Source organism: Deltaproteobacteria bacterium (assembly GCA_016234845.1).
In the GTDB taxonomy this organism is placed as follows: Bacteria; Desulfobacterota; Deferrimicrobia; order Deferrimicrobiales; family Deferrimicrobiaceae; genus JACRNP01.
In genome coordinates, this window is record JACRNP010000015.1 from 1 (window position 1) to 42,191 (window position 42,191).

A 42,191-nucleotide genomic window follows, 5' to 3' on the forward strand; every position below is an offset into this window, starting at 1 on the left:
AACCCCTCCCGGGTCGATTTCTGAAGAACGATGTCCGCCAGGCGTTGAAGGGAGTTGATGGTCCTGTGCGCGCCGGACGGAAGAAGGAGAACGTGGATGTCGGGATCCCCTTCCGCCGCCTCCAGCACGTCTTCGAGCACCGCCCTGCCTTCGGGGTCGTCCGTGGCCTCTCCCCCGGCCAGAACGAGCTGGACGGGAGTCACCTTGCGGACCAGCCGGTACGCCTGGATGACGCCGACCGGATCCTTGAACCGGTCGAACCGGGAGATCTGGACGAGGAGCGGACGTTCCGGGTCGAGGCCGAATTCCGCCCGCACGCCCGACAGCTCCGCCGGGTGCAGCTCCCGGTTCTTTTCGCTCAGCGGGTCGATGCTCGGCGGGACAAGGAACTGGGGATGCGGAAGGGGTTGGGCGAATTCGGCCATCGAAAATATGCTGGCGTCGTACTTCTCCACGAACGTCCGCAGCACCTTCCAGACGGGGCGGAACGGACTGCTGATGTCGATGTGCGCCCGCCAGATCCAACGCCCCTTCCGGTTCGGGCAAAACCTGAGGAGGTATGCAGGCTGGGGGTCGTGGATGACGACGATGTCCGCTTCCTCCAACAGGGGGCGCAGCCTCACGGCGTTTTTCTCGTTTACGTCCTGGTAGATTCTCCAGTCCTTCTTGGGCAGGTCGACGATTTTTCCCTGGAGGCCGTTGTGGATCGCCTTGGTGATCTCGAAAAACCGGGAATCGCCGTGGATCACCTCCCAGGAGGCGTCCACCCCCACATCGCGCATATGGGGCACCATCCACTCCAGGATCTCGGCGACTCCGCCCCCTTCCCGCGTCGAGTTCACGTGGACCACCCGGAGCCCCGCGAGCTTCTCCCCGATGCGCCGAAGCTGCGCCACGGCGGAGGAACCGACGATCGCCTCGTAGGCGGACAACGCGGGGCTCATCTCGCATCCCCGGCGCCCGCCACCGCATTCGCGAGCTCCTTCCGAAGGCGGGCGAGGCTGTGGAAATGGAAGTCGATGGCGCCCAGGGAGCGAAGGCACGGCGCGAACTCCTCACCGGCCTCCATGAGCCAGGCGGAAAAGTCGTCCCTCCCGGCGGGAGGACGGCGCAGCGCCTCCAGGAAATGGTAGTAGACGCTCCCGTCGGTCATGCCCAGGATGGCCGGGGCGAGTTCCCGCGGGCTTCGGATCCGCTCTCCGGTATCGAAAACGACGGTTGTGGCTTCCTTGAAGAGGAACTCGTCCCCCGGCCTCACCCAGGGAACCGTCGTCCGTTCCCCCAACCGGTCGTCGACGATGTCCAGAACGGCGGCCCGCAGCTCCTCCATCGTGCCGAAGGCGTACGGATCGACGATTCCCAGCCTCTCCGCCAGCACGCGGTCCCCCAGGTAGAGTTTCGCCCAGACCGCGAAGTCGTTCCGGTAGTCCGGGTCGTCGAACGCGGGACGGAGCGTGGTCTCGCAGAAGTGGTGGTACAGAACGTTTCCGCCGCACGCGGCGATCCGGTCCCGGAACTCCCGCAGGTTCATCGCGGGGATCAGGCCGCTCATCCGGACGAGAAGCGCACAGTCCTTGACTTCGAAGGGCGTCATGACGATTCCGCGAGGCTGCGGACGGCAGCCGCGAGGGCGGCCGGACCCGCCAGATAGTGCGCCCCCTGCACGGTCACGCGATCCCCCACGCAGAAGACGGTTCCTCCGCGGCGCAACACCCACCGCATCGCCACCGCGTCGTTCTCGTCGTCCCCCGCGTACACGACCCCGTCCCGGGACGGATCCCATTCGATCAGCCGCAGGAGTCTTCTCAACCCGGCGGACTTCCCGCCTCCCCGCACCAACTGCACTTCCAGGACCTCCGGTCCGCGGTGCACCCGGATCCCCGTCAGACCCCTCAATCGCTCCAGCAGGAATGTCCTCCTGCGGAAGGACCGCGGGGAGGCGTTCCGGAAATGGACCGCCACGGACCATCGCTTGTCTTCCACTTCCACCCCGGGGATCGCGGCGATCTCCTCAAGGATCGCGCAGACGGCCTTTCGGTTCATCGCAAGGAGCCTTTCCGCGGCGGCGTCCGGTCCCGTGCGAATTCCCCCCGGCAGGCGCCACTCCAGCCCGCTCCCCCCGCCGATGAACACACCCGGGAGAGGAACCCTGGGAACGATGTCGTCCATGGACCGGCTCGACATCACGGCCACCCGGTTCCATGGGGAGCTCTGCAGGTACCGGAGCGTCTTTTCGCACTTCCCGTCCAGTACGGCTTCGTGACGGTCGGGGACGATCCGGGATACCGTGCCGTCGAAATCGAACACCCAGAGACGCCGCCTGCCCAGCATGTAGTTCAAGGGGCGGCCTCCCGCGACCCGGGCCGTCCCGGCTCCTCCCGCAGCTTGCCGCGCTTTCGCATCCCGGCGGCATCCAGCAGCATCCGCCCTGCCCAGCGGTAGACGTTGAATTCGCCGATCAGGCTCCGCATGATGCGGATGCGGTCGCGCTGCTCGGCATCCGGCATGCTGAGCGCCATGTGCAGGGCCGCGGCGCACTGGTCGATGTCGTACGGGTTGACGATCAGGGCCTCGGGCAGCTCGCGCGACGCTCCGGTGAAACGGCTCAGGATCAGCACGCCCCTCTCGTCGTCGCGGGAGGCGAGGAACTCCTTCGCCACCAGGTTCATGCCGTCGTGCAGGCTGGTCACGCAACACACCTCGGCCGCGCGGTAATGCTCGTAGACATCCGGGGGTTCGTGATGTTCCACCTTCAGCAGGATGGTAGGCGCGGATCCGGAGGAGAAGCGGCCGTTGATCCGGTCGGCCAGCGCCCTGACGCGAATCTCGAACTCCCTGTATTCGTCGATCCTGGAGCGGCTGGGAGCCGCGATCTGGATGAAGCTGAACCGCCCGATCCAGCTCGGCTCCAGCTCCAACAGCCGTTCGACCGCGAGAAACCGCTCGATGATCCCCTTGGTGTAGTCGAGGCGATCCACGCCGATCCCGACGAATTGATCCGGCGGCAATCCGTTCCGGCTGCGAACGTCGGCGCGGCACCCGGCGACCGGCTTCCGCGTCAGCGTCCCGGCCGGCGGCCATTCGATCGAAATCGGGTACCGCTTGACGGCCGTCGTCTTCCCTCCGCGGGCCACCTCGAACGTCTCCCGGTCCACCCGGGCCTCCAATGTCCGGTCCACGGTATCGAGGAAGTTGTTGCAATGGAACCGGGTGTGGAACCCGAGGATGCTGCTGCCCAGAAGTCCGTCGAGCAGCTCCTCCCTCCAGGGGCAGATGGCGAACGCTTCCGGGTTCGGCCACGGGATGTGCCAGAACGTGATGATCGTGGCGTCGGGCAACCGTTCCCGGATCATCCGCGGCAGCAGGGCGAAATGGTAGTCCTGCACCAGGACGATGGGATCCGCCGTCCTGGCCTCCTGCGACACGGCATCGGCGAATTTGCCGTTCGCCTCCCTGTACCGCTTCCAGTCTGCCGAGCGGAAGATCGGCCGGACATGGGCGATGTGGCACAGCGGCCACAACCCCTCGTTCGAGAAGCCGTAGTAGTAGCCCGCCTCCTCCTCGTCCGTCAGCCAGACGCGGCGAAGCTTGTACGACGGCTTCCCGGGGGGGACCATGATGTGGTCGGCGGCGTCCACGACTTCCCGGTCCGCCGTCCCGCTGCCGTGGGCGATCCAGGCGCCGGAGCATGCGCGCACGACCGGTTCCAGGGCGGTGACCAGGCCGCTCGCGGGCCGGGACACCTCGATGCGGCCGTCCCGGCGCTGGTGGATGTACGGCTCGCGGTTGGAAACGACCAGGATATCCTCGCCGCGGAGGTCATCGTGCAGAATGGTCTTCAGCGCCTCCGGGGACCAGTTCACCTGGCTCTCGTCCCGTGCCCGGTGTTCGGACTCCAGGTCCCGGATGAGCGCCCGCAGGTCGGAGGCGATGGGTCGAAGCTCGGGAAGCGTGCCGCGGAGATCCGTCCCGGCGGGCCGCAGCAGCCCTTCGCCCCGCAGGAGGGCGCGGACGCTCTCCATCCATCCCCTCCAACTGAGCTGCGCGATCACCACCGTGATCAGGGACACGACCGCGCCGAGGGCGATGAAGAAGAGGAACACGTAGCGCTTCGTCTCCTCGCTGCGCCGTTGGGCGAAGCTCATGTCGTGGACCAGCACCAGGTCGCCGAGCCGGGTGCCGGACGCGTCGACGCCGACAACCGCCACATGCAGAGGCCCCTTTTCGCTTGTGAGCACTTTTTTCGAAGGCTCCGCGAACCTGCCGAGGTCCGCGCAGTCGATCTCGCGGGGGAAGGTCCTGGTCGCTATCGGCGGCCCGCCGGAGACGCCGCAAAAACCGAGCGCATAGAGGCGCTCGTCCTCGATGATCTTGTCGAACACCCGGAGCGTCCTGGTTTTCGAACCGCTGGCCAGCGACTCCTGGATCGAATCGTGGATGGCATTGGCGACCAGTTTCGACCGCATGTCGATGTCGCGCGCGAACCACCGGAGAGTAAGCCCGTCCACCAGCGGCACGACCGCGTAGGCGATGGCCGCAAGAGCCGCCACCAGCGGAACGATGAAGCGAAGCGACAGGCGCATGGTATCGCGGCTATCCCCCCTTCATGACGGTTTCCGGGTCACCGCCGCCCCGAGGGACATTCACCTCGTCCGAGAAGAGGAGTCGCGGGGGCATCCGCCGGGCGCCCAGGATGTCCACCAGCAGATCCAGCCCTTCCGAGATCACGTCCAGCTCGCGGTCGGAAAGCTCTTCCAGCCCATCGAGAAGCACCCCTTGAGCGACCGTCGGGACCGTCTTGACCGTCTCTTGCCCGATTTGGGTCAACCCCACCGTCACGACCCTGCGATCCTCCGCCGACCGGGTCCTCGTCACCAGCCCGCGGGCGTCTAGGCGATCCAGGATTCCGATGACCGTGGAAGGATGGAGGTACATCCTCCTGGCCAGTTCCGAGACCATGACCGGCCCGGATTCCGAAAGGACCTTGATCGCCCAGAGCTGGGGGCCCGTCAATCCGGCCACATGTTCCGCGCGCCTGGAGTAACCGTGCACCACCTGGACGATCCGGCGCAGATTGTCGAAAGCGCCGGCGATGGCATCCTTGCGACCCGTCTTCATTTGACCTCCATCGGTCCGTAACCGATTCCGTTGCACCACGAATCCCGTATGGTTATAATGCCAATGATTTGTATAGCAATTATACGGCCAACTTCGTCCGATATCAACGACTTCGACCAAAGAAAGAGAAGTCCACCCAATGGACCCGGTCAATAAAAACGAATCCTTCCGGCCGGAAGCAGATTGGATTTCCAGGGCATTTGACAGGATTTCCTTGACGATTTCCGCGTTGCCCTCCCGGTTCCGTCTGATGTCCCTGAGCGTCGTCGTAGGGATCATCGCCGGCGTCGGGGCGATTCTTTTCGACGGTCTCCTGAGCCTGACGCTGGAGTCGGTCCTCCGCGCATCCACCGGCTACTTCGAGCCGGCCCGCGGCGCTTCTCCCCCGGATATCGCCTCCGCGATGCCGGTCCGATCCATCTGGCTCCTGCTTCTTCCCGCAATCGGCGGTCTGCTGTCCGGGGTGATCGTTTTTTCCATCGCTCCCGAGGCGGAAGGCCAGGGGACGGACGCCATGATCGAGTCGTTCCACGAGAGAGGCGGGCAGATCCGGAAGCGGGTGCCCCTGGTGAAAATCGTCGCGTCCGCGCTGACGATCGGCAGCGGAGGCTCCGCCGGCAAGGAAGGTCCCATCTCCCAGATCGGAGCCGGTTTCGGATCCGCCGTCGCGACGACCCTCCGGTTGAAACCCCGGGAGAGAAGGATCCTCGTGCTGGCGGGAGCGGCGGGAGGGATCGGGGCGATCTTCCAGGCGCCGCTGGGAGCCGCCCTGTTTGCGCCGGAAGTCCTGTACCGCGAGACGGAATTCGAGTCCGAGGCCCTCCTGCCCTGCATCATTTCATCCATCATCTCCTACGCGATCTACACCCAACTCTATCGAAAGGGCGCGCTCTTCTTTCCGGGGACGGTGGATTTCTCCATCCGCGCGGAACTCCTGCCGTATGCCGTCTTCGGCCTCTTCTGCGCGCTCGTGGGATTCCTGTTCGTACGGACCTTCTACGCGGCGAGGGACCGGATCTTCCGGCCTCTCCGGATCCACAGGATGCTCAAACCCGCCCTGGGCGGCCTGATGATGGGGTGTATCGCCTATTTCGTCCCCCAGGTCATGGACGGAGGGTACGGCTGGGTCCAGACGGCATTGGAAGGGAAGTTGCTCTGGCCGCTGATGCTTCTCCTTGCGGGACTGAAGATCGTTGCCACCTCGTGCACCATATGCTCGGGGGGAAGCGGAGGCGTCGTCGGCCCCTCCGTATTCATCGGTGCGATGCTCGGAGGCGCGTTCGGATTCCTCGGCCACGAGGTCGCCCCCGGCTGGGTGCTCCACCCCCACTCGTTCGTTATCGTGGGCATGGGTGGCTTTTTTGCCGGCGTCGCCAAGGTTCCGATCGCCTCGATCATCATGGTGTGCGAAATGAGCGCGAGTTACACCCTTCTGGTTCCACTGATGATCGTCTCCTCCATCTCCTGTCTGCTTCTGAGAAACGTCAACCTGTTCGAGAAGCAGCAGGTCAGCCGGTTCGCCTCCCCCGCCCACCTCACCGAATTCGCCCGGGGCATGCTGGAACGTATCCGGGTGGAGGACGCCATACACCCCCAGCCGATCACGCGGATCCCGGAAACCATGCCGTTCGGGGAACTGGTCCGGACGGTGTCCCGCTCCGGAGAGTCCCACTTCCCCGTGGTAGACGCGGCGGGCCGCATGACCGGGATCGTCTCGATCAACGACATCCGGGCGGTTCTCTTCGAGAACGACATCGACCGCGTCGTCATCGCCGGGGACGTGGCGACCCGCAGCGTGGTCAGCGTCTTTTTCGACGACACGCTGCAGCAGGCCTTGGACAAGATGGCCGCGATCGCGGTGGACGAGCTGCCCGTCGTGGACCGGAATGCGCCGGACACGATCGCCGCCATGATTTCCAAGCGCGATATCGTAAACTACTACTTCACCAAGGGCAGAGGCTGACCACGGGTCCTGTGGAGTGATGAACCGCTCGTTTCCGATATGCGGCCTGTGCCTCGCGGCCCTGATCCTCCTTCCGGGGATGGCCCACGCCGCGGGCGAGGACCCTTCCCTGCCGCTCCTGCGATACCTCGTCCTCATCCTCCTGGCCGCGAAGCTGATGGGGCATCTCGGAGTGTTGCTGGGGCAGCCCGCGGTTCTCGGAGAGCTCTGCGCCGGAATCCTCCTGGGAAATCTCGGACTTCTCGGGGTCGCCGGATTCGGGGGGATCGCCTCCGATCCTTACGTCGACATCCTGGCCCGGATCGGGGTCATCGTCCTGCTCTTCGAAGTGGGATTGGAGTCCACGATCCGGGACATCATCGGCGTGGGGGTGTCCTCCCTGCTCGTGGCGGTGCTGGGCGTGGCGGCCCCCTTCGGGCTGGGGTGGCTCGTCGGCGCCTGGCTTCTTCCGGAGAGTTCTCCCTACGCCCATGCCTTCCTGGGCGCGGCGTTGTGCGCGACCAGCGTGGGAATTACCGCGCGCGTTCTTCAGGATATCGGCAAATCCCGGGAGAAGGAGGCCAGGATCATCCTCGGGGCCGCCGTCATCGACGATGTGCTCGGTCTCATCATCCTCGCGTCCGTCTCGGGTGTCATTCTCGCGGTCGAGGGCGGGAAATCCTCCGGGGCGTGGCCGCTTGCGGCGATCGTCCTGAAGGCGGTCGGGTTTCTGGCAGGCTCCCTCCTTCTCGGGGCCCTTCTCACGCCGAAGATCTTCACAACGGCCGCGAAGTTGCGCGGTCCGGGGGTCCTGGTCGGCGTCTCCCTGGCCTTCTGCTTCCTGCTCTCGTTCCTCGCCGGCGAGGCGGGGCTTGCGCCCATCGTCGGGGCGTTCGCGGCCGGCCTGATCCTGGAGCCGGTCCATTTCCAGGCGTTCGGGGAACGGAGCATCCGTCATCTGGAGGAAGCTCTCGCGCCATTGTCGGGATTCCTGGCGCCCGTGTTCTTCGTTCAGATGGGGGCAAAGGTGGATCTGCGGGTTTTCGCCTCCGCGGACACGGTTTGGCTCGCACTCGCGTTGACGGTTGCCGCGATCATCGGCAAGCAGGCATGTTCGCTCGGGGTTCTGGAGAGGGGGGCCAACCGCTGGGCCGTGGGATTCGGCATGATACCGCGCGGGGAGGTGGGGCTCATCTTCGCCAGCATCGGGGCGACGCTCGTTCTTGGGGGAGAACGGATCATCGACGACACCACGTATTCGGCGGTGATCATCATGGTCCTCCTGACGACGCTCGTCACGCCGCCCCTGTTGAAATGGTCTCTGATCTCCCGGGGTACCTCCGGTCATTCCGCTGATCGCCAAAACGTTGTATAATCTGATTTATAACGATTCCCCCGACCGAACGGAGTTCCCGATGGCCGCCCGCGCCCATCGACTTTCCGGCATCCGCGTGCGGCCCGCCGGCGCGGGGACCGGAAAGACGTCGCCAGGGGAGGAAGATATGGCACGCCGGAAGATGTTCGCGTTTCTCGCCGCGCTTGCGTGCGCGGCGGCCCTGTTCCACGCGGTCCCCGCGTCGGCCGCGTCGAGGAACCTGATCCTTGCGACGACGACGAGCACGCAGGATTCAGGGCTCCTCGACGTGCTGATCCCGGCGTTCGAGAAGAAGACCGGGCTCTTCGTGAAGACGATCGCCGTCGGGTCGGGGCAGGCGATGGCGATGGGGGAGAAGGGGGAGGCGGACGTCCTCCTCGTCCATTCGCCGGCGGCCGAGGAGAAGTTCCTGCGGGACGGATTCGGCTCGTCGCGCGCGCTCGTGATGCACAACGACTTCATCCTCGTCGGGCCGGCGGCCGATCCGGCGGGAATCCGGGGGGCGAGGCCGTCGGTCGAGGCGTTCCGGAAGATCGCCGCGAAGGGGGCGCTTTTCCTTTCGCGCGGCGACAAGTCCGGGACGCATTCGAAGGAGATGGGGCTCTGGAAGGCGGCCGGCGTCTCCGGCGAGGGGAAGCCTTGGTACCAGCAGACCGGCCTCGGGATGGGACAGACGCTTTCGGTCGCGGCGGAGAAGAAGGGATACACGCTCGCCGACCGCGGCACCTACCTCGCCATGAGGAAATCGCTCGGTATCCCGATCCTCGTCGAGGGGGACAAGGATCTCCTGAACGTCTACCACGTGATCGTCGTGAACCCCGCGAAGTGGCCGAAGGTCAACGCGGAGGGGGCGAAGGCGTTCGCCGCATTCATGGTCGCCCCCGACACCCAGAAGACGATCGGCACGTTCGGCGTCGAGAAGTTCGGCGCGCCGCTCTTCTTCCCGGACGCGGGAAAGAAGCTCGAAGACCTCGGGAAGTAGCTCCCGCGTTCGCGCGGGGTTGGTAAGATGTCCTCATGCAGATGATCCTCGACGGCCTCCGCGAGGCGTTCCGGCTGCTCGTCACGCTCGACCCCGAGGTCGTCCGGATCGTTATCCTGTCCCTGAAGGTCTCCGGGACCGCGACGCTCGTCGCGCTCGTGATCGGCCTCTCCGGCGGAGTAGCCCTCGCCTTCCTGCGCTTCCCCGGCCGCAATCTTCTCGTCGCCGCCGTCAACACCGGCATGGGCGTCCCGCCGGTGGTCGTCGGCCTCTTCGTCTCCATCCTGCTGTGGCGGAACGGGCCGCTCGGGATGCTCGAACTCCTCTACACCCCCGCCGCGATGATCGTCGCGCAGGTCGTCATCGCGACCCCGATCGTCATGGGGATCTCGCTCGCCGCGCTGCAGGCGCTCCCCGAAAAGCTCCGCTGGCAGGCGGTCGGACTCGGCGCGAGCCGGATGCAGACGGTCTGGATCCTCGTCCGGGAGGCGCGCCTGCCGCTCCTCGCCGCCGTGATGGCGGGGTTCGGCGGCGTCATCTCCGAGATCGGCGCGTCGATCATGGTCGGCGGGAACATCCGGGGATACACCCGCGTGCTGACGACGGCGACGGTGATGGAGACGTCGCGCGGGAACTTCGAGATCGCGATCGGCCTCGGGATCCTCCTGCTGCTGCTGTCGTTCGGCGTGAACGCGACGCTTACGAAGATCCAGCAGAGGAAGCGGCCGCGATGAGCGTCACGGCGGCGGACAGGACGCCGGACGGGGCGCGCCTTCCGTTACTGGCCGCGGACCGGCTGCGCGTCGAGCGGGGCGGGGCGACCCTCCTCGACGTCCCTTCCCTTTCGGTGTTCGAGGGGGAGACGCTCGCCGTGATCGGAGGAAACGGGGCGGGGAAGACGACGCTTTTACTCGCTCTGGCGACGGTCCTTGCGCCCTCTTCCGGTGCCGTCCTCTTCCGCGGAAAGCCGGTCGGCTCGGGGGAGACGGCGCTCCCGTACCGCCGGAAGATCGCGGTCGCGTTCCAGGAGCCGCTCCTGTTCGACGGGACGGTGGCGCGGAACGCGGCGGAAGGGTTGCGTCTACGGAAAGTGCCGGCGGAGGAAGCCGCGCGGCGCGCCGGGAACATGCTCGAGCGTTTCCGCATCGCGCGCCTCGCCGGGCGGTCCGCCCGGACCCTGTCGGGCGGGGAAGCGCAGAGGGTGTCGCTCGCACGGGCGTTCGCCGTCGATCCGGAGGTCGTCTTCCTCGACGAGCCGTTCTCCGCGCTCGATCCGGAGTCGCGCGAGGGGATCGTGGACGACCTCGAGACGGCCCTTCGCGATTCGGGGACGACGGCGGTCTTCGTCACGCACGACCGGGTCGAGGCGCTCCGCCTCGGCGACCGGATCGCGGTGATGCACGCAGGGCGGATCACGCAGGTCGGGACGCCCGACGAGGTGATGAACCGCCCGGCGGACGGGATCGTGGCGTCGTTCGTAGGTGCCGAGACGGTCCTGGACGGAGTCGTCGTCTCCGCCGGGAACGGCGTGTTCGTCGCGCGCGTCGGTGCGCCGGGAGCGTCCGGCGCCGCCCCGTCGGTCGAAGCGGTCGGAACGTGCGGGATCGGCGACCGGGTCCTGCTCTGCATCCGACCCGAGAACGTTACGCTGTCGCTCCCCGGCGGGTCGGCCACCTCGGCGCGGAACGTCTTCCCCGGGGTCGTTTCGAAGGTGACGCCGCAGGGGGCGGTCCAGCGGGTCGTCGTCGACTGCGGGGCCCTTCTCTCGGCCCTCGTCACCACGCACGCCGCGGTCGAGCTCGGCCTGTCCCCGGGGCGCCCGATCGTCGCGTCGGTCAAGGCGACGGCGGTCCACGCGATCCGACGCTGAAAAACTCCGATCCGTGCGGAGAGAGAAAAGCTAGATATCGAGCGACGACACGTTCAGCGCGTTCTGCTCGATGAACTCGCGGCGCGGCTCGACCTGGTCGCCCATCAGCCGCGAGAAGATCTCGTCGGCGTCGGTCTCGTCGCCGAGCTCGACGCGCAGCAGCTCCCGCGACTCGGGGTTCATCGCCGTCTCCCAGAGCTGCTCGGGGTTCATCTCCCCCAGCCCCTTGTACCGCTGGATCGTCTGCCCCTTCTTCCCCGCCTCCAGCACCTGGTCGAGCAGGCACAGCGGGCCGTCCGCCTCGGGGAAGATCCCCTCCCCTTCCATCCGGTACGGCGGCGCGAGCGTCTCGCGGATCTGGGCGTAGAGCTGCCCCGCCTCCCGCAGGTCGGCCGACTCCATCAGGTGCCGGTCGACCAGGCAATCCATCGGCAGTCCGCCGCGCTTCCACGTGAGGCGCGCCCGCACTCCCTCGCTGTCGCCGTCGGGGTCCGCGTCGATCGAGAACGCCGCGTGCGTCACGTCCGGGCGGCTCCCCTTCCATTCGGCGAGCAGCGCCTTGAAGAATTTCGTCGCCGCCTTTTCCCCGGAGAGCGCCTCCACCCCCAGCGCCGATCGTGACGCCAGCGACAGGAAGACGAAGGCGGGAAATCCCCTGCGCTCCGCCCGCGACGCGACCAGCTCCAGCCGGGAGATCTTGGACAGCCACGCGGTGAGCTTCTGGCCGGACAGCCCTCCCGAATTCCCCGTCCCCGCGACCCGCCGACCCGCCGACCCGTGGTCGATCAGGTGCTTCCGGAACGCGGCGTCGTCCTTCAGGTACGTCATCTCCTTGCCGCGCCGGACCCCGTAGAGCGGGGGCTGGGCGATGAAGATGTTCCCGCGCTCCAGCAGCTCCGGCATGTTGCGGAAGAAGAAGGTGAGCAGCAGCGTCCGGATGTGCGCGCCGTCCACGTCGGCGTCGGTCATGATGATGACCTTGCCGTACCGAAGCTTGTCCGCCTCGTAGTTCTCCTTGCCGATCCCGGTCCCCAGCGCGGTGACCATGACCCGGATCTCGGTCGAGGTCAGCATCTTGTCGATGCGCGCCTTCTCGACGTTCAGGATCTTCCCCTTGAGCGGCAGGATCGCCTGGTACCGCCGGTCGCGCGCCTGCTTCGCCGAGCCGCCCGCCGAATCGCCCTCCACGATGAACAGCTCGCACCGCGCCGGGTCCCTCTCCTGGCAGTCGGCCAGCTTCCCCGGCAGCCCCGCCGAGTCCATCGGCCCCTTGCGCACCAGCTCCTTGGCCTTCCGGGCCGCCTCGCGCGCCCGCGCCGCCTCGAGCCCCTTCTCGATGATCTTCTTCGGAACGGACGGGTTCTCCTCGAAGCACGTCATCAGCTTCTCGTAGACCAGCGAGTCGACCAGCCCCTTCACCTCGTTGTTCCCGAGCTTGTTCTTGGTCTGTCCCTCGAACTGCGGCTCGGGCACCTTGGTGGAGACGACGGCCGCCAGCCCCTCGCTCAGGTCGTCCCCGCGCAGGTTCTCCTTGAACCCCTTGAGCAGGTTCCCCTGGTTGGCGTACTGGTTGATCGCGCGGGTCAGCGCCTGGCGGAAGCCGGTGAGGTGCGTCCCGCCGTCGTGCGTGTTGATGTTGTTCACGAAGGAGAAGAGCGTCTCCTGGTACGAGTCGTTGTACTGGAGCGCCACCTCGATCTGGACGCCGTCCTTCTCCCCCTCGATGTACACCGGCTTGGGGTGGAGCGGCGTCTTGTTCCGGTTGATGTGCTTCACGAATTCGACGATCCCGCCCTTGTACTGGAAATCGTGGCTCTTCGCGTTGCGCTCGTCGAGGATGGAGATCTTGAGGCCAGCGTTCAGGAACGACAGCTCGCGCAGCCGCTGGGACAGGACGTCGAAGGAGAACTCGGTCTCGGTGAAGATTTCCGGGTCCGGCTTGAAGGTGATGCGGGTCCCGTTCTTCCGGGACTTCCCCGTGACTTTGAGGGGCGAGGAGGTTTCGCCCCGGACGAAGCTGATCTGGTGCACCGACCCGTCGCGCCGGATCTCCGCGGTCAACGTCTCGGACAGCGCGTTCACCACGGAGACGCCCACGCCGTGGAGACCGCCCGACACCTTGTACGTCTCCCGGTCGAACTTTCCGCCCGCGTGGAGGACGGTCAGGACCACCTCGGCCGCCGGCATCCCCTCCTCCGGCATGATGTCCACCGGGATCCCCCGCCCGTTGTCCTCGACGGTGACCGAATCGTCCGCGTGGATGACGACCGAGATCGTGTCGCAATGCCCGGCCATCGCCTCGTCGATCGAGTTGTCGACGACCTCGTAGACCAGGTGGTGCAGCCCGTGGGTGTCCGTGCTCCCGATGTACATCGCCGGGCGCTTCCGGACCGCCTCCAGCCCCTTTAAAACCTGTATGTTTTCGCCGGTATATTCGCCGCCGGTCCCGTTTTTCGGACGGTCGTCCGCGCCGCTGCCCATAAACACCCCGTTCCCTGATGGGTAAACTGATTGATTATACTCTTTCGGGGGGGGAAACGGAAGAATTACGGGGGGACGGAAACCCCCCCGGAGAATTTATAACTGCCGGATATCGCTTAAGAAACCGGCAATATCAGAAAATGCGCATCGGCATGACGATCGCCAGGTACGCCGCGTCCTTCTCCGGCCGCAGGATCACCTGGGACACCTCGTCCTTCATCTGGAGGACCACCTTCTCCTCCGCGATCCCGGACACGGCGTCCTGCAGGTATCTTCCGTTGAACCCGATCTTCATCGCGGGCCCTTCGTACTCCGCCTCGAGCAGGTCCTGCGCCTCCCCCTGGTCGGGACTGGTGGAGGACACCTCGAGCTGCTTGCCGGAAAACGAAAGCTTCACGCTGTGGACCTTGTCGGGCGCCATGACGCCGACGCGGCGCAGCACCTCCGCGAACGCGTCCCGGTTCACCGTGGCGGTCAGCAGGTTCTCCTTCGGGACGACCTGGCGGTAGTCCGGGAACTCGGCGTCGAGCAGCCGCACCCACACCTCCGTGTCCCCCTTCGCCGCGAACAGGAACTTCTCGGAGGAGGAAAGCTCGATCGACCCCGGTCCGCTCTCCGCGAGTTTCCGGATCTCGAGCACGCCCTTCCGCGGGACCAGGACCTTCCGGGACGACAGCAGCTCCCCGATGTTCCCCGCCTCCCCGTCCGCCATCGCCAGCCGGTGCCCGTCGGTGGCGACCATCCGGAGCCGCGCGCCTTCCTTCGTGTCCACCCGCTCCATCAGGATCCCGGCGAGGTTGTACCTCGTCTCGTCCGACGACGCGAACGACGCCACCCGTTCCGACAGTCTCCGGAACATCTCCCCGTCCACCGAAACCGGCTTCCCCTTGGGCTTCTCCGGCATCTCCGGGAACTCCTGCGCCGGGAGCCCCGCCAGCCGGAAATGGGACCGGCCGGAGGAGATCTCCACGTAGTTCCCTTCCTTCCCCGCCGCCTTCACCGGGGACTCCTTCGGGAGCACCTTGGCGATGTCCAGCAGCTTGCGCGCCGGCAGGGCGATGGAGCCGGCCTCGCCCGACGCGATCGGCTGGATGCAGCGGATCACGATCTCCAGGTCCGAGGAAACGACCGTCAGGCTTCCCCCCGCGACCGTCATCAACGCGTGGGATAGGACGGGCATCGTGTGCCGGCGTTCCGCGACCCCCTGGATGCCGGTCAGCACATCGATGAGCTGGTCTCTGTCCACAGTGAAGTTCATCGTTATCCTCTTCTTGTTTCAGTATTAAAAAAGATAGCAGCGGGAGCAGAGGGTGTGGAAGCTGTGGATATCATCCTCGCGTCGGCGCGCGACGGGGATCGGAGCTGTTGGGGAATTGGAGATGAACGATGGATGCGGCGGACGGAAACTGTGGACAGCAAGTAGCCGTTCCTTTTCTCCACAAGGTTATCCCTCGATTTTCTTCCGGAGGGTTTCCACCGTGTTTCTTAAAGATACATCGTCCGCGACCTTCTTCCCAATTTTTTTTACCGCGTACATGACGGTCGTGTGATCGCGCCCGCCGAACCGGTGGCCGATGTCGGGAAAGGAGCAGCGCGTCATCTCCCGGATCAGGTACATCGCCACCTGGCGCGGAGCCGCGACCACCTTGTGCTTCCGGTCGGACCGCAGGTCGGACACCTTGACGCCGTAATGGTCGGCGACCGCTTTCAGGACCGCGTCGGGGGAGATCTCCTTCACCCCGTTGTTCAGCGGGGAGAGGAACGATTTCGCCAGGTCGAGGTTGATCTCCTTGCTCATGAGCGACGCGTGGGCTCCGATCCGGATCAGGTACCCCTCCAGCTCGCGGATGTTGCTCTTGACCACGGTCGCGAGGTAAAGCGCCACGTCCTCGGGGAGCGGGATGTTCTCGGCCTCCGCCTTGCGGTTCAGGATGGCCACCCGCGTCTCGATGTCGGGGGCCTGGATGTCGGCGACCAGCCCCCATTCGAAACGCGACTGGATCCGCTCCTCGAGGTCCGGGATCTCCTTGGGAAACTTGTCGCTGGTCACCACGATCTGCTTCCGGGACGAGTACAGGTCGTTGAAGGTGTGGAAGAACTCCTCCTGGGTCCGCGTCTTTCCGGCGATGAACTGGACGTCGTCCACCAGGAGGATGTCGGCGTTCCGGTACCGTTCCTTGAACTCCTGCATCCGGTTCGTGCGGATCGAGTGGATCAGCTCGTTGGTGAACTTCTCCGCGGGGACGTAGCAGACCCGCAGCCGCGGGTTCCGGGTCAGCGCCTCGTTCCCGATCGCGTGCAGCAGGTGGGTTTTTCCCAGCCCCACACCCCCGTAGATGAAGAGCGGGTTGTAGCTGTTCCCCGGATCGTTGGACACCGCGGCGGACGCGGCGTGCGCGAACTGGTTTCCCGTCCCGATGACGAACCGTTCGAACGTGTACCGGCTGTTGAGGACGGGAGGGACGATCCGGGCCCGCGTGACGGTATCCACCGGGAGCTGCAGGTACCGGGGCGGCGTGACCGGCGGCGGGAGCGGCTCTTCCTCCCCCCCCACCACGATCTCGACGGAGACCTCCTCGCCCAGTTCCCGGCGGGTGATCTCCTCGATCTGGGAGATGTGGTTGTCCTCGATCCACTGCTTGAAGAATTTGTGCGGCGTCGCGATGAAGAGGACGGCCCCCTCCCGCGTGACGAACCGCAGGGGGCGAAGCCACGTCTCGAACACCTGCTCGGACACCTCGCCCTTCATCTGGGCGAGGACCCGTTCCCACGCCTTGGAAGTCATCCCGCCGGCTCCCGGAAACCGGGGGGTGAAGCCGTCGCAAGGAGGCGAAAATCGTTCATTTCTGGCATGTTAAGCCCGCGTAAAATGAAATAGTTGCCAACAAGGTTATCCACACCTGTGGATAAAGCGGAATGTTTCATGAAATCGGTGTCTTAAGGGCGCTTTGGGTCGGTATTTCCACGGGAAACTTCGTGCGGTTCTACTCGATGGGTTTCCGCCTCCCGGCGCTTGTAGAGGCTACGGTGAGGGATGGAGGGTACCACACGCGAAAAAAAGGAATCAAGGAGATTTTTCCCCGGCGCCGCGCGAGGCGATTTTCCGTCGGTACAAATCCCAGTTGACAACCACGTGGAGATCCGCCAACGCCCGGTTTCTGGCGGTCCGGTACGCTTCCGAACGGAGGAAGCGGCGCAGCGGTCCCCGCCCCGACATCACCTGCTCGGATGCGACCCACGGCAGCGGCGCCCCCGTGCCGCGATCGAAGAGGCACCCCTCGCGGATCGCGTCGGACGCGAGCGCGATCGGAACCGCGGCCAGGTCGCGGGCGATCGCCTGGAACCTCCCCTCCTCCGCCGGGTCGAGGTAGCGGAACGCGCGGGAGTAGAAAAGCGCGGTGTGGAAATGGTCCGGGACGTCGAGGACGCCGTCGACCGAAAGCTCCCGCGAGAAGGCCGACAGCAGGGCAAAGAGCTCCGAAAGGAGACCCAGCCCCGGCAGCAGCCCCGCCCGTTCCAGCCGCTCCCGGACCTCCGCCGCGTCGTACCGTCCGAAGAGGCGGTTCTCCGGGTTCTCCCCCGTGAGCTCGAACAGCACCTCGCTCTCCGTTGTCCCGGCGGCGGACGGCCTCCCTTTCGCCGACAGAAGCGGGAAACGGAGAAGGCGCCGCAGGTTGAACCGGGGATGGTTCCGGTAGGGCATCGCGCCTCCGCGGTTTCGGCGTTTCCGGGAATACCGGTTGACACGGCTCTCCGGAAAGAAATAGATTATACATTTCCCAACGTTTGGGCGAGTTGCGTTCACGGAAGGAGCGAAGGAACCATGAAGCGTACATACCAGCCGCATAACCTGCGGCGGAAAAGAACCCACGGCTTCCGCGAGCGCATGTCGACCGCGGCGGGCCGGAAGGTCCTCGCGCGGCGCCGCGCCAAGGGCCGCAAGCGACTGACCGTGGCGGTCAGCGGCAAGAAGTGACCGTAACCCACCGGGAACGCCCCCACCGCTTCCCCGCCGATGAACGGCTTCGCACCGACCGGGAGTTCCGGGACGTGGTGCGCAAGGGGGAGCGCGTCCACACGCCGCATTATACGGTGTACCGGGACGCCCTGGGCGGGGAACGACGGCAGGTGGGGATCTCCGCGGGGAAGCGCGCCGGGGGCGCCGTGGTCCGCAACCGGGCCAAGCGGCTCCTGCGGGAATTCTACCGGCTTCACAAAGGCGCCTTCCCGGCCGGCACCCGAACCGCCATCGTGGTCCGGAAAGACCCGGAGAACGCGGCGCTCCCCGCCGTGTGCGCCGAACTGCTCCCCGCCATCCGTCGGCGCTGGGGAGTGAATTGAAGCAGTAAGTGGCCCATTTCATAAATACGGCTGCATTCGAGCGCCGCTGCATCCGCTCCTGCTGCGTTGCGCTCCTTGCGCCGTACTCCACGGTACGGCTCAGTCGCGCGCCTTGCCGGCGCGGCGCATCGACGCTCTCGGTGCGACGCCGTATTTATGAAATGGACCACTAAGGGGTCGCCCGTTGCGTCCACGGCAGCTCCTCATCCGCATCTTGCGGTTTTACCAGGCGGCGGTTTCCCCCTACATCGGCGCTTGCTGCAGGTTCCATCCCAGTTGCTCCGAGTACGCGATCGGGTCGGTCCGGCTGAACGGGGCGATCCTGGGGAGCCTGGACGCGGTCCGGCGAATCTTCAAGTGCCACCCCTTCCACCCGGGGGGCGTGGACATGCCGCGCCGGATCGAACTCTTCGGAACGAGGGCCCCATGGAAAAACGGATGATCCTGGCGGTCGCGCTGTCGATCGCCGTCCTACTCGGATACCAGTACTTCTACTCCTCCCCTCCCCTGCTTCCGACCGCTCCGACGGGGAAGGACAACGGGGCGGCTCCCCCCGGATCCGGAAAGCCGTCCGGGGCGCCGAGGGGTGCGGAAAGCGCGTCCGTCGTCCCTTCCGGGGGGCTTGCGGCCCGTTCCGCCGCGACGCAGCGGTCGATCGTGGTATCGACCCCGCTCTACACCGCCACGCTGTCCACGGCGGGAGGCGGGATCACGTCGTTCCTCCTGAACGAATACAAGGACGCGCCCGGTCCGTCCGGCAAGCCGCTGGACATCGTGGGGGCGAAGGATCTCCAGCCGCCGCCGCTTTCGCTCTATCTCGACGAGAACCGCCCTCCCCTTCCGAACCCGCCGGTCTTTTCTTCCAGCGCGTCCGGAGAACTGGCCGTGAAGCCTGGCGAGGTCCGGAGCGTCCTGCTGACGTGGGAATCCGCCACCGGCGTCCGGATGTCCCGGGAGTACCTCTTCCACGGCAGCCGGTACGACTTCGAGGTGCGCGTCCAGACGTCCAATGGATCGAAGGAGCCGGTCTCGGTGCGCCCCGGCGTGGAGCTTTCGCAGGTCTACAGGGGGGAGCTCGCGGGCGACTCCTACTCCTTCTACGGAGTCGTGTCCGACGCCGCCAAGGGGGGCATCCAGCGGTACGACCTGAAGGACGTTTCGAAGGGGAAGGCCGGCAAAAGCCCGGTCCGCTGGGTCGCGGCCGACGCGAAATATTTCGCCTGGGTCGTGATCCCCGAGAAGGACTGGACGCTCGATCGGGCGTCGCTGATCGGCGAGGACGGCGTGCGCGTGGCCGTGGCCGACACCGCGGCGACGCTCCAGCCGGGGGACATGGTGCGCGCGAGCGCGAAGGTGTTCGCGGGGCCCAAGCGGTACGCGCTGCTGGAGTCCACGGGGAAGGACATGGAGGAGCTGATCGACTACGGCTGGTTCTCCATCGTCGCCAAGCCGCTGGTCTTCCTGATGAAGGCGAGCAACCGGGTCACGGGGAACTACGGAATCGACATCATCCTTCTCACGGTGCTGATCAAGATCCTCTTCTACCCGCTCACCCAGAAGTCGATGGCCTCCATGCGGAAGATGCAGGAACTGTCCCCGGTCCTCGCGAAGCTGAAGGAGAAGTACAAGGGGGACGCGCAGCGGCTGAACCAGGAGACGATGAACCTGTACAAGACGTACAAGATCAATCCCCTCTCCGGCTGCCTTCCGATGCTCGCGCAGATTCCGGTGTTCATTGCCCTCTACAAGGGGCTGCTCGTGACCATCGAGCTGCGGCACGCGCCGTTCTTCCTCTGGATCAACGACCTGTCCGCCCCGGAGCACCTCTGGGACCTCCAGGTCGCCGGCTACACCTTGCCGATCCGGCTCCTCCCGCTGCTGATGGGAGTCTCGATGTTCATCCAGCAGAAGATGACGCCGTCCGCCGGGATGGAACCCGCGCAGCAGAAGATGATGCTCTTCATGCCGGTCATCTTCACCTTCATGTTCTGGGGCTTCCCGAACGGGCTGGTGATCTACTGGCTGGTGAACAACGTCCTGAGCATCGGGCAGCAGGCGATGTACAACCGGCAGGCCGAAGCCGCGAAGGCGGCCAAGGCATAAACGCCTTGTGACACGGGACCCGGCCCGCGACGGAAGCACGATCGTCGCGCCCGCCACGCCCGGGGGGGCGGGCGCCGTCTCCATCGTCCGGCTCTCCGGCCCGCGCGCCTACGAAATCGCGAGCCGCCTCGCTCCCCTCCTCCCCGACGGAATCCCTCCCCGGACGCTGCGCCGGTCCGACATCCGCGACGCCGACGGGGAGATCGTCGACTCCGCGCTGGTCGTCCGGTTCCCCGCGCCGCACAGTTTCACCGGCGAGGACGTGGTCGAGTTCCATCTGCACGGCAATCCGGCCGTCGTGGAGGCCGCGGTCCACGCGGCGTGCGCCGCCGGCGCCGTTCCCGCGGAGCCGGGGGAGTTCTCCCGCCGGGCGTTCCACAACGGAAAGATGGACCTTACGCAGGCCGAAGGGTTGGCCGACCTGATCGCCGCCCGCACGCAGGACGCGGCGCGCTCCGCGCTGCGCCAGATGCGGGGCGGGCTGCGGGAGGCGGTCGGGCCGCTCCGTGAGAAGCTCCTGTCGCTCCTGACGCTCCTCGAAGCGGCGATCGATTTCTCGGACGAGGAGGATGTGCCGGCGGCCGGGTACACGGAAGTCCAGGAACGGATATCTGAAATCGTGTCCGCGCTCGTTCCGCTCCGGCAATCGTACGACGCGGGTCACCGATTCCGGGACGGGGCTACGGTCGCGATCGCCGGGGTGGCGAACGTCGGGAAGTCGCGACTCCTGAACCGGTTGTCCGGAGAGGATCGGGCGATCGTCTCCGATTCGCCGGGGACCACCCGGGATTATCTCCGGGCGGAGATTTCCGTGGCGGGGGTGCCGGTCCTGCTGGTGGACACGGCGGGGCTGCGGGAAACGGGCGATCCGGTGGAACGGGAGGGAGTCCGGCGCGCGCGCGACGTGATCGCGGCCGCCGATCTCACCCTGTTCGTCCTGGACGGAAGCCGGACGGCGTCCGATGAGGATCTGGCGGCGTACGCCGATGCGGCGGCGCGGCCGCACCTGGTGGTGCTGAACAAATCGGACCTTCCGCCGGCGGAGGGAGGGGAGCGGTTCGCCGGGGAGGGGAGGAGGGGGAGCGCCCGCGTCTCCGCGAAGACGGGGGATGGGATCGGAGCGCTTCGGGCCGCCGTCGCGAAGGAGATCGGTCCGGGAGAGGGCGCCATGCTGGCGCTTGCCCCGCTGACCCGCGCGCGGCACCGGTTGGCGGTCGAGGCGGCGCTCTCCGCGCTCGAGAGGGCGAACGCCGCGACGGGGGAGAAGCTGCCCGTCGAATTCCTGGCCGCGGATGTCCGCGGGGCGGCCGACGCCTTGGCCGAGCTCCTCGGAGAGGTCGCCCCGGAAGAGGTGCTGGACTCGATCTTCGAACGGTTCTGCATAGGCAAATAGCCGATATTGCAAAGGAAACAGAATATGTTCCACGTGGAACATCCCGGCGGCGGGCGACCTGGCGCCACTCCGTACGAATATCCGAAGGAGTACGACGTCATCGTCGTGGGGGGCGGGCACGCCGGGTGCGAGGCGGCTCTTGCCGCCGCGCGGATCGGTTGCCGAACCCTTCTCCTCACCATCAACGCGGACGCCATCGGCCTCATGTCGTGCAATCCGGCGATCGGGGGGCTGGCGAAAGGGCACCTGGTCCGGGAGATCGACGCGCTGGGCGGGGAGATGGCGCGCAACATCGACGCCACCGGGATCCAGTTCCGCCAGCTCAACACCAGCAAGGGACCGGCGGTCCGCTCCTCGCGGGCCCAGGCGGACAAGCAGCTCTACCGGCTCCGGATGAAGAAGGCGCTCGAGGCGACCTTCGGCCTGGACGTGAAGCAGGCGATCGTGGACGCGGTCGTGACCGACGGCGGCGCGGCGGTCGGCGTCGACACCCACATCGACGTCCGTTTCCGCGGGAAGACGGTGGTCCTGTGCCCGGGGACTTTCCTCAAAGGGCTGGTCCACGTCGGACTGGTGAGCTACCCGGCGGGGAGGGCGGGCGACTTCCCGGCGATGAAGCTGTCCGATTCCCTGCGGAAGCTGGGATTCTCCGTCGGGAGACTGAAAACGGGGACCACCCCGCGTCTCGACGCGAAGACGATCGACTTCTCGAAGACCGCCCGGCAGGAAGGGGACGACCACCCGGTCCCTTTTTCCTTCGATTCCGGTGAGATCCGGAGGCCCCGGCTTCCCTGCTACACGACGTACACCAATCCGGACACCCACGAGGCGATCCGCTCCGGGCTCACCCGATCCCCCCTCTACTCGGGGGTCATCAAGGGGATCGGCCCCCGGTACTGTCCTTCCATCGAGGACAAGGTCGTCCGGTTCTCCGGCAAGGAGCGGCACCAGGTATTCCTCGAGCCGGAGGGGCTGAAAACCGCGGAGTATTACCCGAACGGCGTCTCGACCAGCCTTCCGTACGATGTCCAGGTGAAGATGCTCCGCACGATTCCGGGGCTCGAGAAGGTGGAGATCGTCCGCCCGGGGTACGCCATCGAGTACGATTTCGCCGACCCGGTGCAGCTGTACCCGTCGCTCGAGACGAAGCTGGTGAAGAACCTGTACCACGCGGGCCAGATCAACGGAACGAGCGGCTATGAGGAGGCGGCGGCGCAGGGGATCGTGGCGGGGATCAACGCGGCCTTGCGGGTGAAAGGGGAGCCGCCGGCGGTTTTTTCCCGTGCGGAGGCGTACATCGGGGTGCTGATCGACGACCTGACGACGAAAGGGGCGCAGGAGCCGTACCGGATGTTCACCTCCAGGGCCGAGTACCGGCTTCTGCTGCGGGAGGACAACGCGGACCTTCGACTATCCGACACCGGGCGCCGGGTCGGGCTTCTGCCGGAGGAGCGGTACCGGCGGTTCCTGGCGAAACGGGAGGGGATCGACGCGTTCCGCAGGCGATTGGAGGACACCCGGGTGCCCGCGACCCATCCGCTGTGCCGGGCGGTCGTGGAGGCCGGTGGCGCGCCGCTCCGGCCGGGGATCTCCTACGCGGAGGCGCTCCGGCGGACCGAGGTCACCGGGGCGATGCTTCTTGCGTGCGATCCGGATCTGCGGGGAGCCGGGCCGGGCGCGGTGGAGCAGGCGGAGTTGTCGATCAAGTACGGCGGATACATCCGGCGACAGGAGGACGAGGCAAGAAAGCTTTTGAAGTACGAAGGGATGGCGATCCCTCCGGAATTCCCGTTCGGCACGTTGCCCGGCCTCTCCGCCGAGGTCCGGGACAAGCTGGTCCGCGCGCGCCCCGCATCCCTCGGACAGGCGCAGCGGATTCCGGGGGTGACGCCCGCGGCGGTCGCCCTCCTGCTGGTGTACCTGAAGCGGAGGAAGGATCCCGAAGCGAGGGCAGGTTCCGGCGGGGAATCGGCGGATTGAATGAGTAAGGCATCGATAAACAAACGGTTTATGGCGATGTTCCACGTGGAACATAACCGGTGAAGACGGGAGGGAGGAGTGCCGTTCCCCCGGGGCCGGATGCCGCCCTGATCCGGGATTGCCTGCGGGAAGCCGGGCTCGACGATGCCGCGGCCGCGGCGGATGGGGCCGCCGCCCATGCGGGAGAGATGATGCGGTGGAACCGTGCGATACGCCTCACCGCGATCGTCGATCCGGTCGAGGTGGCGGTCAAGCACATCGTGGATTCCCTCGAGCTGCTGCGCTTCGCCCCGTTTCCGGGACGGCTCCTCGATTTCGGTTCGGGGGCGGGGTACCCCGGCATCCCGTTGGCGATCTGCCTCCCGGGAACGTGGATCACCCTCCTCGAAGCGTCCGCGAAGAAGTGCGCCTTCCTTTCCCGGGTCCGAGGGATGCTCGGACTGTCCAATGTCAAGGTGGTGCAGGAGAGGATCTCGTCGCGGGAGCGTCCGCCGCTTTCGGCGTTCGACCACATCGTCACCCGCGCGACGTATTCCACCGCGGAGACGGTCCGCCTCCTCTCTCCGTACCTCGCGGAGGGAGGGCGCCTATTATTAATGAAAGGGCCGAAGGACATTCCGGAAGAGGAGTTTCAAGGCGCGGTGACCCGACGGGAACGTTTTCTCCTTCCGCGAGGGATGGGGGAGCGGGAGATAGTCGAAATTTCCCACCCGCTCCCGCACACGTTCCATCACGAACCGGGGCGGGGGCGCCGCGACCGCTGATTTCCTCGCCGTTTTTCCTGTCGGGTCGATATTGCGGCGTGGTAAAAGATACTGTCGCGAACCGTACAGGATTTTCTCATATCCACGGGGGAGCAGGATATTGGCCCGGATCCTCACCGTCGCCAACCAGAAGGGGGGCGTCGGAAAAACGACCACGGCGGTCAACTTGGCCGCGTCGCTGTCCGTCATGGAGAGGAGGACGCTCCTGGTGGACCTCGACCCGCAGGCCAACGCGACCTCCGGAGTGGGGGGGAACCCCGGGGGCGAGTCGGATCGGAACGTCTACCGCGTCCTGATGGGGGAGATGTCCGTCGCCGTCGCGGTCCGGGATACCGGAATGCCGTACCTCTCCCTCCTTCCCGCGTCGTACGACCTGATCGGGGCGGAGATCGAGCTCGTCACGATGGAGCGGAGGGAGCGCCGCCTTGCGGAGGCGCTGGCCCCCGTGGCGGGAGAGTACGAGGTGATCGTGATCGACTGCCCTCCGTCACTCGGGCTTCTCACCGTGAACGCCCTCTGCGCCACCAATTCGGTAATGATTCCCCTTCAGTGCGAATATTACGCGCTGGAGGGGTTGTCCAGCCTCCTCCGTACCATCGACCGGATCCGGGAGGGGATGAATCCGTCCCTCCGGGTCGAAGGGGTGGTCCTCACGATGTTCGACTCCCGGAACAACCTGTCGCATCAGGTGGCCGAGGAGGCGCGGGAAATATTGAAAACACAGGTATTTCAAACAGTTATACCGAGAAACGTGCGACTTTCCGAATCCCCGTCCCACGGGAAGCCGGTGCTCCTGTACGCTGTGGCGTCCAGGGGGGCGCAAAGTTATCTCGAACTGGCGCGGGAGATGGTGGGCCGATGGAACGAAAAAGCGATTCGATGAAGAAGAAGGTGCTGGGGAGGGGACTTTCCGCCCTGCTGACGCCGACCGTTGCGCCGACGGAGGGGCGGGATCCCGGATTTCTGTCCATACCGATGGAAAAGATCCGCGCGGGGACGTTTCAGCCGCGGCGGACCTTCTCCCCGGAGGCGCTCTCCGAACTGGTCGCGTCCGTTCGGGAGAAGGGGATCCTGCAACCGGTCCTGGTGCGGCCCACGCCGGACGGTTACGAACTGGTGGCGGGGGAGCGCAGGTTCCGCGCGGCGGAGGCGGCCGGCCTCTCCTCGATCCCGGCGGTCGTGCGGAAATTCACCGACCGGGAGGCGCTCGAGGTCGCGCTCGTGGAAAACGTCCAACGCGCGGACCTGAACCCGATCGAGCTCGCGGAAGGGTACCAGAGGCTTCACCAGGAGTTCTCCCTCTCCCAGGAGCAGGTCGCGGAGCGGGTCGGCAAGGACCGGGCGACGGTATCCAACACGCTCCGCCTCCTCCGTCTTCCCGCCGCGATCCGGCAGGCGTTGGTTGCGGGACGCATCTCCTCCGGGCACGCGCGGGCGCTTCTCTCGTTGCCGCCGGAGCAGGTGATCCCGGTATTCGAGGCGGTCGAGCGGAGATCTCTCTCCGTCCGGGAAACGGAACGGATGTGCGCCGGGGCGGAGAAGCGGAAAGGGGCGGGCAAGGTTCGCCGTCCGGACATCCACATGCAGAACCTGGAGGAGGAGCTGTCGCGGCGCGCCGGGACGCGGGTCCGGTTGCGCGGAACGCACCGGAAAGGACGCATCGAGATCTCCTGGTTCTCGGCCGGGGAGCTCGACCGGCTCGGCGAAGCGCTTTTCCGGGGTCGCTGAAGGGGGCCGCGAAAAACCTCGAAAAAAAAATATTGCAACGGTATTTTCTTGTGCTATATTGCGCCCCATACGCTACCGATGCATTATCCGCGAATACGGATAAAAACCGAGGGAAAGGAGTGAGGACCAATGCGCAAGTATCTGTCGATGACGCTTATCCTGATGCTGGCCGCGACGATCGGCCTCTCCGCCTGCGCGGAGAAGAAGCCCGAGCCGCCGCCTCCGCCGCCGGCGGCCGCGCCCGCGGACAACGCAGCCCCGGCTGCCGCACCTGCGGCTCCGGCCGAAGCGCCCAAGAAGTAGTTTCCCGGGCGTACTGCTTTGCGCGAAAGGGCGCCGGGTTTTCCCCGGCGCCCTTTGCTTTTTTTTAGGTCTTCCCCCGCGCCGCCTCGGCTGTTCTGAAACCGGACAGGAACCCCTTGACACCGCCTTTGCGGGCGTGATACCAATCTTCCGTTTCCCTTTGTCTACGCCTGCCGTCGCCTAGCCTATTCCTCTCATGGAGGAGTGCCGGTTTCATGGAGCTTGCGAGCAAGATTTTCGAGACGCTGGAGATCAGCCAGTTGGCCCTTCTCCAGCTGGGACTGGTGGTCGTCCTCGCCTTTCTCCTTTCGACCCTCCTCATCCGGCCGATCCTCCGCACGTTCGAAGAGCGGGAGAACCTCACGACCGCGCCGGTGGAGGAATCGCGCCGGATGCTGGCCGATGCCGAGGAGAAGTCGCGGCGGTACGACGAGTCTCTTCGCAAGGGGGCGGTCGACGCGATCGCCCGGAAGCGCGGCATCCTCGAGGAGGGTTCCCGGGCCGAGCGCAAGCGGATCGACGCGGTGGCCGAGGAGGCCAACCGCGGCGTCGAGGAGATGAAGGGACGGATCGGCGCGGAGAAGGAAGCGGCGGCCTCCGCGCTGCGCGCCGAGGTGGCGAAGCTGTCCGTGGAGATCGCGGGAAAAGTCCTCGGGAGACGTGTCGCGTGATCCCGCGCCGGCTGTTCTCCGCGTCGCTCCGCGCGTCGCTTCCCGCCGTCCTGGCGGTGTCGGCCGCGTCCGTCGCCTGCGCTTCCGGCGGCGCCGCGGAAGGCGGAAGCGCGATCCCCTGGGGCGAGATCGTAAAGCAGGCGATCAACTTCGCCATCCTCGCCGGGGTCCTCGTCTACTTCCTCCGCAAGCCGTTGTCCTCCTTCCTGAAAGAACGCAGCGAGCTGTTGCGCAAATCGATCGACGACGCCGCGAAGGCGCGCGCCGAGGCGGCGCAGAAGCTCTCCGTCATCGAGGCCCGCACCGCGAAGCTGTCCGACGAGATCGCGCAGTTGAACGCGAAGATGGACGCCGAGGCGGGGGCCGAAGTGCGCAGCCTGCGGGACGCCGCGACCGCCGAGATCGCGCGCATCCGCGCCCAGGCGGAGTTCGCGGGGGAGCAGGAAGTGAAGAAGGCGCGCCAGGAGCTTCGGAAGGAGGCGTCGGTCCTGTCGGCGCAGGCCGCCGAGGAGCTGGTGCGGAAGACGCTCTCCCCCGAAGACCAGGAACGGCTGGTCCGGGAGAATCTTGAGAAAATCGATGGGATCGTCCGGTGATCGCGGGAAGCCTGGCAAGGCGTTACGCGCGCGCGCTGCTCGACATCGGCCGGGAGGAGCGGCAGCTCCGCAAGGTGCTCACCGAGGCCGAGGAGTTCGCTTCGGCGCTCGAACGGTCCGCGGGGCTGCGCGAGGTGATGGAGGCGGAGCACGTGAGCCGCCGGGACAAGCAGGCCTCGCTCGACGCGGTGCTCTCGCCCGGCGGTTTCCTCCCGACCACGAAGGCGTTCCTCTCCCTGCTCGTGGAGAAGGGGCGGATGAACGTCCTCCCGCAGATCCTCTCCGAGCTCCGCCGCATGGTCGAGGAGCACGAGGGGATCGAGCGGGTCGAGGTCACCGTGCCGATGCCGCTCTCCGCCACGCAGAAGGACCTCCTGCAGACGGTCCTCGAGCGGCGCACCGGGAAGAAGATCCTGCTCGAAGAGTCCGTGGATCCCGCCGTGCTCGGCGGGATGGTCGTGCGGGTCGGCTCCACCGTGTACGACGGCAGCGTCCGCACGCAGATCCACCAGATCCGGGAAAACCTACAGAAGGGGTGAGGCAGCCGCCATGAGCATCCGCGCGGAAGAGATCACGGAGATCCTGAAAAGCCAGATCCAGGGGTACGAGAAGCGGATCGATGTCGCCGAAACGGGCGTGGTCCTCTCCGTCGGCGACGGGATCGCCCGCGTACACGGCCTCGAGAAGGCGATGGCGGGGGAGCTCCTCGAATTCCCCGGCGACGTCCGCGGGATGGTGCTGAACCTCGAGGAGGACAACGTCGGCGTCGCCCTCCTGGGCGAGGACCAGCTCATCAAGGAAGGGGACACCGTCCGGCGCACGGGCAGGATCGTCGAAGTGCCGTGCGGCGACGCCATGATCGGGCGCGTCGTCAACGCCCTCGGGCAGCCGATCGACGGCAAGGGGCCGGTCGAGTCGAAGGACTCCCGCCGCGTCGAGATCAAGGCGCCCGGCATCGTCAAGCGGCAGCCGGTGAAGGAGCCGCTCCAGACCGGCCTCAAGGCCATCGACGCGATGATCCCCATCGGCCGCGGACAGCGCGAGCTGATCATCGGCGACCGCCAGACCGGGAAGACGGCGGTGGCCACCGACACGATCATCAACCAGAAGGGGACGGGCGTCGTCTGCATCTACGTCGCGATCGGCCAGAAGCGGTCGACCGTCGCGCAGGTGGTGGAGAAGCTCCGGCAGTACGGCGCGATGGAGTATACGATCGTCGTCGCCGCGACCGCGTCCGAGTCCGCGCCGCTCCAGTTCATCGCCCCCTACTCCGGCTGCACGATGGGCGAGTTCTTCCGCGACTCCGGCCGCCACGCCCTGTGCATCTACGACGACCTCTCCAAGCACGCGGTGTCGTACCGGCAGCTCTCCCTGCTGCTGCGGCGGCCGCCGGGGCGCGAGGCGTTCCCCGGGGACGTCTTCTACCTCCACTCCCGGCTCCTCGAGCGCGCGGCGAAGCTGTCCGACGCCGAGGGCGGTGGGTCGCTGACGGCGCTACCGATCATCGAGACGCAGGCGGGCGACGTCTCCGCCTACATCCCGACGAACGTCATCTCCATCACCGACGGGCAGATCTACCTCGAGGCCGACCTGTTCTACTCCGGCGTCCGCCCCGCGGTGAACGTCGGCCTCTCCGTCTCCCGCGTCGGCGGCAACGCGCAGATCAAGGCGATGAAGCAGGTCGCCGGGCGCCTGCGCCTCGAGCTGGCGCAGTACCGCGAGATGGCCGCGTTCGCGCAGTTCGGATCCGACCTCGACAAGTCCACGCAGATGCAGCTGGCCCGCGGCGCGCGACTGGTGGAGATCCTCAAGCAGGCCCAGTACCGGCCGGAGGCCGTGGAGAACCAGGTCACGACGATCTTCTCGGCGACGAACGGCTTCGTCGACGGGTACGAGGTCGGCTCCCTCGCGCGGTACGAGACCGAGCTGGCGGCCTTCATGAAGGACCGGCACGGGGCGCTCCTTTCGGAGATCCGCGAGAAGAAGCAGATCACGGACGACCTGAAGGGGAAGCTGTCCGCCGCGCTCGAAGAGTTCAAAGGGATCTTCAGGGAATAGCCGATGGCGAACCTCCGCGCGATCCGGAAGCGGATCAGCAGCGTAAAGAGCACCCAGCAGATCACGAAGGCCATGAAGATGGTCTCCGCGGCGAAGCTGCGCCGGTCGCAGGAAGCGATCACCGCGGCGCGTCCGTACGCCCGGAAGATGCGCGAGGTGGTCCAGGCGGTGGCCGGCCGGGCCGGGAGCGACGCCCACCCGCTCCTCACGGCGCGCGAGGGGAAGAAGCTCGCGCTGCTCGTGGTCACCTCCGACCGGGGCCTCTGCGGAAGCTTCAACTCGGGGCTCACGCGCGCCGCGCACCGGTTCGTGAACGAGCACCGGGAGCAGTACGAGGAGATCGCCCTTTTCATGGTCGGGCGGAAAGGGCGCGACTTCTTCCGCCGTCGCGAGGTCCCGGTCCGGAAGGAGTACCTCGGGGTCCTGGGGAGCATCTCCCGCGGCCACGCGGAGACGATGGCGAACGACCTGGTCTCGGGGTTCCTCTCCGGCGACTTCGACGAGGTCCGGATCGTCTTCAACGAGTTCCGGTCCGCCATCTCGCAGGTCGTCCGTTTCGAGACGCTCTTCCCGATCGCGCTGGAGAAGGCGGAGGGGGAGACGGGAGGGGGAGTCGACTACCTCTACGAGCCCGGCCAGAAGGAGATCCTCGCGAGCCTGCTGCCGAAATTCGTGGAGATGCAGATCTTCCGCATCCTCCTGGAATCCGTGGCGGGGGAGCACGGCGCGCGGATGACGGCGATGGACTCCGCGACCAACAACTCCGTGGACATGATCTCGCGGCTGACGCTCCAGATGAACCGCGCGCGCCAGGCCACGATCACCACGGAGCTCACCGAGATCGTCAGCGGCGCCGAGGCGCTCAAAGGGTAACGAAGGATTGCCAAGGAGGCAGGGGATATCATGAACAAGGGAAAGATCGTCCAGGTCATCGGGCCCGTGGTCGACGTCCGGTTCGAGGCGGGGCAGCTGCCCGCCCTCTACAACGCGATCCGGATCAGCAACCCGAGCATCAGCGACAGGGAGGGGAACCTCGTCGTCGAGGTGGCGCAGCACCTGGGCGACAACGTCGTCCGGTGCGTCGCGATGGACTCCACCGACGGCCTCGTCCGCGGCATGGACGCCATCGACACCGGCGGTCCCATCACCATCCCGGTCGGACCCGAGACGCTGGGCCGGATCATGAACGTGATCGGCGAGCCGGTCGACGAGGCCGGCGACATCGTGACGAAGGTCCGGTACCCGATCCACCGCCCCGCCCCCTCCTTCGACGAGCAGTCGACCAAGGTCGAGATCCTCGAGACGGGGATCAAGGTCGTCGACCTCCTCGCCCCCTACTCCAAGGGCGGCAAGATCGGCCTGTTCGGCGGCGCCGGCGTCGGCAAGACCGTCGTCATCATGGAGCTCATCCACAACATCGCCATCGAGCACGGCGGCTACTCCGTGTTCGGGGGGGTGGGCGAGCGCACCCGCGAGGGAAACGACCTGTGGCTCGAGATGAAGGAGTCCAAGGTCCTCGAGAAGGCGTGCCTGGTGTACGGCCAGATGAACGAGCCGCCGGGCGCCCGCGCCCGCGTGGGACTGTCGGCCCTGACCGCGGCGGAATATTTCCGCGACGAGGAGGGGCAGGACGTGCTCCTCTTCATCGACAACATCTTCCGGTTCACGCAGGCCGGCTCCGAAGTGTCGGCCCTCCTGGGCCGCATCCCGTCGGCGGTCGGGTACCAGCCGACGCTGTCCACCGAGATGGGGAACCTGCAGGAGCGGATCACGTCGACGAACAAGGGGTCGATCACATCGGTCCAGGCAATCTACGTCCCGGCGGACGACCTGACCGACCCGGCGCCGGCGACCGCGTTCTCGCACCTGGACGCCACCACCGTCCTTTCGCGCCAGATCGCCGAGCTCGGGATCTATCCGGCGGTGGACCCGCTCGACTCCACGTCGCGGATCCTCTCCCCGCTGGTCCTGGGGGAGGAGCACTACAAGGTGGCCCGCGCGGTGCAGAAGGTCCTCCAGAAGTACAAGGACCTCCAGGACATCATCGCCATCCTCGGCATGGACGAGCTCTCCGAGGACGACAAGATCCTCGTGTCCCGCGCCCGCAAGATCCAGCGGTTCCTGTCCCAGCCGTTCTTCGTCGCCGAGCAGTTCACCGGGATCCCGGGGAAGTACGTCCGCCTGGAAGACACGGGCCGGTCGTTCCAGGAGATCGTCGAAGGGAAGCACGACGACCTCCCGGAGCAGGCGTTCTACATGGTCGGGACGATCGAGGAAGCGATCGAGAAGGGGAAGAAGCTTCTCGCCGTCTGACGGGGGAGCGCTTACGCCATGGCATCGACGATCCGGCTGGAGCTTGTCACCCCCGAACGCCTCCTCCTCTCGGAGGACGTGGACGAGGTCGTCGCCCCGGGGTACGAGGGCGAGTTCGGCGCGCTTCCGGAACACACGCAGTTCCTGACCATCCTGAACATCGGGGTGCTCCGGTACCGGAAGGGGAACGAGACGCGCCGGATCGCCCTGGGAGGCGGATTCGCCGAGGTGACGCCGGAGCGCGTCGTGGTGATGGCCGAGACGGCGGAGCGGGCCGAGGAGATCGACCTGGAGCGCGCCCGCCGCGCAAAGGAGCGGGCCGAGGCGGCCTTGAAAGAGCTGTCGATCGACGACGATAGCTACCGCAAGGCGCACGCGGCGCTGCAGCGGGCGATGGTGCGGATGGCGGCCGGGGAGTAGGAGCGGCTCCGGCCAAGGGGCGTCTCAGCAGAGCGTCGCCTTCACCTTCGGTTTCCCGTCCTCCACGCTGACGCGGAACTCCACCTTCCTCCCGCCGGAAGCGGCGGAGATCTCCTCCGCGCGCGCGAGAAGCGCATCCCGCAGGGAAGGGAGCTCCGACGGGTCTCCCGGAAGCCCGCACGAGCGGCGCGCTTCCAGCAGTTCCTCCGCCGCACGGCCGAGCTGCTCCGGGTCGACGGGGCTCTTCCGCTCCTCCTCCGGCCGCGCGATCCCGCCGGCCGATTCCCTCCGGGTCCGCCCCTCCTCCAGATCCCGCACCGTCCGCGTCCACAGGTTCGCGAACGCCCAGTACCTCCCCTGGAGGTTGTTGAAGCGGAGCTGGTCCGCGTTGTTCACGACCGAACGTCGGCTCAGGACCAGGAGGCGGGTTTCGAGCTCCTTCCGCTCCTTCATCGGCTCCCCGCGCCGCCTTCCGAGGAAGAAGAGGTCGTACTCGTGCTTCAAGGCCGCGAGGTCCGCCTCCATCCTGTCCATCAGCTCCCGGAATTCGTCCACCGCGCCGTTCCCTTCCTTCCCCCGGGGAAACCTTGTACACTTGATATCGTCCGGGTCGGCGATTCATATTCGCATCAGCGAAAAGGGGCTGTCAATGAAAGGGATTTCCGCGATCATCCTGGCGGCGGGCCAGGGGAAACGGATGAAGTCCGCGCTCCCCAAGGTCGCCCATCCCGTCCTCGGGAAGCCGGTCGTCTGGCACGTCGCCCAGGCGGCGCGGGACGCCGGGATCCGGGAAATGGTGTTCGTCCTCGGGTACGGGCGGGACAAGGTGCTTCCGACGGTATCGGCCTTCGGGGGGAAGGTGGCGATCCAGGAGAGCCAGTTCGGGACGGGGGACGCCGCACGGTGCGGCCTGGCGGAGCTTTCCGCCGGGGCGAAGGAGGTCGTGGTGCTGTGCGGGGACGCGCCGCTCATCCGCCCGGCCACCATCCGCGCGCTGCTCGCGGCGCGCCGCCGGACCGGGGCCGCGGCGTCGGTCCTGACCGGGGTCCTGTCCGATCCCACCGGGTACGGCCGGATCGTCCGCAGCGCCGACGGAGCCGTGGCGCGGATCGTCGAGGAGAAGGACGCGGATACCGCGGCCCGCAGGATCCGGGAGGTCAATTCCGGGACGTACGCCTTCGACCGGTCGTTCCTCGAGCGCGGGCTGCCGCGCATCTCGGACGTCAACGCGCAGCGGGAATATTACCTGACCGATCTCGTGGTGGAGGCGCTGGCCGAAGGGACGCGCGTGGTCCCGGTCGTCGCCGGCGATCCCGACGAAGTGCGGGGGATCAACTCCCGGCGGGAACTTTCGGACGCGTCGCGGATCCTCCGGCGGAAGAAGATCGACGAGCTGATGGGTTCCGGCGTGACGGTGGTCGATCCGGACCGGACGTTCGTGGAGCCGGGGGTGTCCGTGGGACAGGACACGGTCCTCGAGCCGGGGGTGGCGCTCCTGGGGAAGACGCGCGTCGGGAGGGGCGTCCGGATCCAGGCCGGGTGCGTCGTGGAGAACAGCTCGATCGCCGACGGCGTCCACCTGAAGCCGTACTGCGTGGTCTCGGACGCACGCGTGGGGAAAGGCGCGATCGTCGGGCCGTTCGCCCACCTCCGCCCCGAGGCGGACATCGGGGAGGAGGCGCACATCGGGAATTTCGTCGAGGTGAAGAAGAGCCGGATCGGAAAGGGATCGAAGGCGAACCACCTCGCGTACATCGGCGACGCCACCGTGGGGAAGAAGGTCAACGTCGGCGCGGGGACGATCACGTGCAACTACGACGGGATCGCCAAGCACCCGACCGTCCTGGGCGACGGGGTGTTCGTGGGGAGCGACACGATGCTGGTCGCGCCGGTCACGGTGGGGAAGGGGGCGCTGATCGGCGCCGGCTCCACGATCACGAGGAACGTCCCGCCGTTCGCGCTGGCGCTGTGCCGCGCCGAACAGAAGGTGTTCGAATACTGGGTGGCCCGGAAGAAGCCGGAGCTTCTGAAAAAAGGGGGGCTCTCCGTCCCTTCCGCCGCAAAGGCCTCGAAGGGGAGCCGGTGACATGTGCGGCATCGTCGGGTACACCGGTCCCAACCCGTGCGTGGACGTCCTGGTGGACGGCCTGCGCCGCCTCGAATACCGCGGGTACGACTCGGCCGGGATCGCCGTCCAGACCGGCGGGGACATCGCCATCCGGAAAAGCCAGGGGAAGATCGCCCGCCTGACCGACCGGATCGCGAAGGAGCCGGTATCGGGGACGTGCGGCGTCGGCCACACCCGGTGGGCGACCCACGGGCGGCCCTCCGACGAGAACGCCCACCCGCACCACGCGGGGCACGTGGCGGTCATCCACAACGGGATCGTGGAGAACCACCGTACCCTCAAGGAGAACCTGACCGCGAAGGGCCGCACCTTCTCCTCGGAGACGGACACCGAGGTGATCGCCCACCTCCTGGACGAGCGCGTCTCGGCGGGGATGCGGCTCGAGGAGGCGGTCCGCGCGACCGTGGCGGAGCTGCGGGGGTCATACGCCTTTCTGGCGGTCACCGACCGGGAGCCGGGCACGGTGGTGGGTGCGCGACTCAACTGCCCGCTGGTGGTCGGGCTGGGAGAGGGGGAGTACTTCCTCGCCTCCGACCTGACCGCGTTCCTGTCCCACACGCGGGACGTGATCTTCCTCGAGGACGGGGAGATGGTGATCGCCACGCCCGCGGAGGTGCGGATAACCGATTTCGGGGGCGAATCGCGGGTACGCGCCCCGCAGCGGATCGACTGGTCCTCCTCGATGGCGGAGAAGGACGGCTACCGCCACTTCATGCTGAAGGAGATCCACGAGCAGCCGCGGGCGATCCTCGACACGCTCGCGGGCCGGATGCTGCCGGAGTCCGGAGAGGTGTTCTTCGAGACGTTGCCGCTTTCCGCCGAGCGGATCGCCTCCCTGACGAAAGTGACCCTCGTCGCCTGCGGAACCTCCTGGCACGCGGCGCTGGTCGGGAAGTTCATGATCGAGGGGCTGGCGCGGGTCCCCGTGGAGGTGGACCTCGGGTCGGAGTACCGGTACCGCGATCCCGTGGTGGAGGAGGGGACGCTGTGCGTCGCCATCTCCCAGTCCGGAGAGACGGCGGACACCCTGGCCGGTATGCGGGAGGCGAAGTCGAAAGGGGCGACCACCGTGGCGATCTGCAACGTCGTCGCCTCGACGATCGCCCGGGAGTCCGACGGCGTCATCTACACGCACGCGGGGCCGGAGATCGGCGTCGCTTCCACGAAAGCGTTCACCACCCAGCTGGTCGCGCTCTACCTCATGGCGATCCACCTGGCGCGGGAGCGCAGGATCCTGACCCGTCGGCAGGTCTCCCTGCACCTCATCGACCTGTCCGAGCTGCCGCGAAAGATCGAGGAGTTCCTCAAGCGCGAGGGGGATGTCGCCGCCATCGCCCGGAGGCACAAGGACGCGCGCGACTTCCTGTACCTCGGACGCGGGATCTCGTACCCGATCGCTCTGGAAGGCGCGCTCAAACTGAAGGAGATCTCCTACATCCACGCCGAGGGGTACGCCGCCGGCGAGATGAAGCACGGCCCCATCGCGCTGATCGACGAGCGGATGCCGGTGCTCGTGCTGTGCGCCCGGGGCGATAGTTACGAGAAGACGTTTTCGAACCTCGAGGAGGTGCGCGCGCGCGGCGGGAAGGTGATCGCGGTGGGGACGGCAGGGGACGACGTCCTTCCGGGGAAGTCGGACGACGTCCTGCTTCTTCCCGAGTGCGGCCGCTACGCCCGTCCGATCCTCGAGGTCGTCCCGCTCCAGCTCCTGGCGTACCACATGGCGGTGCTCAAAGGCACCGACGTCGACCAGCCGCGCAACCTCGCGAAATCGGTCACGGTGGAGTAAAGTCGAAGCGATGTTTTCGTGATGCTGTCGGACCCGCTTTTCACGACGCTCGATCCCGACCAGCGCCGCGCCGTCCTGCACGAAGGGGGCCCCCTGCTCCTGGTCGCCGGGGCCGGGTCGGGGAAGACCCGCGCGATCGTCGCCCGCATCCTCCGCCTGATCCGCGACGGCGTCCCGCCGCGCTCCATCCTCGGGATCACCTTCACCAACCGCGCGGCCGGCGAGATGCGGGAGCGGGTCGCGAGGTCGCTCCCGGGGGGGAACGAAGCCTCCCTCCGCGGGCGGCGTTGCCGCCCGGGTTTTCCCCGGATCGACCGGACGCGGGCCGAACCTCCCGTGGCTGGGGACGTTCCACGCCTTCGGGGCCGCCCTGTTGCGGCGCCACGGCGACCGGATCGGGTTGTCCCCGCGGTTCCTGATCTACGACGTGCGCGACCAGCACGACGCGCTGAAGCAGATCCTCAAGGACCTGAACATCGACGAGAAGAAGTTCCCGCCGTCGAAGTTCGCCTGGCTCATCGAGCGGTCGAAGCGGGACGGCGTGTCGGTGGAGGCGGCGGCGCTCTCGGCGGGGTGGCGCGTCGTGTCGATGGCCGGGGAGGTGGGGAAGGCGTACGACGCGGCGCTCGCAGGCGCCGGGGCGGTCGATTTCACCGACCTCATCCGCCTCCCGGTGACGCTGCTGCGGGGCGCGCCCGACGTCCTTTCCGCGGTGCGGTTCGAGCACCGGCACTTCCTGGTCGACGAGTTCCAGGACGTGGACGGGGCGCAGGCGGAGCTCACCGAGCAGATCGCCCTCGGGGCGGAGTCGTTCTGCGCGGTGGGGGACGAGGACCAGTCGATCTACGGGTGGCGGGGCGCGTCCGCCGCCCCGATGCTCTCGTTCGAGCGGCGGTACCCCGGCGCGAAGGTGATCCACCTGTCGACCAACTACCGCAGCCGCGCGGCGATCCTCTCGGTCGCCGGAGCGCTGATCGCGAAGAACCGGCGGCGGCGCGAGAAGGCGATCGTGGCGGCGCGGCCGGGAGGCGACCTTCCCGCGATGGCCGTCTACTCCGACCAGGAGGCGGAGGCGCGCGAAGTCGCGTCGGCGGTCGCCCGGGAGATCCGCTCCGGCGTGCTCCCCACGGAGATCGCGGTCTTCTACCGGGTGAACGCGCAGTCCCGCGCGGTGGAGGATGCGCTGCGGATGCTCCGGATCCCGTACGTCCTCCGGGGCGCCCTCTCCTTCTACGAGCGGGCCGCGGTGCGCGACGCGGTGTCGTACCTGAAATGGCACCTCCAGCCCGGCGACGCCGTGTCCCTGAAGCGGCTCCTCAAGTTCCCCCGGCGCGGCGTGGGGGAGGTGACGCTGGCGCGCGCGAGGGAGGCGGCGGGGAGGGAAGGGGTGCCGCTTTCCGAAACGCTCCGGAGGATACCGAATCTCGCTCCGCTGTTCTCTTTCCGCGACCTGTGGCAGGAAGCCCTTCCGCAGATGTCCCCCGCGGAGGCGCTGCACGCGCTGCTGAAAGGGGCGGGTTACCTGGACGCCCTGGAGGCCGCGGCGCGGGACACGGGGCCGGACCGGGACGGCGCGGGGAGGGAGGAGGATCTCGAAAACGTCCGGGAGCTGTTCCGGGTGGCGGAAGGGTTCCCCGGGAACGGGGAAGAGGCGCTGCGGGAGTTCCTGGAGAAGATGACGCTGGCGGCGGAGGAGGCGGAGGGCGACGATTCGGAAGCGGTCCGGTTGATGACGCTGCACAACGCCAAGGGGCTGGAGTTCGACGTGGTGTTTCTCGTGGGGCTGGAGGACGGCCTCCTTCCGCACTCGCGGTCGCTGGAGTCGGGGGAGGAGGTGGAGGAGGAGCGGCGCCTTTTTTACGTGGGGCTGACCCGCGCGCGGGAGAAGGCGTACCTGTCGCTGGCCCGTCGCCGGAACCTGTTCGGCTCCTTCCGGGACGCGGTCCCGTCGCGCTTTTTGTACGACCTTCCGTCCTCCCTCGTCCGGTGGGCGGACGCGCCGATCCGGGAACTCCCGGCGCGCGGTGCGTTCCCGTCGAAGTCGGCCGGAAGCGCCCCGCAACGGCCGGGAGAGCCCAGGTATGAGGAGGAGACCGCCGGGCGGCCGCGAAAAGTGAGACACCCGATCTTCGGGGAAGGGAAGGTCGAGTCGGTCGAAGGGGAAGGCGCGGACCGGAAGATCATCGCCCGTTTCCCGGTCTACGGGGTGAAGAAGATTCTCGTCCGAGCGGTGCCGATGGAGTTTTTCGATTGACCGGTCGGTCTTCGGTGCGGACTACGAACCGATGAACAGCTCGAACTCCCCTTCCCTCTCGCCCCCCTCGGGGCGGGCGTAGGCCGGGGCCGGGACGCTCTCCTCCCGACGCAGCAGCGCGAAGAGGAACGTCGCCGCTCCGGCGGTCAGCATGGCGATCAGCATGAGGTGACGTTTCTTCACGAATTCTCTCCCCGGATCGTCGTTCCGGACCACACCCATCCACCCCATTTTATATGGAATCCCCTTTCGCTGCCAACTTCAAAGGAAGGGCTTTCGGTCCGTCCCCGCGGGCAGGAAAACGGATCGAGGGAGGGAGGTTGTTCCGGAATATAACGGATCCGTCCCATCCTTCGCGGGGCGAATGGCTTTGCGGGGGCGGTCTTGCGTGTCCCGGAAGAATCGTGATACTGATTGGTTTCCGGGGAGATCGTGGAAACTCCCGCGGGCGGTCCGAATCTTAACAGGAGCCCTGGATGTCCGCCGAACGGTGGAAGGAAGACGAAGTTCTTTTAGAGCGGCTCCGCGGAGGGGCCCCGGGGGCGGTGGACGAACTTCTCCACCAGTTCCAGGGGAAGATCTTCAACCTCGCGATGTCGATACTGAAGAACGAGAGCGACGCCGAGGAAGCGACCCAGGATGTGTTCATGACGGTCATCCGGAAGGCCGACACGTTCCAGGGGAACTCGGCCCTCTACTCCTGGATGTACCGGATCTGCGTGAACACCTGCCTCATGCGCCTGCGCGGCAAGCGCAGGAGCGACACGGTGTCGATCGAGGAGTTCATGCCGGTCTTCACCGACGAGGGGATGCACGCCTCGCCGATGGACGACTGGAGCAAGGAAGTCGAGCGGAAGGCGCTGAACGAGGAGCTCGGAAGAATGATTCGCAGATTCACCGACGAACTGTCGGAAAAGTACCGGGTCGTGTTCGTCCTGAGCGACGTCGAGGGTCTATCCAACGAGGAGACCGCGAAGATCCTGGGGCTCACCGTCCCCGCGGTGAAGTCGCGCCTGCACCGCGCCCGCCTCTACCTGCGCGAGCAGCTCTCCCGGTATCTTCGCGATGGGAAGACTTCGTGAACCGATGAACTGCAAGGAGCTCGCATACCTGCTGGCGGACTACTTCGACGGGTCGATGGATCCGGGGTTGCGCGAGGAGCTCGACCGGCACATCGCATTGTGCGAACCGTGCATGAAGTTCGCGAACACGTACCGTACGACATGCCGGAAGACGGCCGAACTCCGGAAGGACATCGAGTACCGGATTCCCGACGAGGTCCGGTCCCGCCTGGCCACGTTCATCGCGGCCGCCCTGAAGAAATACCCCGCTCAGATGGAGGAGTACCACCGCCAGGCCGAGCAGGAGCGGCGGGAAAAGGTCGCGGCCCTCTGCGAGGCCGCCGCCGCCGGGCGGCTCTCCACCATGACGTCGCTCCTGATCGAGACGCATTCGGCGACCTGCACGGAGTGCCGGGGATTCTTCGACGCCCTCCCGGGAGGGAGGCACCCGGCCCCGGAGCCGCCCCCGCCGGTCCGGGACCACATCACCGCCCTGCTCGAATCGCTCCCCCCCGGGGAGGAGTTCTTTCTCGCGTAATGCCCCGGGCTCTCACCGTCCCGCCCGCGAACGTCCGCGATCGACGCGTTTCCGTCTTCCCATCCGGTCCGAAAGGCAGGGGCAGCCGATGATCGTCGGGATCCCGAAGGAGATCAAGAGGGACGAGCACCGGGTCGCCGCGACTCCCGAGGGAGTCGAGATCCTTCGCCGGAACGGCCACACGGTCCTCGTGGAGAAATCGGCGGGATCCGGGAGCGGGTTCGACGACGCCGAATACGTCGCCCGCGGCGCCGGGATCGTCGACACGCTGTCCGACATTTACGGGCGGTCGGACATGGTGATGCGCGTGAAGGAGCCGCAGCCCTGCGAATTCCCCCTCATCCGGAAGGGCCAGATCGTGCTCGCGTATCTTCACCTGGCGGCGTCGCGGGAGCTGACCGAGGCACTGGTCCGGTCGGGGTCGGTGAACGTCGCGTACGAGACGATCCGAAGGCCGGACGGCTCCCTGCCGCTCCTGACGCCGATGAGCGAAGTGGCGGGCCGGATGGCCATCCAGCAGGGGGCCAAGTACCTCGAGGTTCCGCAGGGAGGCAGCGGCGTCCTGCTCGGCGGCGTCCCGGGGGTGGACGCCGGAACGGTCGTCGTGATCGGCGGAGGCGTGGTGGGAACCCACGCGGCGAAAGCGGCGTGCGGGCTCGGCGCGAACGTGTACGTCCTCGACAGCAGCATCGACCGGCTGCGGTACTTGAGCGACATCATGCCGGCCAACTGCTTCCTCCGGGTGTCCGGACCGTCGGCGATCCGCGAACTCGTCCCGCGCGCGGACGTCGTGGTCGGCGCGGTGCTCGACCCGGGGGCGAGGACGCCGCGGCTGGTGACCCGGGACATGCTGAAGTCGATGAAGCGGGGCGCCGTCCTCGTCGATGTGGCCATCGACCAGGGCGGTTGCTTCGAGACGTCCCGGCCGACGACTCATTCGGAGCCGACCTTCATCGTGGACGGGGTGGTCCACTACTGCGTCGCCAACATGCCCGGCGCCGTTCCGAGGACCTCCACCCCGGCCCTCACCAACGCCACCCTTCCGTACGCGCTCCGGATCGCGAACCTGGGGTGGGCCGACGCCATGCGGCAGAGCCCGGAGATCCGGCAAGGCGCCAACGTCGTCCACGGCGCGATCACGTGCAAGGGCGTCGCCGACGCCTTCGGGTTGGAGCACGTGCCGGCGGAATCGATCCTGGGCTGACGGGACGGCGGGAATCCCGCTTATACTGGAGGCACCCCCATTGCGGTTCGGGCACGCGCCTCCCGGTTCATCCGCAGGGCGGAGGAGGTTCTCCCATCCCTTGAAGCACTTTCCCTTCAGCGCGCTGGTCGGTCAGGATCTCCTGAAGAAGGGTCTCCTGGTGAACGCGGTGGACCCGTCGATCGGCGGCGTCCTCCTGCGGGGGGAGAAGGGGACGGGGAAGACGACGGCGGTGCGGTCGTTCGCGGCGGTCCTTCCTCCGAAGGAGGTGGTGGCGGGGTGCCGTTTCGGCTGCCTGAAGGGCGTCACTCCGTGCGACGAGTGCCGTGCCCGGGCGTCCGGGGGGGAGCGGCTGCGGTACGAGGAGCGTCCGGTGGAGGTGGTGGACCTTCCGCTGAACGCGTCGGAGGACCGGGTGGTGGGGAGCCTGGACCTGGAGGCGGCGCTTCGGGACGGGAGCCGGAAGTTCGAGATGGGGGTGTTGGGGAAGGCGAACGGGAACGTTCTGTACATCGACGAGGTGAACCTTCTGGACGACCACGTGGTGGACGTGCTGCTGGACGTTGCGGTGTCGGGGGTGAACGTCGTGATGCGGGAGGGAGTGAGCTACCGGCACCCGTCGCGGTTCCTGCTGGTGGGGACGATGAACCCGGAGGAGGGGGAGCTGCGGCCGCAGCTGCTGGACCGGTTCGGTCTGTGCGTGGAGATCAGCGGGGAGCGGGACGTCGGGCTCCGGAAGGCGATCGTGGAACGCGTCCTCCTCTTCGAGATGGACGACG

General features: G+C 67.0%; 40 protein-coding genes and 1 pseudogene. 30 read left to right on the forward strand and 11 right to left on the reverse strand.

Annotated elements, in window-relative coordinates; translation table 11 throughout:
• The 5 genes from HZB86_01295 to HZB86_01315 all read right to left on the reverse strand — a co-directional run.
• A partial coding sequence (locus HZB86_01295; protein ID MBI5904184.1) for a glycosyltransferase occupies positions 1-944 on the reverse strand: 944 nt, incomplete at its 3' end.
• The gene (locus HZB86_01300; protein ID MBI5904185.1) at positions 941-1,594 is read right to left on the reverse strand and encodes a hypothetical protein; all 654 of its coding nucleotides are present in this window, start codon (positions 1,592-1,594) and stop codon (positions 941-943) included. The genes HZB86_01300 and HZB86_01295, both read right to left, overlap by 4 nt.
• Positions 1,591-2,340 carry a trehalose-phosphatase gene (gene otsB / locus HZB86_01305; protein ID MBI5904186.1) on the reverse strand — a complete coding sequence of 250 codons (750 nt, stop codon included), beginning with the start codon at positions 2,338-2,340 and terminating at the stop codon, positions 1,591-1,593. The genes HZB86_01300 and otsB overlap by 4 nt, the downstream gene beginning before the upstream one ends.
• Positions 2,337-4,583, reverse strand: a complete 2,247-nt coding sequence (locus HZB86_01310; protein MBI5904187.1) for a trehalose-6-phosphate synthase — start codon at positions 4,581-4,583, stop codon at positions 2,337-2,339. The genes otsB and HZB86_01310 overlap by 4 nt, the downstream gene beginning before the upstream one ends.
• A 10-nt stretch (positions 4,584-4,593) precedes the next feature.
• Complete coding sequence (locus tag HZB86_01315; protein MBI5904188.1) at positions 4,594-5,118, reverse strand: MarR family transcriptional regulator; 525 nt, start codon at positions 5,116-5,118, stop codon at positions 4,594-4,596.
• Between the two features lie 250 nt (positions 5,119-5,368).
• Here HZB86_01315 and HZB86_01320 point away from each other — a divergent pair, with 250 nt between their 5' ends.
• The 5 genes from HZB86_01320 (at position 5,369) to HZB86_01340 (ending at position 11,287) form a co-directional block, all read left to right on the forward strand.
• Positions 5,369-7,081, forward strand: coding sequence for a chloride channel protein (locus HZB86_01320; GenBank protein ID MBI5904189.1), 1,713 nt, complete (start codon positions 5,369-5,371; stop codon positions 7,079-7,081).
• Positions 7,082-7,160: 79 nt separating this feature from the next.
• Positions 7,161-8,435: a cation:proton antiporter gene (locus HZB86_01325; GenBank protein ID MBI5904190.1), complete on the forward strand. Its 1,275-nt coding sequence runs from the start codon at positions 7,161-7,163 to the stop codon at positions 8,433-8,435.
• A 127-nt stretch (positions 8,436-8,562) separates the two neighbouring features.
• On the forward strand, positions 8,563-9,417 hold the full coding sequence (locus HZB86_01330; protein ID MBI5904191.1) for a substrate-binding domain-containing protein: 855 nt from the start codon (positions 8,563-8,565) through the stop codon (positions 9,415-9,417).
• Positions 9,418-9,452: 35 nt separating this feature from the next.
• Complete coding sequence (locus HZB86_01335) at positions 9,453-10,151, forward strand: ABC transporter permease (GenBank protein ID MBI5904192.1); 699 nt, start codon at positions 9,453-9,455, stop codon at positions 10,149-10,151.
• A complete protein-coding gene (locus HZB86_01340) occupies positions 10,148-11,287 on the forward strand; it encodes an ABC transporter ATP-binding protein (protein ID MBI5904193.1) in 1,140 nt (379 codons plus the stop codon). Before HZB86_01335 ends, HZB86_01340 begins: the two co-directional genes overlap by 4 nt.
• 30 nt (positions 11,288-11,317) lie before the next feature.
• Here the strand turns inward: HZB86_01340 and gyrB are convergent, their stop codons facing one another.
• From gyrB to HZB86_01360, 4 genes are all read right to left on the reverse strand, one after another.
• Complete coding sequence (gene gyrB / locus HZB86_01345) at positions 11,318-13,768, reverse strand: DNA topoisomerase (ATP-hydrolyzing) subunit B (GenBank protein MBI5904194.1); 2,451 nt, start codon at positions 13,766-13,768, stop codon at positions 11,318-11,320.
• Between the two features lie 133 nt (positions 13,769-13,901).
• On the reverse strand, positions 13,902-15,026 hold the full coding sequence (gene dnaN / locus HZB86_01350; GenBank protein MBI5904195.1) for a DNA polymerase III subunit beta: 1,125 nt from the start codon (positions 15,024-15,026) through the stop codon (positions 13,902-13,904).
• A 186-nt stretch (positions 15,027-15,212) separates the two neighbouring features.
• Positions 15,213-16,553, reverse strand: coding sequence for a chromosomal replication initiator protein DnaA (gene dnaA / locus HZB86_01355; protein ID MBI5904196.1), 1,341 nt, complete (start codon positions 16,551-16,553; stop codon positions 15,213-15,215).
• 279 nt (positions 16,554-16,832) lie between these two features.
• Positions 16,833-17,471 carry a hypothetical protein gene (locus HZB86_01360; protein ID MBI5904197.1) on the reverse strand — a complete coding sequence of 213 codons (639 nt, stop codon included), beginning with the start codon at positions 17,469-17,471 and terminating at the stop codon, positions 16,833-16,835.
• A gap of 120 nt (positions 17,472-17,591) precedes the next feature.
• On the opposite strand from HZB86_01360, the gene rpmH reads away from it, so the two are divergent.
• From rpmH to HZB86_01445, 17 genes are all read left to right on the forward strand, one after another.
• Positions 17,592-17,744 carry a 50S ribosomal protein L34 gene (gene rpmH, locus HZB86_01365; protein ID MBI5904198.1) on the forward strand — a complete coding sequence of 51 codons (153 nt, stop codon included), beginning with the start codon at positions 17,592-17,594 and terminating at the stop codon, positions 17,742-17,744.
• On the forward strand, positions 17,741-18,109 hold the full coding sequence (gene rnpA / locus HZB86_01370; GenBank protein ID MBI5904199.1) for a ribonuclease P protein component: 369 nt from the start codon (positions 17,741-17,743) through the stop codon (positions 18,107-18,109). Before rpmH ends, rnpA begins: the two co-directional genes overlap by 4 nt.
• A 184-nt stretch (positions 18,110-18,293) precedes the next feature.
• A complete protein-coding gene (gene yidD, locus HZB86_01375) occupies positions 18,294-18,551 on the forward strand; it encodes a membrane protein insertion efficiency factor YidD (protein MBI5904200.1) in 258 nt (85 codons plus the stop codon).
• Positions 18,536-20,212 carry a membrane protein insertase YidC gene (gene yidC, locus HZB86_01380; protein ID MBI5904201.1) on the forward strand — a complete coding sequence of 559 codons (1,677 nt, stop codon included), beginning with the start codon at positions 18,536-18,538 and terminating at the stop codon, positions 20,210-20,212. The genes yidD and yidC overlap by 16 nt, the downstream gene beginning before the upstream one ends.
• Positions 20,213-20,219: 7 nt before the next feature.
• Positions 20,220-21,605 (forward strand): tRNA uridine-5-carboxymethylaminomethyl(34) synthesis GTPase MnmE, encoded by a 1,386-nt coding sequence (gene mnmE, locus HZB86_01385; GenBank protein ID MBI5904202.1) that lies wholly within the window; start codon positions 20,220-20,222, stop codon positions 21,603-21,605.
• A 24-nt stretch (positions 21,606-21,629) separates the two neighbouring features.
• Positions 21,630-23,585, forward strand: a complete 1,956-nt coding sequence (gene mnmG / locus HZB86_01390; protein ID MBI5904203.1) for a tRNA uridine-5-carboxymethylaminomethyl(34) synthesis enzyme MnmG — start codon at positions 21,630-21,632, stop codon at positions 23,583-23,585.
• A 59-nt stretch (positions 23,586-23,644) separates the two neighbouring features.
• Positions 23,645-24,349 (forward strand): 16S rRNA (guanine(527)-N(7))-methyltransferase RsmG, encoded by a 705-nt coding sequence (gene rsmG, locus HZB86_01395; GenBank protein MBI5904204.1) that lies wholly within the window; start codon positions 23,645-23,647, stop codon positions 24,347-24,349.
• Positions 24,350-24,449: 100 nt separating this feature from the next.
• On the forward strand, positions 24,450-25,232 hold the full coding sequence (locus HZB86_01400; protein ID MBI5904205.1) for a ParA family protein: 783 nt from the start codon (positions 24,450-24,452) through the stop codon (positions 25,230-25,232).
• On the forward strand, positions 25,208-26,077 hold the full coding sequence (locus HZB86_01405) for a ParB/RepB/Spo0J family partition protein (protein MBI5904206.1): 870 nt from the start codon (positions 25,208-25,210) through the stop codon (positions 26,075-26,077). The genes HZB86_01400 and HZB86_01405 overlap by 25 nt, the downstream gene beginning before the upstream one ends.
• A gap of 129 nt (positions 26,078-26,206) precedes the next feature.
• A complete protein-coding gene (locus HZB86_01410; protein ID MBI5904207.1) occupies positions 26,207-26,380 on the forward strand; it encodes a hypothetical protein in 174 nt (57 codons plus the stop codon).
• A gap of 215 nt (positions 26,381-26,595) precedes the next feature.
• Positions 26,596-27,051: an ATP synthase F0 subunit B gene (locus HZB86_01415; GenBank protein ID MBI5904208.1), complete on the forward strand. Its 456-nt coding sequence runs from the start codon at positions 26,596-26,598 to the stop codon at positions 27,049-27,051.
• On the forward strand, positions 27,048-27,647 hold the full coding sequence (locus tag HZB86_01420) for an ATP synthase F0 subunit B (protein ID MBI5904209.1): 600 nt from the start codon (positions 27,048-27,050) through the stop codon (positions 27,645-27,647). Before HZB86_01415 ends, HZB86_01420 begins: the two co-directional genes overlap by 4 nt.
• Positions 27,644-28,186 (forward strand): ATP synthase F1 subunit delta, encoded by a 543-nt coding sequence (atpH, locus tag HZB86_01425; protein ID MBI5904210.1) that lies wholly within the window; start codon positions 27,644-27,646, stop codon positions 28,184-28,186. The genes HZB86_01420 and atpH overlap by 4 nt, the downstream gene beginning before the upstream one ends.
• A gap of 10 nt (positions 28,187-28,196) precedes the next feature.
• On the forward strand, positions 28,197-29,705 hold the full coding sequence (locus tag HZB86_01430; protein MBI5904211.1) for a F0F1 ATP synthase subunit alpha: 1,509 nt from the start codon (positions 28,197-28,199) through the stop codon (positions 29,703-29,705).
• A 3-nt stretch (positions 29,706-29,708) separates the two neighbouring features.
• The gene (gene atpG, locus HZB86_01435; protein MBI5904212.1) at positions 29,709-30,578 is read left to right on the forward strand and encodes an ATP synthase F1 subunit gamma; all 870 of its coding nucleotides are present in this window, start codon (positions 29,709-29,711) and stop codon (positions 30,576-30,578) included.
• 30 nt (positions 30,579-30,608) lie between these two features.
• Positions 30,609-32,018, forward strand: coding sequence for a F0F1 ATP synthase subunit beta (atpD, locus tag HZB86_01440; protein MBI5904213.1), 1,410 nt, complete (start codon positions 30,609-30,611; stop codon positions 32,016-32,018).
• 18 nt (positions 32,019-32,036) lie between these two features.
• Entirely contained in the window at positions 32,037-32,438 is a 402-nt protein-coding gene (locus tag HZB86_01445) for a F0F1 ATP synthase subunit epsilon (GenBank protein ID MBI5904214.1), read from the forward strand.
• Positions 32,439-32,462: 24 nt separating this feature from the next.
• Here the strand turns inward: HZB86_01445 and HZB86_01450 are convergent, their stop codons facing one another.
• Complete coding sequence (locus tag HZB86_01450; protein MBI5904215.1) at positions 32,463-32,993, reverse strand: hypothetical protein; 531 nt, start codon at positions 32,991-32,993, stop codon at positions 32,463-32,465.
• Positions 32,994-33,087: 94 nt separating this feature from the next.
• Here HZB86_01450 and glmU point away from each other — a divergent pair, with 94 nt between their 5' ends.
• The 4 genes and pseudogenes from glmU to HZB86_01470 all read left to right on the forward strand — a co-directional run bounded on the left by glmU (position 33,088) and on the right by HZB86_01470 (position 38,609).
• Entirely contained in the window at positions 33,088-34,524 is a 1,437-nt protein-coding gene (glmU, locus tag HZB86_01455) for a bifunctional UDP-N-acetylglucosamine diphosphorylase/glucosamine-1-phosphate N-acetyltransferase GlmU (GenBank protein ID MBI5904216.1), read from the forward strand.
• A gap of 1 nt (position 34,525) precedes the next feature.
• Positions 34,526-36,355 (forward strand): glutamine--fructose-6-phosphate transaminase (isomerizing), encoded by a 1,830-nt coding sequence (glmS, locus tag HZB86_01460; GenBank protein MBI5904217.1) that lies wholly within the window; start codon positions 34,526-34,528, stop codon positions 36,353-36,355.
• A gap of 21 nt (positions 36,356-36,376) precedes the next feature.
• Positions 36,377-36,631 (forward strand): annotated as a pseudogene (locus HZB86_01465) (UvrD-helicase domain-containing protein).
• Positions 36,632-36,728: 97 nt separating this feature from the next.
• A complete protein-coding gene (locus HZB86_01470; protein MBI5904218.1) occupies positions 36,729-38,609 on the forward strand; it encodes a UvrD-helicase domain-containing protein in 1,881 nt (626 codons plus the stop codon).
• A gap of 21 nt (positions 38,610-38,630) precedes the next feature.
• Here HZB86_01470 and HZB86_01475 read toward each other — a convergent pair whose 3' ends face one another.
• On the reverse strand, positions 38,631-38,792 hold the full coding sequence (locus tag HZB86_01475; protein ID MBI5904219.1) for a hypothetical protein: 162 nt from the start codon (positions 38,790-38,792) through the stop codon (positions 38,631-38,633).
• A gap of 293 nt (positions 38,793-39,085) precedes the next feature.
• Between HZB86_01475 and HZB86_01480 the strand changes: the two genes are divergently transcribed.
• From HZB86_01480 to HZB86_01495, 4 genes are all read left to right on the forward strand, one after another.
• Positions 39,086-39,691 (forward strand): sigma-70 family RNA polymerase sigma factor, encoded by a 606-nt coding sequence (locus HZB86_01480; protein MBI5904220.1) that lies wholly within the window; start codon positions 39,086-39,088, stop codon positions 39,689-39,691.
• Positions 39,692-39,695: 4 nt separating this feature from the next.
• On the forward strand, positions 39,696-40,208 hold the full coding sequence (locus HZB86_01485) for a zf-HC2 domain-containing protein (protein ID MBI5904221.1): 513 nt from the start codon (positions 39,696-39,698) through the stop codon (positions 40,206-40,208).
• An 88-nt stretch (positions 40,209-40,296) separates the two neighbouring features.
• Positions 40,297-41,412, forward strand: a complete 1,116-nt coding sequence (ald, locus tag HZB86_01490) for an alanine dehydrogenase (GenBank protein ID MBI5904222.1) — start codon at positions 40,297-40,299, stop codon at positions 41,410-41,412.
• A gap of 100 nt (positions 41,413-41,512) precedes the next feature.
• The coding region (locus HZB86_01495; GenBank protein ID MBI5904223.1) for an AAA family ATPase at positions 41,513-42,191 on the forward strand (679 nt) is incomplete at its 3' end.

Bases quoted from the DNA above. Each gene is read 5' to 3' on its own strand.
- HZB86_01300 (MBI5904185.1), bottom strand. From the start codon at position 1,594: ATGACGCCCTTCGAAGTCAAGGACTGTGCGCTTCTCGTCCGGATGAGC.
- HZB86_01310 (MBI5904187.1), bottom strand. From the start codon at position 4,583: ATGCGCCTGTCGCTTCGCTTCATCGTTCCGCTGGTGGCGGCTCTTGCG.
- HZB86_01315 (MBI5904188.1), bottom strand. From the start codon at position 5,118: ATGAAGACGGGTCGCAAGGATGCCATCGCCGGCGCTTTCGACAATCTG.
- HZB86_01320 (MBI5904189.1), top strand. From the start codon at position 5,369: ATGTCCCTGAGCGTCGTCGTAGGGATCATCGCCGGCGTCGGGGCGATT.
- HZB86_01325 (MBI5904190.1), top strand. From the start codon at position 7,161: ATGGCCCACGCCGCGGGCGAGGACCCTTCCCTGCCGCTCCTGCGATAC.
- HZB86_01330 (MBI5904191.1), top strand. From the start codon at position 8,563: ATGGCACGCCGGAAGATGTTCGCGTTTCTCGCCGCGCTTGCGTGCGCG.
- HZB86_01335 (MBI5904192.1), top strand. From the start codon at position 9,453: ATGCAGATGATCCTCGACGGCCTCCGCGAGGCGTTCCGGCTGCTCGTC.
- HZB86_01340 (MBI5904193.1), top strand. From the start codon at position 10,148: ATGAGCGTCACGGCGGCGGACAGGACGCCGGACGGGGCGCGCCTTCCG.
- gyrB (MBI5904194.1), bottom strand. From the start codon at position 13,768: ATGGGCAGCGGCGCGGACGACCGTCCGAAAAACGGGACCGGCGGCGAA.
- dnaN (MBI5904195.1), bottom strand. From the start codon at position 15,026: ATGAACTTCACTGTGGACAGAGACCAGCTCATCGATGTGCTGACCGGC.
- dnaA (MBI5904196.1), bottom strand. From the start codon at position 16,553: ATGACTTCCAAGGCGTGGGAACGGGTCCTCGCCCAGATGAAGGGCGAG.
- HZB86_01360 (MBI5904197.1), bottom strand. From the start codon at position 17,471: ATGCCCTACCGGAACCATCCCCGGTTCAACCTGCGGCGCCTTCTCCGT.
- rpmH (MBI5904198.1), top strand. From the start codon at position 17,592: ATGAAGCGTACATACCAGCCGCATAACCTGCGGCGGAAAAGAACCCAC.
- yidC (MBI5904201.1), top strand. From the start codon at position 18,536: ATGGAAAAACGGATGATCCTGGCGGTCGCGCTGTCGATCGCCGTCCTA.
- mnmG (MBI5904203.1), top strand. From the start codon at position 21,630: ATGTTCCACGTGGAACATCCCGGCGGCGGGCGACCTGGCGCCACTCCG.
- HZB86_01405 (MBI5904206.1), top strand. From the start codon at position 25,208: ATGGAACGAAAAAGCGATTCGATGAAGAAGAAGGTGCTGGGGAGGGGA.
- HZB86_01410 (MBI5904207.1), top strand. From the start codon at position 26,207: ATGCGCAAGTATCTGTCGATGACGCTTATCCTGATGCTGGCCGCGACG.
- HZB86_01415 (MBI5904208.1), top strand. From the start codon at position 26,596: ATGGAGCTTGCGAGCAAGATTTTCGAGACGCTGGAGATCAGCCAGTTG.
- HZB86_01430 (MBI5904211.1), top strand. From the start codon at position 28,197: ATGAGCATCCGCGCGGAAGAGATCACGGAGATCCTGAAAAGCCAGATC.
- atpG (MBI5904212.1), top strand. From the start codon at position 29,709: ATGGCGAACCTCCGCGCGATCCGGAAGCGGATCAGCAGCGTAAAGAGC.
- atpD (MBI5904213.1), top strand. From the start codon at position 30,609: ATGAACAAGGGAAAGATCGTCCAGGTCATCGGGCCCGTGGTCGACGTC.
- HZB86_01445 (MBI5904214.1), top strand. From the start codon at position 32,037: ATGGCATCGACGATCCGGCTGGAGCTTGTCACCCCCGAACGCCTCCTC.
- glmU (MBI5904216.1), top strand. From the start codon at position 33,088: ATGAAAGGGATTTCCGCGATCATCCTGGCGGCGGGCCAGGGGAAACGG.
- glmS (MBI5904217.1), top strand. From the start codon at position 34,526: ATGTGCGGCATCGTCGGGTACACCGGTCCCAACCCGTGCGTGGACGTC.
- HZB86_01480 (MBI5904220.1), top strand. From the start codon at position 39,086: ATGTCCGCCGAACGGTGGAAGGAAGACGAAGTTCTTTTAGAGCGGCTC.
- HZB86_01485 (MBI5904221.1), top strand. From the start codon at position 39,696: ATGAACTGCAAGGAGCTCGCATACCTGCTGGCGGACTACTTCGACGGG.
- ald (MBI5904222.1), top strand. From the start codon at position 40,297: ATGATCGTCGGGATCCCGAAGGAGATCAAGAGGGACGAGCACCGGGTC.